Annotated in this window: 50 protein-coding genes and 4 tRNA genes (1 of these 54 running past the window's edge); 13 read left to right on the top strand and 41 right to left on the bottom strand. The window is 50.4% G+C overall.

Going from position 1 to position 57,671, the window contains the following annotated elements:
* Positions 1 to 448, bottom strand: partial view of a threonine--tRNA ligase gene (gene thrS / locus QZT94_RS07815; protein ID WP_296762330.1) — the beginning only. It extends 1,505 nt beyond the left edge of the window; the window shows 448 of its 1,953 coding nt (coding positions 1-448); its start codon is at positions 446 to 448; the stop codon falls past the left edge of the window.
* Between the two features lie 203 nt (positions 449 to 651).
* Between thrS and gluQRS the strand changes: the two genes are divergently transcribed.
* Positions 652 to 1,554 carry a tRNA glutamyl-Q(34) synthetase GluQRS gene (gene gluQRS / locus QZT94_RS07810; RefSeq protein WP_296762291.1) on the top strand — a complete coding sequence of 301 codons (903 nt, stop codon included), beginning with the start codon at positions 652 to 654 and terminating at the stop codon, positions 1,552 to 1,554.
* Positions 1,555 to 1,573: 19 nt separating this feature from the next.
* On the opposite strand, the gene pflA is transcribed toward gluQRS, so the two are convergent.
* The 9 genes from pflA to QZT94_RS07765 form a co-directional block, all read right to left on the bottom strand.
* Entirely contained in the window at positions 1,574 to 2,515 is a 942-nt protein-coding gene (gene pflA, locus QZT94_RS07805; protein WP_296762289.1) for a pyruvate formate-lyase-activating protein, read from the bottom strand.
* A 129-nt stretch (positions 2,516 to 2,644) separates the two neighbouring features.
* A complete protein-coding gene (gene grcA2, locus QZT94_RS07800; RefSeq protein ID WP_072509713.1) occupies positions 2,645 to 2,896 on the bottom strand; it encodes an autonomous glycyl radical cofactor GrcA2 in 252 nt (83 codons plus the stop codon).
* A gap of 85 nt (positions 2,897 to 2,981) precedes the next feature.
* Positions 2,982 to 5,078 (bottom strand): formate C-acetyltransferase, encoded by a 2,097-nt coding sequence (pflB, locus tag QZT94_RS07795; protein ID WP_296762286.1) that lies wholly within the window; start codon positions 5,076 to 5,078, stop codon positions 2,982 to 2,984.
* Positions 5,079 to 5,232: 154 nt separating this feature from the next.
* Positions 5,233 to 6,486: a tRNA guanosine(34) transglycosylase Tgt gene (gene tgt / locus QZT94_RS07790; protein ID WP_296762284.1), complete on the bottom strand. Its 1,254-nt coding sequence runs from the start codon at positions 6,484 to 6,486 to the stop codon at positions 5,233 to 5,235.
* Entirely contained in the window at positions 6,458 to 7,075 is a 618-nt protein-coding gene (locus tag QZT94_RS07785) for a queuosine precursor transporter (protein WP_072509843.1), read from the bottom strand. Before QZT94_RS07785 ends, tgt begins: the two co-directional genes overlap by 29 nt.
* Before the next feature lie 526 nt (positions 7,076 to 7,601).
* On the bottom strand, positions 7,602 to 8,264 hold the full coding sequence (gene coaE / locus QZT94_RS07780; RefSeq protein ID WP_079985861.1) for a dephospho-CoA kinase: 663 nt from the start codon (positions 8,262 to 8,264) through the stop codon (positions 7,602 to 7,604).
* Positions 8,265 to 8,405: 141 nt separating this feature from the next.
* Positions 8,406 to 9,863, bottom strand: coding sequence for a 30S ribosomal protein S1 (gene rpsA, locus QZT94_RS07775; protein ID WP_270626813.1), 1,458 nt, complete (start codon positions 9,861 to 9,863; stop codon positions 8,406 to 8,408).
* 211 nt (positions 9,864 to 10,074) lie between these two features.
* The gene (gene polA / locus QZT94_RS07770) at positions 10,075 to 12,738 is read right to left on the bottom strand and encodes a DNA polymerase I (protein WP_296762155.1); all 2,664 of its coding nucleotides are present in this window, start codon (positions 12,736 to 12,738) and stop codon (positions 10,075 to 10,077) included.
* An 80-nt stretch (positions 12,739 to 12,818) separates the two neighbouring features.
* Complete coding sequence (locus QZT94_RS07765) at positions 12,819 to 13,427, bottom strand: response regulator (RefSeq protein WP_270626816.1); 609 nt, start codon at positions 13,425 to 13,427, stop codon at positions 12,819 to 12,821.
* A 50-nt stretch (positions 13,428 to 13,477) separates the two neighbouring features.
* On the opposite strand from QZT94_RS07765, the gene QZT94_RS07760 reads away from it, so the two are divergent.
* A tRNA-Leu gene (locus QZT94_RS07760) sits at positions 13,478 to 13,563 on the top strand.
* Between the two features lie 205 nt (positions 13,564 to 13,768).
* On the opposite strand, the gene der is transcribed toward QZT94_RS07760, so the two are convergent.
* The 8 genes from der to xerD form a co-directional block, all read right to left on the bottom strand.
* Positions 13,769 to 15,208: a ribosome biogenesis GTPase Der gene (gene der, locus QZT94_RS07755; RefSeq protein WP_296773332.1), complete on the bottom strand. Its 1,440-nt coding sequence runs from the start codon at positions 15,206 to 15,208 to the stop codon at positions 13,769 to 13,771.
* 41 nt (positions 15,209 to 15,249) lie between these two features.
* A complete protein-coding gene (cmk, locus tag QZT94_RS07750; protein ID WP_296762160.1) occupies positions 15,250 to 15,960 on the bottom strand; it encodes a (d)CMP kinase in 711 nt (236 codons plus the stop codon).
* A 121-nt stretch (positions 15,961 to 16,081) separates the two neighbouring features.
* Positions 16,082 to 17,212, bottom strand: coding sequence for a prephenate dehydrogenase (locus tag QZT94_RS07745; RefSeq protein WP_296762162.1), 1,131 nt, complete (start codon positions 17,210 to 17,212; stop codon positions 16,082 to 16,084).
* A gap of 10 nt (positions 17,213 to 17,222) precedes the next feature.
* Entirely contained in the window at positions 17,223 to 18,089 is an 867-nt protein-coding gene (locus QZT94_RS07740; RefSeq protein ID WP_296762164.1) for a pseudouridine synthase, read from the bottom strand.
* A gap of 52 nt (positions 18,090 to 18,141) precedes the next feature.
* Positions 18,142 to 18,714 carry an SMC-Scp complex subunit ScpB gene (locus tag QZT94_RS07735; RefSeq protein WP_296762166.1) on the bottom strand — a complete coding sequence of 191 codons (573 nt, stop codon included), beginning with the start codon at positions 18,712 to 18,714 and terminating at the stop codon, positions 18,142 to 18,144.
* The gene (locus tag QZT94_RS07730) at positions 18,698 to 19,567 is read right to left on the bottom strand and encodes a ScpA family protein (RefSeq protein ID WP_296762168.1); all 870 of its coding nucleotides are present in this window, start codon (positions 19,565 to 19,567) and stop codon (positions 18,698 to 18,700) included. Before QZT94_RS07730 ends, QZT94_RS07735 begins: the two co-directional genes overlap by 17 nt.
* A gap of 15 nt (positions 19,568 to 19,582) precedes the next feature.
* Positions 19,583 to 20,449, bottom strand: a complete 867-nt coding sequence (locus QZT94_RS07725; RefSeq protein WP_296762208.1) for a ParA family protein — start codon at positions 20,447 to 20,449, stop codon at positions 19,583 to 19,585.
* 446 nt (positions 20,450 to 20,895) lie between these two features.
* Complete coding sequence (gene xerD, locus QZT94_RS07720; RefSeq protein ID WP_296762171.1) at positions 20,896 to 21,849, bottom strand: site-specific tyrosine recombinase XerD; 954 nt, start codon at positions 21,847 to 21,849, stop codon at positions 20,896 to 20,898.
* Positions 21,850 to 21,973: 124 nt separating this feature from the next.
* Here xerD and QZT94_RS07715 point away from each other — a divergent pair, with 124 nt between their 5' ends.
* Positions 21,974 to 22,261, top strand: coding sequence for a YciI family protein (locus QZT94_RS07715; protein WP_296762173.1), 288 nt, complete (start codon positions 21,974 to 21,976; stop codon positions 22,259 to 22,261).
* A 133-nt stretch (positions 22,262 to 22,394) separates the two neighbouring features.
* Here QZT94_RS07715 and QZT94_RS07710 read toward each other — a convergent pair whose 3' ends face one another.
* The 6 genes from QZT94_RS07710 to QZT94_RS07685 form a co-directional block, all read right to left on the bottom strand.
* Positions 22,395 to 23,678, bottom strand: coding sequence for a DUF4143 domain-containing protein (locus tag QZT94_RS07710; protein WP_296762175.1), 1,284 nt, complete (start codon positions 23,676 to 23,678; stop codon positions 22,395 to 22,397).
* 307 nt (positions 23,679 to 23,985) lie between these two features.
* The gene (locus QZT94_RS07705; protein ID WP_296762177.1) at positions 23,986 to 24,732 is read right to left on the bottom strand and encodes an AAA family ATPase; all 747 of its coding nucleotides are present in this window, start codon (positions 24,730 to 24,732) and stop codon (positions 23,986 to 23,988) included.
* 42 nt (positions 24,733 to 24,774) lie between these two features.
* Complete coding sequence (locus QZT94_RS07700; RefSeq protein ID WP_296762180.1) at positions 24,775 to 26,538, bottom strand: hypothetical protein; 1,764 nt, start codon at positions 26,536 to 26,538, stop codon at positions 24,775 to 24,777.
* A gap of 143 nt (positions 26,539 to 26,681) precedes the next feature.
* Positions 26,682 to 27,776: a redox-regulated ATPase YchF gene (gene ychF / locus QZT94_RS07695; protein WP_270626835.1), complete on the bottom strand. Its 1,095-nt coding sequence runs from the start codon at positions 27,774 to 27,776 to the stop codon at positions 26,682 to 26,684.
* Between the two features lie 53 nt (positions 27,777 to 27,829).
* Positions 27,830 to 29,281: an alpha/beta hydrolase-fold protein gene (locus QZT94_RS07690; protein ID WP_296762184.1), complete on the bottom strand. Its 1,452-nt coding sequence runs from the start codon at positions 29,279 to 29,281 to the stop codon at positions 27,830 to 27,832.
* 8 nt (positions 29,282 to 29,289) lie between these two features.
* Positions 29,290 to 30,294 (bottom strand): 4-hydroxy-3-methylbut-2-enyl diphosphate reductase, encoded by a 1,005-nt coding sequence (locus QZT94_RS07685; RefSeq protein ID WP_270626839.1) that lies wholly within the window; start codon positions 30,292 to 30,294, stop codon positions 29,290 to 29,292.
* Between the two features lie 107 nt (positions 30,295 to 30,401).
* Here QZT94_RS07685 and xseA point away from each other — a divergent pair, with 107 nt between their 5' ends.
* Both xseA and QZT94_RS07675 read left to right on the top strand, forming a co-directional pair.
* Positions 30,402 to 31,688 (top strand): exodeoxyribonuclease VII large subunit, encoded by a 1,287-nt coding sequence (gene xseA / locus QZT94_RS07680; protein ID WP_296762187.1) that lies wholly within the window; start codon positions 30,402 to 30,404, stop codon positions 31,686 to 31,688.
* Complete coding sequence (locus tag QZT94_RS07675) at positions 31,681 to 31,896, top strand: exodeoxyribonuclease VII small subunit (protein ID WP_072509731.1); 216 nt, start codon at positions 31,681 to 31,683, stop codon at positions 31,894 to 31,896. The genes xseA and QZT94_RS07675 overlap by 8 nt, the downstream gene beginning before the upstream one ends.
* A gap of 51 nt (positions 31,897 to 31,947) precedes the next feature.
* Here QZT94_RS07675 and greA read toward each other — a convergent pair whose 3' ends face one another.
* Together greA and QZT94_RS07665 are read right to left on the bottom strand one after the other, a co-directional pair.
* A complete protein-coding gene (greA, locus tag QZT94_RS07670) occupies positions 31,948 to 32,424 on the bottom strand; it encodes a transcription elongation factor GreA (RefSeq protein ID WP_296762189.1) in 477 nt (158 codons plus the stop codon).
* Between the two features lie 130 nt (positions 32,425 to 32,554).
* Positions 32,555 to 33,247 (bottom strand): hemolysin III family protein, encoded by a 693-nt coding sequence (locus QZT94_RS07665; protein ID WP_296762191.1) that lies wholly within the window; start codon positions 33,245 to 33,247, stop codon positions 32,555 to 32,557.
* 128 nt (positions 33,248 to 33,375) lie between these two features.
* Here QZT94_RS07665 and QZT94_RS07660 point away from each other — a divergent pair, with 128 nt between their 5' ends.
* On the top strand, positions 33,376 to 34,140 hold the full coding sequence (locus tag QZT94_RS07660; protein ID WP_296762193.1) for an isoprenyl transferase: 765 nt from the start codon (positions 33,376 to 33,378) through the stop codon (positions 34,138 to 34,140).
* Positions 34,141 to 34,167: 27 nt separating this feature from the next.
* Here QZT94_RS07660 and QZT94_RS07655 read toward each other — a convergent pair whose 3' ends face one another.
* From QZT94_RS07655 to QZT94_RS07640, 4 genes are all read right to left on the bottom strand, one after another.
* A complete protein-coding gene (locus QZT94_RS07655; RefSeq protein ID WP_296762195.1) occupies positions 34,168 to 35,619 on the bottom strand; it encodes an AI-2E family transporter in 1,452 nt (483 codons plus the stop codon).
* A gap of 225 nt (positions 35,620 to 35,844) precedes the next feature.
* On the bottom strand, positions 35,845 to 36,342 hold the full coding sequence (locus QZT94_RS07650; RefSeq protein WP_072509735.1) for a hypothetical protein: 498 nt from the start codon (positions 36,340 to 36,342) through the stop codon (positions 35,845 to 35,847).
* Between the two features lie 80 nt (positions 36,343 to 36,422).
* Complete coding sequence (locus QZT94_RS07645) at positions 36,423 to 37,364, bottom strand: Bax inhibitor-1/YccA family protein (RefSeq protein WP_072509736.1); 942 nt, start codon at positions 37,362 to 37,364, stop codon at positions 36,423 to 36,425.
* Between the two features lie 156 nt (positions 37,365 to 37,520).
* Positions 37,521 to 37,594: transfer RNA gene (locus QZT94_RS07640), tRNA-Leu, on the bottom strand.
* Positions 37,595 to 37,737: 143 nt separating this feature from the next.
* Between QZT94_RS07640 and nhaA the strand changes: the two genes are divergently transcribed.
* Positions 37,738 to 39,099 (top strand): Na+/H+ antiporter NhaA, encoded by a 1,362-nt coding sequence (nhaA, locus tag QZT94_RS07635; protein ID WP_296762198.1) that lies wholly within the window; start codon positions 37,738 to 37,740, stop codon positions 39,097 to 39,099.
* Positions 39,100 to 39,269: 170 nt separating this feature from the next.
* On the opposite strand, the gene QZT94_RS07630 is transcribed toward nhaA, so the two are convergent.
* The 5 genes from QZT94_RS07630 to QZT94_RS07610 form a co-directional block, all read right to left on the bottom strand.
* The gene (locus QZT94_RS07630; RefSeq protein ID WP_072509737.1) at positions 39,270 to 40,574 is read right to left on the bottom strand and encodes an ATP phosphoribosyltransferase regulatory subunit; all 1,305 of its coding nucleotides are present in this window, start codon (positions 40,572 to 40,574) and stop codon (positions 39,270 to 39,272) included.
* Positions 40,575 to 40,668: 94 nt separating this feature from the next.
* A tRNA-Glu gene (locus QZT94_RS07625) sits at positions 40,669 to 40,741 on the bottom strand.
* A gap of 29 nt (positions 40,742 to 40,770) precedes the next feature.
* Positions 40,771 to 40,842, bottom strand: a tRNA-Gln gene (locus QZT94_RS07620).
* 103 nt (positions 40,843 to 40,945) lie between these two features.
* Positions 40,946 to 42,478 (bottom strand): glutamate--tRNA ligase, encoded by a 1,533-nt coding sequence (gene gltX, locus QZT94_RS07615; RefSeq protein WP_296762201.1) that lies wholly within the window; start codon positions 42,476 to 42,478, stop codon positions 40,946 to 40,948.
* Positions 42,479 to 42,726: 248 nt separating this feature from the next.
* Complete coding sequence (locus QZT94_RS07610) at positions 42,727 to 43,521, bottom strand: fumarylacetoacetate hydrolase family protein (RefSeq protein ID WP_296762203.1); 795 nt, start codon at positions 43,519 to 43,521, stop codon at positions 42,727 to 42,729.
* A gap of 55 nt (positions 43,522 to 43,576) precedes the next feature.
* Between QZT94_RS07610 and QZT94_RS07605 the strand changes: the two genes are divergently transcribed.
* On the top strand, positions 43,577 to 46,324 hold the full coding sequence (locus tag QZT94_RS07605; protein WP_296762205.1) for a DEAD/DEAH box helicase: 2,748 nt from the start codon (positions 43,577 to 43,579) through the stop codon (positions 46,322 to 46,324).
* Here the strand turns inward: QZT94_RS07605 and QZT94_RS07600 are convergent.
* A complete protein-coding gene (locus QZT94_RS07600; protein ID WP_270626861.1) occupies positions 46,269 to 46,697 on the bottom strand; it encodes a hypothetical protein in 429 nt (142 codons plus the stop codon). The two genes, QZT94_RS07605 and QZT94_RS07600, sit on opposite strands and share 56 nt — an antisense overlap.
* A 168-nt stretch (positions 46,698 to 46,865) precedes the next feature.
* Positions 46,866 to 47,381 (bottom strand): ClbS/DfsB family four-helix bundle protein, encoded by a 516-nt coding sequence (locus QZT94_RS07595; protein WP_296761686.1) that lies wholly within the window; start codon positions 47,379 to 47,381, stop codon positions 46,866 to 46,868.
* A gap of 335 nt (positions 47,382 to 47,716) precedes the next feature.
* Between QZT94_RS07595 and QZT94_RS07590 the strand changes: the two genes are divergently transcribed.
* On the top strand, positions 47,717 to 48,301 hold the full coding sequence (locus QZT94_RS07590; protein WP_296761684.1) for a nitroreductase family protein: 585 nt from the start codon (positions 47,717 to 47,719) through the stop codon (positions 48,299 to 48,301).
* A gap of 96 nt (positions 48,302 to 48,397) precedes the next feature.
* Here the strand turns inward: QZT94_RS07590 and dcm are convergent, their stop codons facing one another.
* From dcm to QZT94_RS07575, 3 genes are all read right to left on the bottom strand, one after another.
* The gene (gene dcm / locus QZT94_RS07585; RefSeq protein ID WP_296761682.1) at positions 48,398 to 49,687 is read right to left on the bottom strand and encodes a DNA (cytosine-5-)-methyltransferase; all 1,290 of its coding nucleotides are present in this window, start codon (positions 49,685 to 49,687) and stop codon (positions 48,398 to 48,400) included.
* 62 nt (positions 49,688 to 49,749) lie between these two features.
* Positions 49,750 to 50,451 (bottom strand): Eco47II family restriction endonuclease, encoded by a 702-nt coding sequence (locus tag QZT94_RS07580; RefSeq protein WP_296761680.1) that lies wholly within the window; start codon positions 50,449 to 50,451, stop codon positions 49,750 to 49,752.
* Positions 50,452 to 50,815: 364 nt separating this feature from the next.
* Positions 50,816 to 53,356, bottom strand: a complete 2,541-nt coding sequence (locus QZT94_RS07575) for an isopeptide-forming domain-containing fimbrial protein (RefSeq protein WP_296773329.1) — start codon at positions 53,354 to 53,356, stop codon at positions 50,816 to 50,818.
* Positions 53,357 to 53,576: 220 nt separating this feature from the next.
* Here QZT94_RS07575 and QZT94_RS07570 point away from each other — a divergent pair, with 220 nt between their 5' ends.
* The 4 genes from QZT94_RS07570 to QZT94_RS07555 all read left to right on the top strand — a co-directional run bounded on the left by QZT94_RS07570 (position 53,577) and on the right by QZT94_RS07555 (position 56,269).
* On the top strand, positions 53,577 to 54,932 hold the full coding sequence (locus tag QZT94_RS07570; protein ID WP_024058979.1) for a potassium transporter TrkG: 1,356 nt from the start codon (positions 53,577 to 53,579) through the stop codon (positions 54,930 to 54,932).
* The gene (locus QZT94_RS07565) at positions 54,925 to 55,593 is read left to right on the top strand and encodes a TrkA family potassium uptake protein (RefSeq protein WP_024058980.1); all 669 of its coding nucleotides are present in this window, start codon (positions 54,925 to 54,927) and stop codon (positions 55,591 to 55,593) included. The genes QZT94_RS07570 and QZT94_RS07565 overlap by 8 nt, the downstream gene beginning before the upstream one ends.
* A 235-nt stretch (positions 55,594 to 55,828) precedes the next feature.
* Entirely contained in the window at positions 55,829 to 56,026 is a 198-nt protein-coding gene (locus QZT94_RS07560) for a hypothetical protein (protein WP_278609243.1), read from the top strand.
* Between the two features lie 90 nt (positions 56,027 to 56,116).
* Positions 56,117 to 56,269: a hypothetical protein gene (locus tag QZT94_RS07555; RefSeq protein ID WP_278611662.1), complete on the top strand. Its 153-nt coding sequence runs from the start codon at positions 56,117 to 56,119 to the stop codon at positions 56,267 to 56,269.
* Positions 56,270 to 56,613: 344 nt separating this feature from the next.
* Here QZT94_RS07555 and QZT94_RS07550 read toward each other — a convergent pair.
* A partial coding sequence (locus QZT94_RS07550) for a phosphoenolpyruvate carboxykinase (GTP) (RefSeq protein ID WP_296773328.1) occupies positions 56,614 to 57,671 on the bottom strand: 1,058 nt, incomplete at its 5' end.

Below are 57,671 nucleotides of genomic sequence, written 5' to 3'. Positions count from 1 at the left end.
TTTCACTAGAGGCAGTCCCTTTAGTGTCAATCAGTTCCAGCTTGTAGGGTTGATCAGCGAGTTCTGCCCTTGCCTCCTCATCGCTTACTTCCCGGCGCACGAAACGCTGCCCGCTTTTAACGATTTTCTTCATCCGTTTTTCCAGGTCTTTTAACAGCTCGGGGGTAACCGGATCGATATTGCCGAAATCGTAATAGAAACCGTCGATAATATAGGGACCAACCCCCAGGTTGGCATCGGGGTAAACCTGTTGCACTGCTTGGGCGAGAACGTGGGTGGCTGAGTGGCGAATAATTTCTAGCCCCGCCTGGCTATCAGCGGTTATCGGTTCTACCTGGGCACCCTCGGGCAAGGTGCGGGCTAAATCCCAAGGCTGCCCATTAACGACCATAGCCACGATAGTGCGGTCTTTGCCCCACAAATCTAGCCCGGTGGTCGTGGCAGCTATATCTTGAGTTTCTCCTGCGATTTGCACCCTGATTTTATCGCCATCTGCTGCCGCCACATTTGCCTCCGTCTTGTAGGAATAAACTGTTAGCCATTCTACCCGCCACCCTAAAACGGTTAAAATACTAGAGTACAGCCGGATAGTTTTCGGTGACAGATTTCCTAAAACACCCTGCCCATACCGACCATTTTAGGGGGTGAGTTATGCAAACAGGTCGCTACGCACCCTCGCCCACCGGGAGGCTCCATTTAGGAAATTTGCGTACTGCCCTGGTTGCCTGGGCGATAGCGCGCCAGGCAGGCGGGCGTTTTGTAATGCGTTTTGAGAATCTTGACGACCGCAGTCGCAGCCATTTCCTCTCCGAGCAGCTTTCCGATTTACAAGAGTTAGGAATCGACTGGGACGGGGAACCTTTGGTGCAGTCTGATTGCCTTTCCCGTTACGAGGACGCATTTGAGCAGCTCAAAGCAGCAGGCAGGGTTTATGAATGTTACTGTTCCCGCCGGGAATTATCGCAGCTAGCTTCCGCCCCCCATCACCCTCCCGGAGCCTATAGCGGCAGGTGTCGCTTACTTAGCGAGCCAGAGCGAGAACAAAAACGAAACTATCTGTGGGAAAAGTATCGACGCGGCCCTGCCTATCGGTTAAAAACTAACCTCGATAACGCCAGTTTTCCCGATAAGGTTTATGGATTACAAAACGGCTCAATCGATGACTTCGTGTTACGCCGCTCGGATGGGGTATTTTCCTACAATCTGGTTTGTGTGGTAGATGATGCCTATCAGGGGGTGACTCAGGTATGCAGAGGACGAGATTTAATCCCCTCTACCGCCCGGCAAAACTATCTGCACCAGCTATTAGGTTCTACAATTCCCCAGTATTATCACGTTCCCCTAGTGTTAAATCGCGAGGGGCAGCGGCTGGCAAAACGAGACGGGGCAGTCACTCTACCCCAGTTAAAGGCAAAAGGAATAGAGAAAGCAGACATACTTGAGCTGCTTGCGTCCTCTTTAGGGTTTTTTAGGGTGCGCAGCGCCTCGGAATTCTTGCAAGCCTTTGACCTAGAGAAAATGAGCCGTGAAGATTGGCGCTATCTGGGATTATGATAGAACTCAATCAAATCTGTTAGCCAGAAAAGACTTTATCGACCCCGGCAGATTTAATTATCTCTATCGCTTGCGCTACCTGTTCCTTAGTGGGAACCGGAGTGTCCTCTAGGGAATACTTTAGCCCCAAATGTTCCCATTTATCCCTCGCCATTTGATGAAATGGCAATACTTCCAAACGTTCAAGGTTAGGCCAACGCCCGGCAATACTAGCCACCTGGCGGATATTATCAGGGTCATCAGTTAAACCGGGTACCAGCACAAAACGCACCCAGACAGGGATACGGGCCCCAGCTAGACGGTTCCCAAAAGCAACGGTAGGTTCTAAATCGCGTCCCGTAACCTGCCGGTAGGTGGCGCTATCCCCACTCTTGACATCCAGCAGCACCAAATCAAGGTTATGAAGATCCTCATCAGGCAAATTAGCCCCTAAGAATCCGGAAGTATCCAGACAGGTATGTATCCCCTCTCGCCGACACATTCGCAACAGGTTACGCACAAACTTTGCCTGCATCAGGGCTTCTCCCCCGGAAATGGTAAGCCCCCCTCCGGTAACCCGAAAAATACTGCTATAGCGTTTCACCAGGTTAAATACATCAGCAATGGTGACCGCGTGCCCGTCACGCATTTGAAAAGTATCAGGATTATGACAGTATTGACACCTTAGTGGGCATCCCGACAAGAACAAAGTCATTCTGGTACCCGGGCCATCTACAGCGGTCACCAGTTCCCAAGAATGAACCGAAGCTAAAGTACCTTCCCGCACCGCCTCGTTGTGTTCGCTATGAGTCATCTCGGGGGCTTCAGCTAATGCCCCCAGCCCCCACCGCCTAGTGCGCGGAATCAATTCCTCTAAAGGCAGGGGTGCATACTCCCCGCTTACCCCATCAGCTGCCGAAACCTCGACAGTATTATTTGGGTTCTTGCTCTCCTCTTCCAGGCTAGACATATCTAATACCAAGGTTATTTCCTATCTAAATTGTTCACCCTGCATACTGCAGAACCTAAACATCAGCAGACCTCAACATCAAAAGGGCGGGTATCTTTGCTATCTCAAAGATACCCGCCCAAATGATTTATAAGCAATAACTTACAGCTTGTTATGGAATGTACGGGAAATAACATCCAGTTGCTGCTCGCGGGTTAGCTTCACGAAATTAACCGCATATCCGGAAACCCTAACCGTCAGTTGAGGATATTTTTCCGGGTTTTCCATCGCATCTTCCAAAGTGTCCCGGTTAAGAACATTGATATTCGCGTGATATAGTCCCTGAACACCGCCGTGAGATTCCCGGCTGGCTTTCATGGATTCCAAACGTTGATCAAAAGTCATAGTACTCATTATTATCTCCTTGCTTTATTCTTCGATTATTTATAAAAGATTAGGGTCAGTGCAGCACAACCTGGCAGGTAGCGCCCAGATAGTGCTAGCAGCCACACCCCTGAGGGATGAAACCAGCATCCATAATCCCCACCAGGTTCTTAATCTGTTCGTCCTCGGTACGCCCCAAAGAGGAAGGAACAATCGTGTTCGTGAGGGAAATCCCGTCCAATGCGTCGTGGTAGTCAAGCTTGCCTACCGAAAGCATCGAAGCCAGCATTCCGTGAGAATCCAAACCGTTCTCGGGATTAGCGCCGGGAGCAAAGGGAGTCCCTGCCTCGTGACCGGAGGGGAAAGCCCCGGTAGCCTTGCCGTAAACCACATTAGAGGTAATGGTTAATACCGATTGGGTAGGAATAGCATCCCGATAGAGTTTAATCTCTTTAATCTTGGACATTACGGTGTGAACAATCGTGGCCGCAATATCATCAACCCGGTCATCGTCATTACCGTAGCAGGGGAAATCTCCCTCTGTCTGGTAATCAATAACTAGACCAGTTTCATCGCGTACCGGGGTAACCTTTGCATATTTAATGGCAGACAGGGAGTCAGCTACAATCGACAGTCCCGCGATTCCGCAGCCCATGGTGCGCACAATCTCACTGTCGTGCAGTGCCATCTCGATGGATTCGTAGGCGTAACGGTCATGGCAATAGTGGATAATGTTCAAAGCTTCTACATAGGTGCCGACCACCCAGTCAAGCATTTTTTCATAGCGTTCCCACACGTCATCAAAGTCGAGAGGCTCATCCCCTTGCACGCCCTCGTAACCGGAAACGATTTGTTTACCAGTGACCTCATCACGGCCGCCATTTATCGCATACAGCAAGGCTTTAGCGGCATTAACCCGAGCGCCAAAGAACTGCATTTGCTTACCGACCCGCATCGGGGAAACACAGCAAGCAATCGCGGCATCGTCACCCCACTGCGCACGAATCTGATCGTCAGCTTCATACTGTACTGAGGAAGTTTGAATCGAAATATGGGCACAGAACTTCTTGTAGCCCTCTGGTAGGCGCGGGGACCAGAAAATCGTGATATTTGGTTCTGGAGCCGGCCCCAGATTTATTAGCGTCTGCAGAAGCCGGAAGGAAGTCTTGGTAACGAGGGTGCGCCCGTCCTCACCAAAACCAGCATCAGACCAGGTAGCCCAGTAAGGGTCACCCGAGAAAATCTGGTCATAGGCTTCAGTACGCAAAAAGCGTACAATCCGCAGCTTAATCACCAAAGCATCAATGATTTCCTGCGCGCCCTGTTCGTCTAAAGTACCCTCGGCGAAATCCCGTTCAAAGTAGCAATCAAAGAACGCAGACAAACGACCAATAGACATGGCCGCCCCGTCTTGGCTCTTAACCGAAGCTAGGTAACCGAAATAAGTCCATTGAACTGCTTCTTTAGCGTTCATTGCCGGCTGGGAAATATCAAAACCATAGCTTTGCGCCATAGCCTTGAGCTTCTTAAGAGCCTTAATCTGCTCAGAGTGTTCCTCACGGTAACGTGCCCAATGCTCAGAGAAAGGCTTATCGGCTACTTTGTCTTTGGCTTCCTGTTTCCACTCGATTAATTTATCTACGCCATAGAGTGCAACCCGGCGGTAGTCACCAATAATTCGACCCCGCCCATAAGCATCGGGAAGACCAGTAATAATATGGGAAGACCGAGCTGCCCTGATTCGGGGAGTGTAAATATCGAATACCGCATCATTATGGGTTTTGCGGTAGCGGGTAAAAATCTTTTTAACCTCGGGATTAACCTCTTTACCAGCCTCTTTAATAGCGGTTTCCACCATGCGCCAACCACCATTAGGCATCATGGCACGTTTTAACGGAGTATCGGTTTGCAAACCAACGATTACATCGTCCTCTTCACAAATCCGTCCCGGAGCAAAAGCATCAATATCGGCCGGAGTATCAGTATCTACATCGAAAACCCGTTTTTTGCGTTCAACCGAAAGATAATTTTCCTCTAGAGCCTGCCAGACCTGTTTAGTTTTTTCGGTCGGACCACTTAAAAATGAAGCCTCGCCCTCGTAGGGAGTGTAGTTCTTTTGGATAAAATCTCGTACATCGATTTCTTTATCCCAGTTACCACTGTTGAATGAGCGCCAGGCATCATTAGCTGTCGCCTCTGTTGGGGTTGCCATTATTTATTTAACTCCTCCGGCGGGATCACCGCGCATAAAGTTTACTTAAGATTGTTAAATCCGGTGTCCCAATTATATTAGGGGAAAACAGCTGCTAACAAGCTTAGTGCCACCTAACTCACTAAACGATAGCTATCTAACATTATTTACAGCCCTAACCACTATGTGAACGTAGCGGAGAGCCACAATAAAAATCACCCAAAACTTTATCTCGATAGGCTAGATAGTCACCTTCAATAATTGCTTGCCTAATGCCTTGAACCAGTTGCACCGTGAAATACTCGTTATGGATAGTAGCCAGCGTAAACCCTAGTAACTCTTTGGCTTTAAATAGATGCCGAAGATAAGCAATTGAGAAATTCTGGCAGGTATAGCACTTACAATCCTTAACCGGCGCACTGAAATCATCCTTGAACTCCGCACGCGTTAAATTAAAGCGACCGTAACGCCCATAAAGCCCGCCGTTACGTCCTATCCGGGAAGGATTTACACAATCGAAAGTATCTGCTCCGGCTTCTACCCCCGCAAAAATGTCATCCGGTTCGCTAAGGCCCAGCAGATGACGCGGCTTTTCCTCTGGTAGCTCTTCACATACCCAGTTCACTATGGTGGCGAGATTCTCTTTCTCTAAGGCTCCCCCAATTCCGAAACCATCAAAACTACGCCCCGCTACTTCCATTACCGATAGGTCGCGGGCAGCTTTACGCCGTAAATCCTCATATTGCGCCCCTTGAATCACGCCGTAAAGCATCTGGTAGGGCTTATCCGCGCGCTCAACGGTAAGTCGCTCATGTTCTGCTAGGCAGCGAGAGGCCCAACGCCGGGTACGCTCCAAGGACTCTACCTGATATTCACGTGAATTTAGCAAGGTCGTGAGTTCATCGAAGGCCATCATAATATCGGCACCCAAATGGTGCTGAATTTGCATAGATTTTTCTGGGGTAAAGCGATGGAGGGCACCATTTAGATGAGAACGAAAAGTAACCCCATCATCATCAACTAGAGCGTGCCGTTCCTTTTTAGCGGCCACCGTATGATCGGCGCGTCCAGAACCACTAAACTCTCCAGACAACACTTTTTTATATCCCGATCCTAAGGAAAGCACTTGGAATCCGCCCGAATCGGTAAAAGTTGGACCTTCCCAGCTCATAAAACGAGCTAATCCACCGGCTTTGTCAACAATTTCAGGCCCGGGCTGTAAATACAGATGATAGGCGTTAGCCAGGAGAGCTGAAGCCCCCAGTTGCTTCATAGCTTCCGGCAACACCGTTTTCACAGTGGCTTTCGTGCCTACCGGGATAAAAGCCGGGGTTGGGACATCTCCATGCGGAGTGTGAATAATGCCAGCGCGCCCTCTCCCGCTGGGCAAATCCGCTATTTTAGTGAACGTCAAGACCGTACCTTTCATGCTTTTTCACCCTAGAAATCACCGCATAGGTTAGTGGCAAACACAAGATTTCAACTGCACACTTATACAGGTAGCCACCCAGGAAAATATAAATCATTAACTGGGAAAAACTCATGATTCCCGCAAAGGCGATAGTGCAAAAAATAATGGAATCAACCAGCTCTCCTGCCAAAGTAGAAGTGACCAGGCGAACCCAGAGATTATTTTCCCCCCAACGTTGCTTAATCTTCACCAATACATAGGCGTTAAGCCAGTTACCGAACATATAACCCGCCATGGAAGCAATCACAATGCGGGGAACGAACCCAAGCACGCTTTGGAATGCATCGTTATTTTGGTAGGAGGCTTCTGCGGGGAGCATTCCCACCACCCAAAAGGTCAGGGAAGCCATTACCGAAATCACGAAGCCCATTACGATAGCACGCTTGGCAGCCTTTAGCCCCCAAACCTCGCTAATCACGTCTCCTAAAACATAGGTTAGGGGGAACAAAATAGCGCCCCCATCAAAAACTATGGGACCAATCTGGATAGCTTTGGTGGCACAAATATTTGCGACCAGGAGGAAGGCCACAAAGAAAATAACGCAAATATCAAAAAGACCGCGCGGGCTGCGAGCAAAAACCGCCTTTCCCGCCGGGGAAGTAGAGCCCTCTTTAGGGGTTTCGGTATCGAGGACGCGAGGCTCGGGGAGGTTTGAATCGGCAGATTTTTCCAAAGTTATCACCTGCCTAATCTAGCAGTCCCCCAGGGGTACTCGTCCAGTTAGCCCCAGAGTATTATCTGTTACTTTTATCGGCGCGCGCGGTTACTTGTTCCGGCGTGGGCAAGGGTTTTTCCTCCTGCCCAAAAACTCGAAAAAATCTAAAGATATTTTTCGAGTTTTGCGCCCGCCTAGCCTGCTCGGATAAAACCCTTGCCCGCGTCGCCTACGCGTTCCAGCGGTACACCCTAACCTGAACCAATAACCGCGCATACGGGAAAATTATTGGCCCTACGATCTGCCGCTAACGGGAAACCTAAAAGATAAATCTCCTAACCTCTTACGGAGGAAAAACCTCTGCCCGTGCCAACGTAAATGAGGGCAGAGATACTTCGGTTATTTCATAGGGATTCTATTAGCTATCACCATTGGCCAGGCGACGCAGCTGCGGCCATAGCTCGCTGGCGACAGTGCGCCGCAAATCTTCACAGCTAGTGTCATTTACAAGTTCATAATTAGCAATTGCGCGTCGCTCTTCATCACTGGATTGCGCCGCAATCCGGGCGTCTACTTGCTGGCGTTCAAGACCGCTTCGCTGATATAGCCGCCGGTATCGTTGCTCTATCGGGGCAGTAACCGTCACCACCAGGTCAAAAGCGTGAGCGGCGGGATTTTCGACCAACAGTGGAATATCGTAGACCCCAATATCGTCAGAGTTTAGCGAAGCAAAAAACCGGTCAGATAAAAACGAAATATAGGGGTGCGTTATTGATTCCAGTAGGTGACGGGATTCGGGATTATTAAACACTATGGTCGCGAGCTCGCCGCGGTTTACTCCGTTTTCCCACTCGGGATGGTTAAAAGCACGGGCAATATCGGGGGCTAAATCTACCAAGGCTTGACCTGCGAATTCATCGGCGCTACAGGTCTTTGCCCCCAAGGCTTTAAGCGTTTGTACCGTAGTAGATTTACCAGAGCCAATACCGCCAGTTACCGCCGCCGATAAAGCATTAGTGGGGCAAGCAGCTGCCCAGCGCGCTCCCCTATCGGGATTGCGGTAAATCAATAGTTCACTCACCCTGCCAGCCTATCCAGGTAGCTATCCCAAGCAAAACCGAAAATACAAAGAAAAATGGGCTGTCGGAGTCAAATCTTTGACTCCGACAGCCCAAATTTCAAAGTTAAACCACTATTTAATACATAAACAGTATTAAAAGGTTTATTCGCCGGTTAGCTTCTCCCGTAGAGCTGCGAGAGCTTCATCTGAAGCTAGAACGCTTTCAGAATCTTCAGTCTCGGTAGAGTAGCTGGCGTTTTCCGCCGGATCAGGGCGAACCGCAGCTGCTTCACTATCAGCTTCCAGAGCCTTAGCTACCTGCTCCTTGTGAGCCTTCCAACGTGCCTCAGCCTGAGAGTATTCCTCTTCCCAAGCTTCCCGTTGTGCCTCGTAGCCTTCCATCCATTCGTTAGTTTCCGGATCGAAGCCCTCGGGGTACTTGTAGTTGCCCTCTTCATCGTATTCAGCGGTCATGCCGTACAGTGAAGGATCGAACTCGGTATTGCTCGGATCAACACCCTCGTTAGCCTGCTTGAGAGACAGGGAAATCCGGCGACGATCCAAGTCAATATCAATAACTTTGACAAAGACCTCTTCGCCAACCTTAACAACCTGCTCCGGTACTTCTACGTGACGCTGTGCCAGCTCGGAGATATGTACCAGACCCTCAATGCCGTCCTCGACCCTAATAAACGCACCGAAAGGAACCAGCTTGGTGACCTTGCCAGGAACGACCTGACCGATAGCGTGAGTGCGGGCAAAAGTCTGCCAAGGATCTTCCTGGGTGGCTTTCAAGGACAGCGAAACCCGTTCGCGATCCATATCCACATCCAGAACCTCGACCGAAACTTCCTGACCAACTTCGACTACCTCGGAGGGGTGGTCAATATGCTTCCAAGAAAGCTCGGATACGTGAACCAGACCGTCCACTCCGCCCAAATCTACGAAAGCACCAAAGTTTACGATAGAAGAAACCACGCCGGAACGAATCTGTCCCTTTTGCAAGGTATCCAGGAACTGGGTGCGTACTTCGGCTTGAGTCTGCTCTAGCCAGGAACGACGGGAAAGAACCACATTGTTACGGTTCTCATCCAGTTCAATAATCTTGGCATCTAGTTCCCGCCCAATATAGGGAGCGAGGTCGCGTACCCGACGCATTTCAACTAGGGAAGCCGGTAGGAAGCCACGCAAGCCGATATCCAAGATAAGACCGCCCTTGACCACCTCAATCACCGTACCGGTGACTACGCCGTCAGCTTCCTTAATCTTCTGGACGTCGCCCCATGCACGTTCGTATTGAGCGCGCTTCTTCGACAGCAGCAGACGACCTTCTTTGTCCTCTTTCTGCAAGACTAGGGCTTCAATTTCGTCACCCACCTGGACAACGTCCTCGGGGCTAACGTCATGTTTAATAGACAGTTCGCGTGAAAGGATTACGCCCTCGGTTTTGTAACCAATATCGAGGAGGACCTCATCACGATCAACACGGACAACAGTACCGGTAACGATGTCGCCATCACCAAAGTACTTAATAGTTTTATCGATTGCAGCTAGTAGTTCTTCTTGCGAACCGATATCGTTTACGGCAACTTGATCCAGCTGCTCAGTAGAGGTGGTCATAGAGATAATTTCTCCAAAACGGACTTAATAGACAATATGGACAATTTTGGCTTCTCTTTCAAGAAACCTTAAAGAGCCTATCAGCAAAAACCGTTGAATCTCCAACTCAAAAAGCCCCTGTCGGGTTATTTCCCTAAAATGTATCCGATTCCACAGCCTTTTTCAGGACGAACAGCCCCCGTCTTGGCACCTAGTTAGATACAACTTTCCTCTAGTGGGCAGCGCTTCGCCAATTGCTACCTACTCCGATTCCCACCGACAAAGGAACTTCTAAGCTAGCCGCATTACACATCGCATCCTCTACCAGGCAGCGCAGCTGGTTTTCCTCTCCCGGCGCTACCTCAAGAATCAATTCGTCATGAATCTGCAACAACACCCTGGAAGATAGCCCTTGCGCCTGAAGCTGTTCATCTACCCGAATCATTGCCTGTTTCATTAAATCTGCAGCGCTGCCCTGAATCGGAGCATTAAGAGCCGCCCGCTCCGCCATTCGCCGTAAATTGTGGTTGGAGCTCTTCAGATCCGGGAGGGCGCGCCGTCTGCCCTGCATGGTTTCGGTGTAGCCAACTTTTCGGGCACGTTCAACAATCTGATGTAAATAACTACGTACTTTCCCGAAACGTTGAAAATACTGATCCATCAACTTTTCGGCTTCCTTTTGCGCAATACGCAGTTGGCTAGCCAAACCGTAGGCAGAAAGCCCATAGGCAAGCCCGTAAGAGGTAGCTTTAACCTTTGACCTCATCTGTTCAGAGACGTCTTCGGGGCTAATATCAAAAATCATGGCCGCCATCGTGCGGTGTAAATCTTCTCCGGTCTTGATAGCCGCGATTAAATCTTTGTCGCCTGACATATGCGCCATTACCCGCATTTCAATCTGGGAATAATCCACGCTCATCAGGTTTTCAAACCCGTCCCCAAAAATGAACGCCTCCCGAATTCGTTGTCCATTAACCGAGCGAACTGGAATGTTTTGCAAATTCGGTTCTGCCGAAGAAAGCCGCCCGGTTGCGGTCACTGTCTGCTTAAATGAGGTGTGAATCCTGCCATCAGGGTGAACTGCTTTTTGTAGCCCTTGCACGGTTTGTAAGAGCTTAATGGAATCGCGATGAGCCAGCAAATACTGCAAAAATGGATGCTGAGTTTTGCCAAACAGCCACTCTAAAGCATCGGCATTAGTGGTGTAACCGGTGCGGGTTTTCTTGGTTTTTGGCATCTGAAGCTGCTCGAATAACACTTCTTGCAGCTGTTTAGGACTAGAAAGATTTAAATCAGGACGACAGACCTGAGCGCGCGCCTGCTGTTTTGCATCCTCGGTTTGCTTCCTTAAATCGTTTTCGAGGTCTCCTAGCACCTGGTCTGATACTGCGATTCCGGTATCTTCCATCCGGGCGAGAATCCTAGAAATAGGGCGTTCCAGCTGCAACCATAAATGCTCGGCTCTGCTGGAGGATAATGCTTTCTTTTCAGCCTGAGCGATTTGCGGCAGCGCCGCCGCCATCTGCGCAATTTTAGTATCTGAAGTACCAGATAAATCCAGGGTTGCTTGCCCGCTATCCTCGTTATTTTCGGGGGAAAGTGAATAGCCTAAGAGCTTTTCGCTTAGCACTTCCACCTCATAAGAACGCGCCGATGGGTCTAGTAGATAACCCCCTATTTCGGTATCCCATCCGGGCATTTCTACTTTGATTCCCCCGCCTTTTAAGGCGTGCCAGGCAGCTTTCCAGTTATGGAAGATAGTGTTATCGGTTCTAGCTAGGAAGTCTTTAAGAGCTGACACCAAGTCCGGTGGGGCTGCAATCAAATCAATGTTAGCCACCTGGTTCTCGCTAGCTAAAAGCACCCTAGTAGCATCCCCTAATCCCGGAGTGGTCTCTCCCTCTACGATTACGCCTACCGGTTTTGAAAGGGCGCGAATCCATTTAGGGATGTCTTGTTCGGCAAGAATCTTAACTTCTTCCCGAGCGCTGGGCGTTTCTTGCCCCAGTTCAAAAGCGGGAACGCTGGCTAAAGCAGCTCGCAGAGTTTGCCCGATTTCCAGTTTATCTAGCAGTTTTGCCAGTGAATCGGCATTTGCTTTCCCGAAGGTAAGCTCTCCGACATTTATCCCTAAGTCCAGGTCAGTTAGAAGGGCGTTTAGTTTCCGGTTCCTTTTCACGTCCTCGATATGGGAACGTAAATCTTCGCCCCGCTTACCGCCAATATCGGCGGCGTGGGCGAGAACCCCAGCCAGCCCGTCATACTTATTTATCCAGGCGGCAGCGGTTTTCTCTCCTACTCCCGGTACTCCGGGCAGGTTATCTGCTTTTTCACCAACTAAAGCAGCAATCTCTGGGTAACGATGAGGGGGAACCCCATATTTTTCGGCAATAGCCTGCGGGGTCATTCGTTTTAAGTCGGTAATTGAGCGGGAGGGATACAGTACGGTGACAGATTCATTCGATAATTGGAAAGTGTCGCGGTCTCCGCTGGCTACCAGCACCTGAAGTCCCTGTTCACTGCCCTGCGTAGCTAAGGTAGCTAAAATATCGTCAGCCTCGATATTTTCTTGCTCTAAAGTAGTGACCCCCAGGTGAGCGAGCGCTTCTTTAATTAGCTCTATTTGTCCCTTAAACTCGGGCGGAGTGGGTTTACGACCGGCCTTGTACTCGGGGTATTCATCGGTGCGGAAAGAATGGCGAGAAACATCAAATGCCACCGCTAAATAATCGGGCTGTTCATCTTGCAACATTTTTACTAGCATCCGTAAAAACCCGTAAACCGCGTTGGTATATTGACCATCGCTGGTGCAAAATGCTTCCGGATTTAGGGCATAAAACGCGCGAAACGCCGCTGAATGACCGTCAATTACAAGTAGGGTTTTCTTCTCAACCATCTAATCCTCCTAGGGACTATCCTAGAGAAAACACGCCTGGGTTGTACCGGCAGCGCTGTGCCGGATGGTTATTGCGCTGCTTAACCGATTTGTTCGATAACAGCTTCGGCAACCTCGCGCATGGTTAGTCTGCGATTCATAGAGGTGGTTTGAATCCAGCGGAAAGCTTCCGGTTCGCTCATCTCCATGTTCTCCATGAGTAGACCTTTAGCTCTGTCTACCACTTTGCGAGTCTCAAAACGGTCTTGCAGGTCAGCTACTTCATTCTCTAATGATTGGATTTCGGCGTGCCGGGAAAGGGCGATTTCTAGCGCTGGTAATAACTCGGCGGGAGTAAATGGTTTCACCACATATGCCATAGCTCCCGCGTCTCGAGCGCGTTCCACTAACTCTTTTTGTGAAAATGCGGTAAGCATCACTACAGCGCAGGAAACTTCCTTCATTATTTTTTCGGCGGCACTAATCCCGTCCATTTTAGGCATTTTTACATCCATAACACACAGGTCAGGCTGATGTTCGAGGGCTGATTGGTAGGCGGATTCTCCGTCTGCTGCCTCGGCTACAACTTCGTAGCCGGCTTCCGTGAGAGTTTCCACAATATCGAGTCGAATCAGGGTTTCATCCTCGGCGACCAGTACTTTTCTGCCGGGGAGATTATTTTTTTTAGCATTAGATTTCAAAGTTGCCACATATCTATATTAGACTGAAATGGTGCGCTCGTTGAAGCGCTAAAGAAAAAGCCTCGATGGCGGAATTGGTAGACGCAGCGGATTCAAAATCCGCCGTCCTTCACCGGACATGTGGGTTCGAGTCCCACTCGAGGTACTTATGGGGCAGATTCCACCCTGCCAGCTATTTTGGCTACTATTTTCGGGGTTCTACTCAAGCTAAAGGGCATTTTTTATACCTGGATTCTTGCTTCTAACCTCTAAAAACTTCCCCTATGAGAATCCTCACTAAACCTAGGTTCCCCCGGTTCAGCAATTTTAGCTACGCAGAGAGGACGAGAACTCGGGGGTAGGTAAATCGGTTAGGAACGTTTGCGGCGTTCGCGTACCCGCACCGATATTTGAATGGGGCTACCGACAAAACCAAACTGTTCGCGCAGACGGTTTTCTAAGAAACGTCGATAGGACGGCTCTAGGAAACCGGTAGTAAAGAACACGAAACGGGGCGGAGCAGCGCTAACCTGAGTCGCAAACATAATCCGTGGCTGTTTTCCACCCCGAACCGGGTGAGGATGCTCGGCAACGAGACGACCGAGAAAGGTATTTAACTCACTGGTAGAAATCCGGGTTTTCCAGCCCGCAAGTGCTTGCGTTAAGACCCCTTGAATCCGGTTAGTATGCCAAGCGGTCTTGGCCGAAAGATTAACCCGCGGAGCCCAATCAACATGGGATAATTGCAGTTCCCATTCGCGTTCTAAATCGCGCCGCCTCTCCTCGTCAAGCAAATCCCATTTATTATTGACCAACACCAAGGCTCGCCCCGCAGAAATTACTTGCTCAATGATTCTAATATCGGCACTAGCTAGCTCCTGGGAAGCATCTAGCAGCACCATTGCTATATCGGATTCCTCAATCGCTGTCTGAGTCCGTAAGGAAGCATAAAAATCAGCACCCCGGCTTTTATGCATCCGACGGCGAATCCCGGCCGTATCTACAAAAGTCCACGGAACCCCCGCAATCTCGATAACCTCATCCACGGGGTCCCGGGTAGTGCCAGCCAATTCGTTTACCACCACCCGCTGCGAGCCAGCTAAGGCATTAAGCAGCGAGGACTTCCCCACATTGGGGCGACCCACCAAAGCTACCCTCCCGGGGCTGCCTTCAACTAAAACCGGCGCTAAATGGGATTTTTCTGGAAAAACAGCTACCAGTTTATCCAGTAAATCGCCACTGCCCAGACCGTGTAGCGCTGAAAGCGGGAAAGGCTCACCCAAACCAAGCGACCACAGAGCCATAGCGTCAGCTTCTAAGCGATCTGAATCCACTTTATTAGCAACCAAAATAACCGGTCTACCGCATTTTTGCAGTATCCGCGCAATCTGCATATCGGTTTCGGTCGCTCCCACCTGGGCATCGGTGACAAACAAAACCGCATCGGCATACTGCAAAGAAACCTCGGCTTGCGCCGCCACCATTTGGTCAAGACCTCGAACCCCCAGTGCGCAACCGCCAGTATCCATAAGCAGGAAATCTTTCCCCGCCCACTGCGCCTGGTAACGAACCCGGTCTCTGGTGACCCCTGGTTTGTCTTGCACCACGGCAGCGCGCCGCCCCAAAATCCTATTTACCAGGGTAGATTTCCCCACATTAGGGCGACCGATAACCGCAACTACCGGTAATGCAGCTAAATCTTGCTTTTCGTCCTCTTCGCCACCGTTTTCCAGCAACTCAAGGTCATTTTCTTGTAGCTCAATCTGACTAAGTAGCTTTGAAGAATACACAGGGATTTGGTCTTGACTCACGTTCTAAAGTCTAGGCGAGGACGGGACAGTTTGGCGAAACTCTAGGCGTGGCGCGCCTTGAAAACCCGCCCCACAATGGCAACCACGGCTTCTAGGGTTTCCTCTTCGCTTAAGTCAGAAGAATCCAGCAGCTCAACTCCGGGAGCAGGCGTAGTGAAATTATTTACCTGTGAGTCAGCCAGGTCACGAGCGCTTACCGCGTCTGTTCCCACACCTAATTGACCCTGACGACGCTGCTGGCGTACCTGTTCAGAGGCAGTAAGCAGAATCTTTACGTCCGCATCTGGGGCAACCACAGTAGTGATGTCACGACCTTCGGCAACAATCCCCCGTCCAGATTCTTGAGCAGCTTTTATTAGCTGACGTTGTCGAGCAATCATTTGTTGTCGAACGCCTGGCACTGCGCTCACCCGGCTGACCATATTGGTAACTTGCTCGCTGCGCAGCAAAGCGGTTACATCCCTTCCATTAATGAGGACGCGAGGAGCGTGCGGAACGTCCTCTACCTGCAGGGGAATACTTGCAGCTAGCATCGCAAGAGCTGCCGGGTCGTTAAGGTCGGTTCCCTGCTGTAGCGCATACCAGGTCAAAGCGCGATACATCGCACCAGTATCCAAAAAGCGCGTACCTAGCTCTGCAGCCGATAGGCGCGCAATTGTAGACTTGCCTGCACCACTAGGCCCATCAATGGCAATTACCAAGCCAGCGCCGAGAATCTGCTGGCTAACATATTGTGAACCGTCACCTGACATAGCGTTACAACCCTTCTGAAACCATCTTTAGCAAGATGCCTAAATATATCAGATACCTTTTGATAATAAGCTATCTTCGCCTTTTGTTACAGTTTATTGGAGATTACCGGTGGGCTCCATTCTAAAAAGACACTATTTCCCAGCCTTTAACCGCCAGTTTTTCTGCCAGTAAATTTGCGGCGTTAGGTTCTATAGCCAGGCGTGCCACCCCAAAGGCAGCCCCCGGAGAATGTTCCAGTTCCAGATCCTCGATATTGATACCGGTATCGCCCACAGCTTGAAAAAGTCGCGCCAAACTCCCAGCTATATCGGGAACTTTAACCATTACTTCCTGGTAACGCCGCGGCGCTCCCCCATGTTTACCCGGAATCCGCGCTACCCCCAAGTTTCCTTGCCGCATAGCTAAAGTTACCGCTCCCACCAAGCTCGGGGAAGGAAATGCAGCTCCCGGATGTTCGAGGGCGTGCAATACTTGCTGCATATCATCGGCAAAACAACGTAAAACTTTCGCCACGTGCTCGCCGTTACCGGCAATAATAGCTGCCCAGAGCGCCGGATCGGAAGAAGCAATCCGGGTAGTATCGCGCAAACCCTGTCCTGAAAGCCCTAAAGACTCTAGCGGAGCTTTCGCCAGTTGCGCTGCCAACAGGGAAGAAACCAGTTGTGGAACATGGGAAACTAAAGCCACAGATTGATCATGAGTTTCCGCATCTAACTGTAGCGGCATAGAACCTACATCCAAGGCCAAAGTACGCATCGCCAGCACCGCCTCAGCGCTGGTGTGTTCGCTGGGCACTACCACCCAAGGACGCGATTCAAATAAATCTTCGCGGGCAAAGGCAGTGCCAGAACGTTCCCTCCCCGCCATTGGATGCGAGCCCACGTAACGGGAAATATCCGCCCGCGCCTCTTTAATTTCCGTTAGAATCACGGCTTTTACCGAAGCAACATCGGTCACCAGCGATTCGGGAAACTCCTTTAACGCCGATATTACCTGTCTAGCTGCCACATCAGGCGGGGTAGCTACCACCACCAGGGCAGGTGATGGGCAGTTTTCGTCCCATTGAATACCAGCGCCCATATCGCAAGCCAAAGCGGTAACCACCGGAGAAATATCTCGTAAAAAGACCTTCACTCCCAGTTTACTAAGCCGCATTCCCAGGGAAGCTCCCAGCAAACCGACCCCAATAATCAATACCGGTCCGGTAGTTCCCACCTGCGAGTTAGCAAGGTTTGTTTTCAGGTTCTCCATAGCTTACAGCTTAAAGGTCTACGCTTTTCATTAGCACACTTAACTCGGGTTTTGAAAGTGTGCGGGTTGCTCCCAGCGGTAGATTCCCCAGTTTAACTGTTCCATGACCTATCCGAGATAGTTCCATTACCGGCGCGCCTACACTGTCAAGCATTCTGCGAACAATCCGGTTACGACCTAGATGTACTTGTAGCTCAACTAGAGTTAAACCTCCGTGAGATCCTTTGATAGTTACCCTATCGGCTCTGGCAAACCCGTCCTCCAGCATGATTCCCTCACGCAGTTTTTGCGCACTTTTCCCGGTAAACTTACCTTTCACGGTAGCTAAATAGGTTTTCGGCACTTCCCAGGAAGGATGGGTTAGCCGGTTCGCAAGCTCACCATCATTGGTGAGCAGCAATAATCCAGAGGTGTCTATGTCTAAACGCCCCACATGAAACAGCCGTACCCGGTAATCAGACAAAAAACGGGTAAGGTCGTGGGGGTCACCCCGCAGGGACGATTCCACCCCGGTAGGTTTATTTAGGGCGATGGTTAGGCGGGAATCATCAATAAGCACCGGTTGTCCATCTACGTGAATCATTACCTGTTCTGGATTCACTTTAGAACCAAGTTCGCGCACCACTTTGCCGTTTACTTTTACCCGCCCGCTAACAATCAATTTCTCACAGGCGCGCCGAGATGCTACCCCGGCAGCAGCCAAAACCTTCTGAAGCCGCTCTTTTTTGGGAGCCCCCTGTACTTGCGCGGGTTTTAGCGGCGAGGTTTTCTCCGCCGGGAGCGACCGTCGAGCCGGAGCCAATGGGATATCCCCAATAGGACGTCCTAAGCGGTCAACGCCCTCATCACTTTTCTGATACGAGTTCAGATCGCTCAATTAATTTCTCCTATATTTTCCTAAACTGCCCTTATCCTATCGCGGAGCCAAATTAATCTTTTAGTCGCGCCTCTAATTCGTCTAATTCTTCCCTCGCGGGCAGGTGCGGAGCCAAAGGAGGTAACTGCTCGAGGCTGGTAAGACCCATTCGCTCTAAGAAAGTAACAGTAGTGCCATACAGCACCGCCCCTGAAGGCACCCTATCTACTTCCTGAATCAAGTCATGGGCAAGCAAAGTCCGTACCACCCCATCTACGTTCACTCCCCTAATACCGGCAATTACGGAACGCGAAACCGGCTGCCGGTAGGCAATCACCGCCAAGGTTTCTAATGCCGGACCAGATAGTTTGGAGGTTCCTCCCTGAATTAAAAATCCGGAAATAATCTCTTCTTGCGCAGCCGCCGAATATATTCGCCAGCCTCCCCCCACGTTACGTAGAACGAATCCGCGAGCGCGTCCCGTCTGCCCTGAATACTCCGCAGATAAATAGTTCAAAGCGTCCTGTACCTGCTCTGGGCTAGCCGAAACGGCCTCGCACAGGCGCTCTAAACTGACTGGCTCAGCGGAAATAATCAAAATTGCTTCCAGGGCGGCAAGCAGCTGTTCATCATGGTTTATTGTCATTTACCGCTCCATAATCATCGAAACTAAGGTTCGTAAAATCCGGAATTTGGTCAGTTTCCAAAGTTATATAGAGCTCTCCGAGAGCTTTTTCTTGACTTAAATCCACGCAGCGGTGTCGGTAAAGCTCCAATAAGGCCAAGAATCTGGTCACCATTTCGGTCGGGTTCTTCGCGGAGCGGGTGAGCTCTTTAAAACTAGCTTTACCTGCCATAGAGAGTTCTTTCACCAAAATTTGGGCTTGTTCCGCCAGGGAAGCCTGGGGCAAGTGCAGATGGGACAGGGATACTTCAGGAGGACGGCGGGTGAAGGCTTCAGCGGCGGCGCGGGCTAAATCTTCGGGGGTGAAACTAATGCGCAGGGGTGGCAAAAGGCGCGCGAACTTTTCCGGTAACGGGACTTCTCTAGGATAGTAGGCTCTGCTTTCTCCAATGCGTTCACCAAAGTAGTCGGCAACTTCTTTATAGGCTCGATATTGCAATAATCGCGAAAATAGTAGGTCACGTGCCTCAAGATATTCAGGATCGAGTTCTTCGGCTTCTTCTCCGGGTAGCAACTGGCTGGCCTTGATGTTGAGCAAAGTTGCCGCAATTTCTAGGAACTGGGAGGCTTGCGATAAATCCGGAAATGCTTGCATATAGGCAATAAACTCATCGGTTACCTGCGCTATCGCTACCTCGGTAATATCCAGCTTATTTTTAATAATCAGGGTCAGCAGTAAATCTAAAGGTCCGGAAAAAACCTCTAAATCCAGCTCGAACCGGGGAACTTTGGGGGAATCGATTACCGAGGAATCTGGTACCGAGGACGCAGCTAGAGCATTTCCTGCGGGAGTGACGCTAGCCTGTTCAGTCATAGTGAAATAGGCTCTTTAGGCCGCGTCACCACGAGCAATAACCTCGCGCGCTAGCTGACGATAGGCGGCAGCTCCCGCGTGTGAGGGGGCAAAAGTAGTAATCGGTTCAGTCGCCACCGAGGCATCTGGGAACTTTATCGTGCGGCGAATAACGGTTTGATAGACCAGGTCACCGAATGCTTCTTGTAGGCGTTCCATTACTTCGCGTGAATGTAGGGTGCGGGTATCGACCATGGTGGCTAAAATCCCATCAATTTTAAGTTTCGGGTTAAGCCGGTCACGCACTTTTTCAATCGTTTCTACCAGTAGCGCTACCCCGCGCAGGGCGAAAAATTCGGTTTCCATGGGAATCATTACCCCGTGGGCAGCGGTCAGAGCATTAACGGTCAATAGCCCCAGGGAGGGCTGACAGTCAATCAAAATCACATCGTATTTTTCACTGACCGTATGGAGAGCGCGCGCGAGTGCCATTTCCCGGGCAACCTCGTTCACCATTTGAATCTCAGCTGCCGATAAATCTATATTGGCGGGAGCTAAGTCCATACCGGGAATCGACGTGGGACAGATAACCTGATCTATGGTTACGTTTCTATCTAAAAGCACATTGTAGATGGTGGCATCGAGGTCGTTGCCGTTTACCCCCAAACCGGCTGTGGCCGCGCCTTGGGGATCGAAATCTACAATCAACACCCGCCGCCCATATTCAGCGAGGGCAGCCGCCAAGTTAATGGTGGTTGTAGTCTTACCCACTCCACCTTTTTGATTACACATAGCGATAATCCGCGCCGGACCATGCGACTGTATAGGCGCAGGCGCGGGGAATTGCGTATCTTTCGGGGTTGGCGGGGGTATCAAACCGGGTTGAATCTCACTCACTCTTATAACAATATGACAACCGGAGAAAAATTGTTACCAAGCGGCGTTCTCGTAGCCTGTAATCTCCCCTCGCTCGGTACCGTGAAATGTAAATCTCACTACCCGCATAGAAAAGACGCAGGCGAAAATAACCACGTTGGTAGAGACTTAAATGCAGTAATGCTCTCCCAAATACTCTAACTAACTTGCGGGAATGTGGAGCTAAGACCTGATTCGAGCAGTGGCACACAGTGCGGAGATTATTCTTTCTGAGTAGCTGCGGCGCAGGTAAGACATAATGCTCAGATATTACCCGAGTAGGTACGGTGACGTCCTGTGCGGGGAAATTATTTTATCCGAGTAGGTGCGGTGGGCATAAAGTCTGGGAAATACCGCGGTATTTCCCAGACTTTGGGCGGGAGGAAAAATATTTTCGCCGCACTACCCCGCGCCCCGGTAACCGGCACTAATCGCTACCGAGCACGCGGATGGGTTTCTTGGTACACCTCGCGTAACAATGTGGCGGTTACCTTGGTATATATCTGGGTGGTAGTTACATTCACGTGACCGAGTAATTCCTGCACCACCCTAACGTCCGCCCCGCCTTCTAACATATGGGTGGCAAAAGAATGCCGCAGGCTGTGGGGGGAAACCGTCGTTTTTATGCCCGCTTTTTCTGCGCCCTTGCGAATAATATTCCAGGCACTTTGCCGCGATAGGCGCCCTCCCCGCAGATTCAAAAACAGTGCCGAACTACCCCGACCTTTTTGGGCTAGTCCCGGACGGGCACGCACCAGATAGGCTTCTAAGGCTTTAACCGCGTATTCTCCTAGCGGCACCAGGCGCTGCTTATTGCCTTTACCGGTTACGGTCACCAGGGTAATCGGATTTTCCCCTGCATCTTCTGCCTCCCTGCCAGCTAGTATCCCTAAATCGTCTACATCGAGGGCGCATACTTCACTCACCCTAGCTCCCGACGCATACAGGGTTTCCAGTAGTGCCCGCGAGCGCAAAGAGGCGGGATCTTCCCCACTAAAGGCTTCCAGTAAAGCGCGGGTTTGCGTGATAGTTAGTGCTTTGGGCAGTGGACGCGCTAAGCGGGGATTCTCTAGGTTTTCGGTCGGGTCTGCGCCACTTAGGCGCTCGTTTTGCGCGAAGCCGTGGAATCCGCGCAGGGAGGCCAGGAGTCGGGCGATTGAAGATGCAGCTAGCGGGTTTTTCCCGTCTTCCCCGGCTGCGGACGCCTGTAAGAATGCCTGCAAAGTGTCCGGGGTGATTTCCGCTAAAGCATAAATGCCGCTGCCTGCTAAATACTGGTGGTAACGTGCCAGGTCACGCCGATAGGAGCCGACAGTGTTGTTTGATAATCCTCGTTCAATCGCCAGGTGATCTAAATATGTTTCGCTCGCCTGCTCGATTTCGTCCATAGGGCTATTTTAGAGGGAGCAGCCACTTTTATTTGAGCGCCACCGGTGACAAAAGCGGTTTTCCGGCATCAGTTTGCCACCAAGGTGATAATAGAATCATCGTTGATTTTAGGAGTGATGATTTATGGCGTTATTCGCGATTGAATACTTTTATGACTCGACTGCTGCCGAAAAAATGGATGAGGTGCGTCCTGACCACCGCGCGCATCTGCGCGACCTGCATTCTCAAGGCATAGTAAAACTGGTGGGTTCTTGGGTAAATGATTCCCAACCCGGCGCGCTAATCGCGGTGGAAGCTGAATCTGGCGAGGACGCCCTAGCCGTCTTAGCGGAAGATCCCTTCTTCTTGGCGGGTTTCATTACGAGTCGCAAAGTACATCAGTGGAATGTAATTATCGGGGAAATCGCCTAGTCAGATTCCTGTTAGCGGAATCTGGATTTAACTCCGGCAGCTGGTACGCCCTCTAATTGCTTTCTTTCGCGCGAGCTGAAGGATTTTATCCCTGCCACCTCTGTGCATAAACTGCTGCCAGGATGCAGAACTGTTAAGGCTTGAGGGAGGTGGCCGGAAGTATGTAGATTCCGGTTTCTTTATCCTGCATTACGGCTTGCAGGTGTCCGACGATAATCCCCATTACTTTCGGTTTCTTTTTCGCGTAGCGGTAGAAACGAGTAAGACTGGTTATTGCGTCTTTGATGCTGCCATCACTTAATTTAATTTCAAAAGCCGCATAGTCGCCATTCTTAAATTCGAGGATGGCATCAACTTCATCACCAGAAACGTTGTCGCGGAAATGGAAAAGATGCCCTTCGTGATAGTCGGCATAAATTCGTAAATCTCGTTCCACGAGTGCCTCAAATAGTAGTCCAAAAGTTTCATGGTCATGCAGCAGTTTTTCAACACTCAGACCTAGGCTTGCACAACAAAGGGAAGGATCCACCAGATGCCTTTTCGCGGCTTTCCCAATTCTTGCTGAGGAACGGTAATTAAGACTGAAGGCTTCTTGATTTGCGGTCAGATATAAACTATCGAGGACGCTGAGGTAATCTGCGATGGTTGCACGACTTTCGATTAACTCATCTTGGTTTTCATATTCTTCGATATCTTTAACCAGGGTTTTGTTTCCGACTAAAGTTGATTCATTCCTGGAAAGCGAACGTAAAAGCATACGCATCTTGTGCGGATTACGTTTCCTTCCTGCCCCTTCATGCATATCTTTAGTTACCAAAGAATCAATATAACTCTCGGGAATAACTGCGCAATCTTCCTCCGCCATATCGATGTTTTCTGGCCACCCCCCTCTCACGATGAGGCGGGCAAGTTTTTCCAGGTTCACATCGCCCACGTATCCCGTTTTAACCGTTCCTTGCAATAGGCTAGACAGAGATACTTCTCCGGTGGAATCACCTGATTCATACAGACTCATAGGATGCATGCGCAGGGTTACTATTCTTCCTACCCCAGAGTGGAATACCTTGTGCTCACCTTCATTGACTTTCAAAGCGGTTGAACCAGTCAGGAGAAATTTCCCTTTTTTCCGATCCGTGTCACACTCATGCCGTACTGCATCCCAAATCTCGGGAACAATCTGCCATTCATCAATCAATTGAGGACTTTGATGAGTAAAAATGTATTTGGGATTAACCCCTGCCAGGTCACGCTGACTTCGATCCGTTAGATAACTCACGCTATTTGCATGCGCCAAGCTTGTCCAGGTCTTTCCGCACCACTTCGGTCCCTCAACACAGACAGCTCCGAAGATGTTTAAGTATCTTGCGATTTTTTCGTCAATAAGTCTTGACCGATATCCTGGTTTTATTAAGCTCATTACCCCACCTCTAAAAGAAGTCTACCTGGGCATTGAGCACTTTTCAAGCAATTCATTGTGCACTTTTCAGAGAATTTGTTGAGCACTTTTCAAGCAATTCACTGAGCACTTTTCAGAGAATTGTTCCTATGAGTAGTCAGAGGATTACTACCTCCCTGCTAACGCATTACGTTATTAACGCTAGACGTTAAATTTGAATTCGACTTTATTCCCTTGGCTATACGTGCACTCTGACCTCAAACGAAGACACGCTCTGGCTCACCTCTGAGATCAATTACAGCAAATACCCTCACACGCAAAAACTTGGTTACGACTGGTATTTCTTCACTCTCTTCAGCCATTTTGCAATGACTTCAATTTCGTCCTCTAGCTCTTTGACATCCGGTGGAACGTAATTAAGTTCAGGATGAGGATCGTGCCGTGACGCCCACCCAGAGATGCGACTGTAGGAGTCATCATAGGTTTTCACGTCTTCTTCTGTTACACGACCAATGATTCGCAGTTTCCCAACTCGGACTTCTAAAGATTTATAGTCAACCAGTGGCTCGGCGATAACCTGGCTGATTATGCGCTCCCAGGTCTGCGACATGTGGCCTGCAATATCTTGGGTTGCTCGCAGATAGTCCGCCTCACTCATCCCCTTCTCATTGCGGCGCAAAGTCGCAACTTTCTCCCGGAGAGCATTGACACGTTGGGCAGCATCCTTCGCGGTCCAGGGATGGTGCAAAGTCGTGTAACCTGGCCCCAATTCCCTCCGTTTTTCAATGCCTCGTGTAGCAAATTTGACACTGGACTCGTCTGCCGCTTTATGCAGGAACATGGTGAAGGCTACGTCATGCGTGAACACCACAACTTGCCTATTTTTAGCTAGCTCTACGATGCGCCTCGCAACAGACTCGCGCTTCATATGGTCAAGGGAAGAAACCGGATCATCGAAAAACAGAGCCGACTTACTCGCGTCGAAGTGAGCCTCTGTGAGAAAACCTGCAAAACCGAGTGAGGTCTGTTCCCCTTCAGATAAGACATGCTCGAGCCTTCCACGATGGGCACCCACCAAATCTGCCTTGTGGAGTAGAGTTCCTTTTTGGGCTCTGGTTCATCCGAACGTGACGCGTTCCAGGCCGAGCTTCTTCGCCTCGCGCGTGAAGTATTGGCTCGCCTCCCCAGTTACGTATTTCTGGGTGAGTTCTTTCACCTTCTCAGTGATTTGACGAGAGTTAGTCTCCGAAAGTCTTTCATCGAGCTTCGCCAACTCCTGAAGTCTAGTTCGTTCCGTTTCTATAAGTTGCCGCCCGTCCCGCATCGCAATCTGATCACGCAGTTGGCATTCTCTCGACTTTGCTTGGGCCAGTTTTTGTTTGAAACTCTCTGCGTCCACTTTTTTGCCTTGTTCACGGCAGGAAGCGGCTTCTTTACGCAGAGCAGAGACAGCGACAATAACCTCAACACGTTTCGGCTTTCCGTCAGACAATAGTGCGAACTTACGATTATCTAACACCTCTATTATCGAATCAATTTTTTCCGTATCGATCTCTGCAATGTGCTTTAACTTCTCAATAGCCCTTTGCACAGTGGCTGGTTCGACCTCTACTCCGTCAATTTCCTTCCTAAAGGCAGCTGCCTTTTCCTGTGCAGCTTGTGCTTCTTGAGCCGTCGTGTCCATGACAAACTGTTGGAATCTCATAAGACGTTCTGCGGCATCAGTGCCTAGCGCCTGTTGGCACAGAACACAGACTGCCCCGTCAGTGGTATGTGGGAAGTCGTGATTCCGATAAGCCACCTTCGAATATGATTCCGCTGCCCTCCACAGTGCCTTCCATGCCTGTGACCCAACTTCGCTCAGGGGCTCTTTGTTGTCGAACGCCTCAGACGAGGCAAGATCCGCTGCCCTCTGCGCAGTTTCAGCCTTCTCGGTCAGCTCTCTCAGCTGCGTCTCGGCTTGAACTCCAATATTTTTGTCGATCTCCTCCAAATGATCAGCGATCAAATCGAGAGCCTCAGCTGCCTCTTTCAGACGATCTCTTTCTTTAGTTGGATCGATTTCTCGAAGGCGAGAAACCTCTTTCATCTGTTTCTCAAGGAGCTCAGCCACGTCGGATGGGCAGGCGACTGCTGCTGTCAACTCATCGTCCGTTGTAGCAGCATTCAGCCCTTTAAGGAACTTCTCTCCAGCACTCCCTACGCTAACCTCAGGCAGAGGTCCACTATTGCTTTTCTGTTCCTTCCACTTCGAAAGCACTTTATGCACACCGACACATACCTTCCCGAGCTCCTCCAATAGCTGCACAGCCGAGGGACGGTAAGAAATCTCCGTTTCTTTGGTCAGGTAGGTATCTCCGCAGTGCTCGTCATAGAAGGCAACGCGACTGAAGTCAGGGTCAGCCGATTGGCCTAACTGGGCCGTTCTCTCAGTATCGCCAACCTGAAAAATGACTTTACCTGACGGGGAATCATCCGTATCAGCGAATACATCAGGGAGAATGTCACCCTTATGGCGCGCACGAACTATTGAACGAATCACCCGGGCATAACCGGACTTACCACTACCGTTGTTTCCAAACACCACGGTGAGACCATCTGGTTCAAATGTAAGTTCTTGGTCAGCGGCAAGGCGATTAACATTCGTGAGTTCTTTCACCGCAACTATGCGAACCGACTCATCTTTTGTTGTCTCTGAAGGTACGAGTTTTGCAAACCAACCACCATTAGGCGCCGACTCAGGTTCTTGGAGCAAGCTTTTTGCGATCTCCTCATAGTCTTGCTCATCAAGAGGCCCTTCGGTGGCCATACGAGCCAAAGCCTTCTGTTGCCACCAAGGTCTCGACACTGCCCATTGCAACACATCCTCGTAAGCTGTCATCTATGCGCTCCCTCACTCGTCGCTACACAGGGAGAAGAAATGCTTGGCGTATTGCAAGCCTGCAGGCCGTAGTTTCTGCAACAACGCCCTCGGTCTCATGCATTGGCGTACTCTCCTCGCTCACGGCGACGTCTCCGCTCGTCCTACTTCTTCCCCCCAGACGTAAGCCCCGTGCGGAACTCGACTACGTCTCCGTCTTGCATCACGTAGTCTTTGCCCTCTTGGCGCAGCTTTCCGGCCTCACGCGCAGCGTGAATCGAACCCAGTTCCACTAGCTCATCAAACCCGATAATCTCGGCTTTAATGAATCCCCGTTCGAAATCACTGTGAATTACCCCGGCGGCTTGGGGGGCTGTCCAGCCTTTACGAATCGTCCAGGCGCGGGACTCTTTTTCCCCAGCCGTCAAATAAGTTTGCAACCCCAAAGTATCGAAACCCACCCGGGCTAACTGGTCAAGACCGGACTCGCTTTGCCCGGACTCTTCCAGCATTTCCCGCGCGTCCTCTTCATCCAGTTCTACTAGATCCGCTTCAAACTGGGCATCTAAGAAAATCGCTTTCGCTGGCGCAACTAGATTCTCTAATTCTTGGCGTTGCCCCTCATCGAGTAACTGATCCGCATCCATATTGAACACGTAGATGAACGGCTTCAAAGTCATCAGTTGGAATTCTTTCAGCAGTTCTTTATCCAGTTCATCGTGGGCAGATAGCAGCGCTCCGTCCTCTAAAATCGCCTGGGCTTTCTTTACTTCTGCCAGTACTTCCGGTTCGGTTTTGCGCCCTCGGACTTCCTTTTCTAAGCGGGGAACCGCTTTTTCTAGAGTCTGCAGGTCGGCGAGAACCAGTTCGGTAGAAATAGTTTCAATATCGGAAGTCGGATCAATCTTGCCATCTACGTGCACCACGTCGGGGTCGCTAAACACCCGGGTTACCTGGCAAATCGCGTCAGCTTCCCTAATGTTTGCCAAAAACTGGTTACCGAGTCCCTCCCCTTGGGAGGCGCCCTTCACGATTCCCGCAATATCAACGAAAGAAACCGTGGCGGGCACAGTTTTCGCCGAATTAAACATTTCGGTTAGTTTTTTCAGGCGTGGATCCGGCAGCGGGACCACCCCCACGTTGGGGTCAATAGTCGCGAACGGATAATTCGCTGCTAATACGGTTGCGCGGGTGAGCGCATTGAACAAAGTTGATTTACCAACGTTAGGTAATCCTGCAATCCCAATTGTTAAAGCCACGTCTCTACCTTATCTAAGCGTTAAAGCCGGGGGAAAATCACTACCTCGCCAACCTAGACCGCGCCATTGATAGTGCGAATTATTTCGGCAATCGAAGTATAGAACTCCCCTGCCCGATTTATAGGGAGCAGCACCGCCAGTATTACCAGCATCATTGCAGCTACGCACCCTAGCAATGCTCGCAGATAGGACGCACGCGCCGCTTTTTCCATTATCTTTGGCACGAAGCGAACCACGAGCGCCAAAGCCAAGATGGCTATAGCAGCTACGGCAGTAATGGTCCCCAAACCCATCAGTGAAAATACTCCCGGATTTTTTTGCGGGATTAGCGCGGAATCGGCTCCCAAGATTTGCGAAACCTTTGGGGCTTTAGTGGTGCGAATCTGCTGCCACCAGCGGTAAAGGTCGGGCATTTGGTCGCGCCAAGTAGCCCAGTTGTGCCCTCCTTCGGCTTTAACATTCAACTGTAGACGGTCGCCAGGTGCTAACTGCGCCGCGGAGAACGCTTTTGCGATATGGATAGATTCTCTGTCCAATTGCGCCCCAAACACGTACATATCTAATGTCCAAGGGCGCGGCCTGCTTATTAAAGAAGACAAAGTATTATCTTGGAACGTTTTTCCAGAACGCACCCCCCAATTTCCAACAATCGGCTGATCATAGCCAGAAAGTACGCCACTAGCTCCAAAGACATCCCCATATAAAACCCCCAGGCGGGCGGCACAATACGCCCCGGAAGAATTACCGGCAATCATCCAATCCTGACGGTTATCGGAAACATTGGGAAACACCGAGCGAATCATTTTCGGAATATCGAAACTGAGCCAAGTCGCTGTTTGCGCCCCTCGCTGAACATTTGCACAGGTAGGCGCTTTAAGATTCACGTTGCCTTCGGGAATAACCACAATCGTGGGAGCAATTTCCCCCTGGTCAATCGCTTTTTGTAAAGTACCGGAAAAATCTAGGGCGCGAGCAACCGAAACAGGAGAACCGGGATAGCCGTGAATAAACTCTAAAACGTTATAGGTTTTTGAACGGTCTTGCGGGTCATATCCCTCGGGTGTCCACACAATAACCTGCTCTTTTACCCCCGATTTTGGACCGGAAAATACCGTTACTTCTCCGCCCTTAGCGGAAGGCTTGAAACTGGGGAACCACTGTTCTTGACCCGGTAATGCCGAAGCGGTTTGCGGGTTCATTTTCTGTGATTGCGAGGACGCGGAAGCAGTTTTTTTAAGCTCCTCACCCCTTAGGGTATCGGTAATTGTCACCTTGGTTGTTTGCTTATTAGTCAGCATTTCCCACAGCTCAACTGGGCTAGAGAAATACTGCATTGGGCGATTAATAACCAAAGCGATTGCTATTACCTGCACTATCGTCACCAATAGGACTAACCCGGTGGAACGCAGCGCCTTTCCAGGTTTGCGAATCATCTGCGGTAAAGCTAGCAGAGCCCCTACAGCCAGTAGGCAGGAAATAATAACGAATGGTAAAGAAGCTAACACCTATTCTCCTAGCAGGTATGCCCCGGATCGTTTGTGCGCCGACGGTTATTAGTCTTAATTATTCCAGCTTCTGTCAGTTCTTTACGTAAAGGTAAAGGCAGCGCGAAAGTTACTGTTTCCCGGGCAGTTTCTACTTCTTGCACGTCCGCAAAACCCCAGTGGGCAAGTTGCTCCAAAACTTCCTTTACCAGCACTTCCGGTACTGAAGCTCCCGAGGTAACCCCTACAGTTTGCGTCTGACTAAACCATTCTTTTCGCATCTCGGAAGCTGTATCAATCCGGTAGGCGCACTTTGCTCCCCCCTCGAGGGCAACTTCTTTCAACCTCACCGAATTCGAGGAATTTGCCGAACCTACGACAATGACAACCTGAGCGGCTTCCGCAATCTTCTTTACTGCACCTTGGCGGTTTTGGGTAGCGAAACAGATATCTTCACTGGGAGGATCGTTGAGATTTGGGAAACGTTCCCGCAGCTTCTCTACGGTTTGCCTAGTCTCATCTAAACTTAGCGTGGTTTGAGAAAGCCAGACTACTTTTTCCTGGTCGCGCACCTGCACTTGGTTCACGCTCTCTAGATCTCCCACTACCTGAATATGGTCGGGAGCTTCCCCCTGAGTGCCTTCTACTTCCTCGTGCCCAGCGTGTCCCACCAGCACAATGTCATAGTCAGCTTTGGCGAAACGCAGGGCTTCGCGGTGGACTTTAGTCACCAGCGGGCAGGTGGCATCGACGGTTTTAAGTCCCCGACGCTTGGCTTCTTCGCGCACCGCCGGCGATACTCCATGGGCGGAGAACACTACCCTTGCTCCGGCAGGTACTTCATCTAGTTCGGTCACAAAACGCGCACCTTTAGCGCTCAATTGCTCTACCACAAACTTGTTATGCACGATTTCTTTACGCACATAAACCGGCGCACCATAGAGAGCCAACGCTTTTTCTACCACGTCAACCGCGCGATCTACTCCCGCGCAGTAGCCACGCGGAGCCGCTAGAAGCACTTTCTTTTCTGCCACATATATATCCTACTAAGGTATTATGCCTGATGCCCATCGGCTAAACACTGTTTATACCGCAGAGCTCATCTATGCTAGCGACCCGAAGTTGCCGATACAATAAAGCGGTGCAAACAAATCAGTCCCAGCCCGGCATCTTGCTTGCCCCCACTGCGGCGCAAACTACCCGCGATAATCCCTGGCCACTCTCGCTGCTGACCCAAAATATAAAGAAATATGTCAGCCGGATGTCTCGGCTTTGGGTATGCGGGCAGGTAGTGGAATATAAGCCCCGCCCCGGCTCTCGGATGGCGTTTTTTGTACTGCGAGACACAAAAGAAACCACCTCGATGACAGTGAAATGTTTCCCTACCGTGCTAGACCAGGTGGGAAGCGATTTTTCTGAGGGCGCGCAGGTAGTAGTGCTCGCCAAACCTGACTTTTATGAAGGCTCGGGGTCTCTATCCTTATTTGCTAACGAAGTGCATACAGTGGGAGTTGGTAATCTACTGGCTCAGATTGAGCAGTTACGGAAAAAGCTAGCGGCAGAAGGTCTATTTTTAGAGACAAAAAAGCAGCCCTTACCGGCGATTCCGGGCAAAATTGGTTTAATCGTAGGGCGCAACGCTAAAGCCAAACAGGACGTGATGGTAAATGCTTTGGCTCGTTGGCCACTTGCCGAGTTTGAGGTGCGGGAAGTGGCAGTGCAAGGGCTCACCTGCGCCCAGGAAGTAACCCGGGCTTTACAAGAGCTGGACTTTCTGCCCGAAGTGGAAGTGATTGTGATTTCCCGCGGCGGCGGAGCGGTGGAAGATTTGTTGCCATTTTCTGAGGAATCTTTGGTGCGGGCAGCAGCGGCGGCGCGCACCCCCCTAGTTTCCGCTATCGGGCATGAAGAGGACGCTCCCCTGCTGGATTTCGTAGCTGACTATCGGGCTTCTACCCCTACTGATGCTGCCCGGAGGATTGTGCCTGATTTACACGAAGAAACCTTGGGGCTGGAAAATGCGCGTAGCCGTTTACGCACCCTAATATCCGCCCTCCTCGATCAACATCTCGGACAGTTAGCTAGTTTTAGGGCGCGACCGGTTATGGCTGATCCGGCGGCTGTAATTGCCGCGCAAGAGCAATCTTTAGCATTAGCTAGTCAGCATCTACGTTTTCGTTTTGAAACCAGCCTACAAAATCAGGTGACCTCACTTAATGGATGGAAAGATGCTCTGAAAGCATATTCTCCGCAAGCTATTTTGGAACGTGGGTACAGCATTTTGCGTTCCCCGTCCGGAAGTGTAATTAACTCGGTTTCACAGGTTAATAAAGGTGATTTGCTCGAAGCCATTTTCTCTGATGGAAGCGCAGTTACAAAAGTTTTTGGCACCAATGCGAAAACCACTCCAGGAGGTAAAAATGAGTGAAACAGACTCTCAGATTCCGGTATCGGAGCTGTCGTATGAACAAGCCCGCGAGCAGTTAGTGTCAGCTATTGGGCAGCTAGAGGCTGGTAAACTGGGATTAGAGGAATCCTTGGAGGTTTGGCAGCGCGGAGAGGAACTAGCTAAACACTGCCAAGCTTTTCTTGATCGGGCTAAAGCCCGTCTAGATCAGGTAAAACAGGCGGATTAGCCCCTACAGCATCTATTTGTTATGACAGTAGGGGCATACCCGACGGCGCCCCTACTGGTAGGGGGTTACTTCTAATAGCTCTACTTTAATTTTCTTGCCATTGGGCGCTTCATAATCTACGCTTTCGCCTACCTTATGTCCCATTATGGCTTTTCCTAAGGGAGCATCTGGGGAATAAACATCCATTTCAACATCGGGGCTGGCTTCCCGTGACCCCATCAGGAATGTTACTTCACGGCGTCCTAAAGTAGCTTTTACTACCATTCCAGGCTCGACTATGCCGTCATCTGCTGGAGGCTTGCCAACTTCGGCGTTTTCAATAATCTCTTTTAACTGTAAAATGCGGGTTTCATTCCAGGATTGTTGTTCGCGCGCGGCGTGGTAGCCACCGTTTTCTTTTAAGTCTCCCTCTTGACGGGCTTCATCGATGCGACGAGCGATTGCTGGGCGTTCCACTTCTTCGAGGTTGCGCAGTTCGTCTTGCAGACGATCATAAGATTCTTGGGTCATCCAGGTCTTGTCTGCCATATTGTTCTCCTAAGCTCATATACAAAAGACTGACCGCGCCGAGCGCGGTCAGTAAATAGCAGTTTTCAGTCTAACAAATCGCGGTAACGCTGGCTATTAATTTTGCTGGTTGCAAAATGGCAGCTAAGCACTAGGACAATACTGCGAAATAGGCGGCGATACAGATACACACCCAGCCCGCTACCGTTCCACTGTGGAATATCTCGTGATAGCCAAAATATTTTGCGTCTCTACCCGGCCAGCGAATCCCGTAAAAAATTGCCCCAATTGAATAACACAGCCCCCCGGCAATGAGCAGCCAGATAACCGCCCATCCCCCGGCTATGAGGATGGGGTTCATATACCACAGCGCTACCCACCCTAGAAGAATATAGATGGGGACATATACCCAGCGAGGAGCATTAACCCAAAAAACTGATAGGAAAATACCAAGTAATGCCCCTAGCCATACTATTAATAGTAGATGGGTAGTTTGCGATTTGTTTAGTAGGGATACCGCTATTGGGGTATATGACCCGGCAATCAGCAAGAATATATTACAGTGATCGAGGCGTCTCATCACCCCATAGCCCCGCCTGCCCCAAGGGATCCGGTGATATAGGGCGGAAACCCCAAATAACAGCAAAGAGCAAACTAGAAAAACCGCACACGCCCACCGTTTTTCCACGTTATCAGCAAGACAAAGCATAACTATTGAGGCTGCTAAAGCAAGCGGTGCGGTTCCGGCATGAATCCAGCCCCGCATTTTAGGTTTGTAACCGTAAGCATCTTTCCTATCCACTTCGGATAGTTGATTTTTTTGGGTTTCGCTTTTGCTTTGCACTGTCCCCTCCTGAGCTGGTGAAAACTTTATGCAATCATCAATAACCTACGGTAGTGTAACTTATAGAGGGTGTCAAACATCTCCTAGGCGGGGTAAAATCCTAATGTCTACCTCATAAAGGAGCGAGATTGAGCCACCTAAGTAACCTGGTATATCGCCTATATGCCCGCAACCTAGAGAAAGCGCTGCCCACCGAGTCGCTGCCGCGTCATGTGGGAGTAATTCTCGATGGTAATCGGCGCTGGGCTCGTCAAATGGGTGCTAAATCTGAAACCGGTCATAAGGTTGGAGCTGATAAAGCACTAGAGTTCCTGGGGTGGAGTGAAGAGGTAGGTATCCAGCTAGTAACTCTCTGGATGCTCTCAACAGACAACCTCCGTCGTTCCGGAGAGGAATTAGACAAACTCTTTGACATAATCTGCGCAGTAGTAGAGCAGATTTCATCCCAGGGGCATTGGCATCTGCGTTTACTGGGAAACCTATCCCTCTTACCAACATCGGTACAACAGCGCCTAAGCCAGGCAGTAACCAACTCTTGCCAGGACTCCCCCCTAACCGTAAATATCGCAGTCGGTTACGGAGGAAGAGAAGAAATAACCGAGGCGGTACGCGATTTACTAGTTGAAAAAGCCAGTTCAGGGACAGATTTACAATCCGTAGCCGAGAACCTGTCAGTAGATGAGATTACCTCTCACCTCTATACTGCCGGTCAGCCCGACCCGGATTTAGTTATCCGCACCTCTGGTGAACAGCGTCTTTCCGGGTTTCTCCTATGGCAATCTACCCATTCTGAATACTATTTCTGTGAAGCGTTCTGGCCAGACTTCCGCAAGATTGATTTCTATAGGGCGCTGCGTGATTTCGCTTTACGCGAGCGTCGCATGGGAAAATAACCCCCGCTGCGCATTAGCTGTTTCCCGTCAGTCTTTAGAGTTCCCCTCAGACCCCTCGCCCTTAGTCATAGCTACCTTTTGGGAGTGTATCGTATCTTCAATTTTCTTTTGGGCTCCTACCTCAAAATCGGTTTTAGCATCTCCCGGAACAGTCTGGTTCGGATCGGAACTAGCGAACTCGCTGAGCGCATCCTGAATCTGCAACTGTACTTTTTCAGCTTTTTTGGCATGTTCATAAGGAGTTTTATTCTCACCATTCTTTTCGGCCAGAGCCTTTGCCTCCCGAGCCTCAGATAGATTTTGGTCACTGGGACGAGAGGATTCTGCAAGTTCTTTATCTAGCAAACCAGGAGGTCCTCCCGGTCTATCTTGCTGATAGTTGAGGCGGATAAAGCTGTCATATCCTTTCAGGTAGAGCACCGTAGTATTTATAAACGCCAGCAACGGTACCGCAAATACGGCTCCAATGATTCCTACAGATGCCCCGCCAGCTGCAACCGCCAATAGAACCGCTACTGGATGCAAACTGACCGCATTAGACATTAATGCTGGTTGAAGCAGATTTGATTCCAATTGCTGCACAACCAGGATAATAATCACCATCACTACCGCGGTAGTAAACCCTTTATCAACCAGGGCAATTGCTACTGCCATCATGCCAGAGATGATAGCGCCCAAAATAGGCACGAACGCAGCCAAGAAAACCAGCATCCCCAAGGGAATCGCTAAAGGAACCCCGATAATAAAGGCTCCTCCCCCAATACCAATCGCATCAATAGCAGCAACTAGACATTGAGTGCGGGTATACGCCCCCAAAGTAACCCAACCGCGAATGGCGGCTTCGTTCAAAGGATTGCGTGCCGACCGGGGTAAAAGACGTAAAAACCATTGCCAAATCTTTCTTCCGTCCTTAAGAAAGAAGAATAGGCAGAATAACGCGGTAAGAAGCCCGGTAAAGGCGGAGGCCACAGCCGACATAGTGCCCAGGGCATTACTGGCAAGCCAGGAGGCGTTCTTACGGGCATAATTTTGGATTTGCTCTTGGGCTTGTGCCCATAGGTCAGACACCGTGTTGGTATCAAGTTGCAAAGGACCGGTAGCTAACCATTGAATCCCCTCATCAATGCCGTCTTTAGTGCGCGAAACCAAGTTCGGAAGTTCCGAAGCAAGCTGGGTAGTAGCCACCGAAATCATCGCGGTAACTACCCCCAAACCGATAAGCAAGGTTACGGTTGCCGCCAGAGTACGCGGAAAATGTAGTTTAATAAACAGCAGTCGCAAAAGCGGCTCTAAAAGCACAGCTAGCAAAACGGCGATTGCCGCCGGAACCACTATTATTTGAATTTTGCTAATTACAAAAACTAACCCGGCGAACGCGCCAGCAATCACCAGCATCCGCCATGACCAATCTGCTGCTACCCGCAGGGTGAGAGGAACCGCAGTTTCTTGCGGGGTAGCTTCCCTGTCGTTTTCTTTCATCTGCGGCATTTCCTTGCGATAAGAGGGCATTTCGGGATGTGGTGCGGACGACTTATTCCTTGCCGAGGACAGTGAATCCACTAGATTTCTGGCTGTTTTGGTAAAGCGTTCAAGACGAAAGGTCATAGTTAAAGGGTATCAGCGCCTCCGACCCTATTAGTAAAGCAGCAGATAACAGCGATACTATTAACCGCTGTAGGAACTAATTCTTGAGTGGCAACGGGGCTAGCGGGTCATACGAGAAATGAATTGCCCCGACTCTTCGTCTATTAAACTCAAGCCGTCCATAGTGAAACCATTAATTCGCAAAAATCTGCGCTTTAGCTGGTCAGAGCGCAGCACCCAAATCTGTGCGGGAGTATCGTGATCAAGTACATAGTCCAGTAAACGTTGAGCTACTTGCGGTGAATAGAATTGCTCAATCACCCCAAAAAAGGCAATATCCAGGTCGCGGGGAGCCGGTCCTAAGTTATGGTCGTTTAGAGAAGACTTTCTTACATAAGCCATTCCCACTACCTGCCTACCCCGCGAAGCAAAAGCAATAGCGCGCCCTTTAGTTTGCAAAATCTGCTCATGCCAATAGCCAACTAAAGCCTCTTCGGTATATTTTTCCCAAAACGATTCTGGAGCCGCATGACCGATAGTCTCGGTGAGAATCTGGTAGTGTGCCATAGCTGCACCGGCAGCATCAACCAGAGTTGGGGTTCTCACAATCACCGACATGGCAGATTCCTTTCAACAAAAAATGGGGGCAGCTACTACTTATTTATATAGCAGCTGCCCCCATAAACAGAGCAATTAAGCTAGTTATCTCGAAGAATAGCGATAATCCGCAAAATCTCGACATAGAGCCACACCACGGTGACCATAATCCCTAGGGCGCAGCTCCAAGACATTTCTTTATCGACTCCCAGACGCACGCCCTCGCGAACCATATCAAAATCTGAGATTAGTGACATTGCGCCGAAAATCACTGCAAATAGCCCCACCAGCAGTCCTAAGGGTAGCCCGAATAGCGTGATTTGATCCAAGTTGCCAACTGCGCTAGCTGGGGTGAGCACCGCCAAAACCATAGCTAGAAGCCGATAAACCACGATTCCTACTATGCCAACCAGCATTATCTTCATGAACTTTGAATTCACCCGCACCAGCCCAGTTTTAAACAGCACCAGGCAGGTTACAAACACCGCGGCCGTACCCAGCAACGCTTGAATCACAATACCCGGGTAGGTGTATTCGAAGAAAGCAGAGATTCCCCCGATAAACAGCCCCTCGAAGAGGGAATAACCCAAAGTAATCGCCGCGGAAGGTTTTTGGCGGAACGAAGAAACTAGCACCAGCGCAAACGCCACCAGAGCGGAGACGGAAGAAATGGTGAGCATAGTTCCGGCATTCGCAGTCAGATCATTTACTCCCCAGAACCACAGCGCCGCAGCGGCTAAAATCATCACCCCGAAACTTGCCCCGGTACGCACCAGCACATCATCCAGGGTCATAGGGCGGGAAATTCTTTGCGCAGCCCCAAGCGGCTCCGCCTGATTGTAGGCAGTCCCATTATTGGCAGTATGAGGGTCATACTCAGATGTCCCCACCGGGGTGGCGCTCTGCGGGTAAACCGGGTTTCCTGCTGAGGTATTCTCTCCATAAGGGGCGTTAGTTCCTACCTGGTACCCAGGCATTTCAGGATACCCGGCAGGGGTGCGGCGCATTTGTTCGCCCACTTGATTCATAACCGGATTTGCCATCTGAATCTCTCTTTCTGTAGGTGTTTGCCGTTTTCCAGTTGCGACTATGGCAGTCCGCCTGCGAAAGCGTCAAAGCCAAGAACACTGTCACTAGAGAAAACGTTAGCGAGTGTTCCTTAAAAAAATCTGGATAAGTTCAGAAAGAAAAATGGAGAGTACCCCCGGTCGGACTCGAACCGACACTGGACTGATTTTAAGTCAGCTGCCTCTACCGATTGGGCTACGGGGGCCTACCAGGATTTTTACCCCGGTAAGACCGGGAATATCAGGTAGGTTTGCTGTTCTTTAGGCATAGCCCGCAGAAAAGCACCACTGTCATATTAAACCTTAGGCGCTGCCGATTGTCGAAACGAATAACCGTTAAAGTAAAGATATGAGCGAAAAACGCGAAGAGAAATTCAAGGTATCCGCTGACAATAAAGCTCAGCGAGATATTCATTACTATCCATTAGAAAAAGATGTTGAAGAGCTGGTTAGTCCCCCTGACTACCAGGATTTAGCGGCTCCCCACCCCAAGGACTACACCGAGAAGGCTCCCCACGGGGTGGCAACCTCGATTAAAAGAATCCTGGCAAACGATATCGTTGCCGGAATGATTTTGGTTTTTGCTGCAATCTTCGCTCTGCTATTAGCGAATGCCCCCTCCCCGGTGCGCGAAGCATATATGGCTCTTTCTAACTTTGAATTTGGCCCCAGTTCGCTAGGACTGCACCTGTCGGTTCATGAATGGGCACAGGACGGCATATTGACTTTGTTTTTCTTTACCGTGGGACTTGAGCTAAAACAAGAGTTCGCGATTGGTTCATTGCATAACATTAGGGTCGCAGCCATGCCGATTATCGCCGCAATATTCGGCATGATTGGTCCAGCCGGTGTCTACCTGATAGGAACTGCGATTTCAGGGGATAATGCCTGGCACGGGTGGGCGATTCCCACCGCTACCGATATTGCTTTCGCAGTGGCAATATTGCAAATCTTTGGTCGCGGTCTGCCGCTAGCTGCGCGTACCTTCTTACTGACCCTAGCGGTTGCCGATGATCTAGGTGGGATTTTAGTAATTGCTATCTTCTACGCCACCGGGATGAACTTTTTATCGCTGCTGCTGGCATTGGTCTGCGCCGCGATTTTCGGTTTCTTAGCCCAAAGACGAATTGGACGCTGGTGGATACTGATTCCTCTGGGCATAGTGACCTGGTATTTCATGTTTGACTCGGGAGTACATGCCACTATTTCCGGGGTGCTGTTGGGAATGACAGTACCCGCCAATCAGCGACCAAATGAGGAAGAACCAGAAACTGAGCGCTTAACCGAGGCCGTTAATCCCTTTAGCGCGGGACTCGCAGTGCCGATATTCGCATTCTTCGCTGCCGGGGTAAACGTAGTGGATGTGGCAGGAGGCCCCCTCAACGTGATTACTCACCCGATAGCAATTTCGGTGATGCTAGCAATGCCGTTGGGAAAGTTCCTGGGTATCTTCGGTTCAGTGGCTTTATTCACCAAGGTTACCCCGCTTACCTTAGGTGAGGGCGTAGGAATGCGCGATGTGCTCCCGATTTCTATAACCGCTGGTATCGGTTTTACGGTGGCACTATTGATTTCCCACCTAGCCTTTAGAGGGGACGCGGAGCTTACCCAAGCTGGCTCCCTCGGGGTGCTAATGGGGACTCTCGCATCGGTGATAATAGCCGCAGTTGCCTTGAAGCTGCGAGTTAAACATCTTAAGGACGCAGAATAAATCTGTTCTGTATCTATTAGCTGACATCTGCTTCTAATCCCCCTAGACTTTACTCTCCAGGTAGCAGCCCTTTTGCTAGGCGGCTACAGAGCGGAGTCTAGGGGGATTAACAGTATTAAGATTCCCTTTTAGGTAGCTTTCCGCTATAGGGGGATTTTCGTCCTCGAAACCTACTGTTCGAGGACGCGCGCCTCCCCCAGTAGCGCTGCAAAATCAGGACATTCTTGCGCAGCGACCGCTAGATATTTACTAGGTAGTAACAAACGGTTATAGCCTAGCTCAGCTGCCTGCGCAAAGAATCCTGCCGAGATTTTACGGGGCGCTTTTAACAGCCCAGCGCTTTGCGCCCCCTCCTGCAATAGCCCCTGTCTAAGACCAAGCGCTGCCAACGCTTCCTGGGGTTTTTGATAGGCGAGGGCGACTTTCAGGTTTTCTCCCACTTCCGGTAGAGACACCAAATCAACGATGCGTTCAAAACCGAAACTAAAACCAACCGCCGGTACGTCTCGTCCTAACCAGCGTCCTACTACCCCGTCATAGCGTCCCCCGCCACAAATCGAAGATCCAGAGGCAGTGTGGGAGACTTCAAAAATAGGCCCGGTGTAGTACCCCATACCACGCACCAAAGTGGGGGTGAACTTGATTTTAATATCGGGGCAGATTTTACCTACCTGAGCAGCAATTTCACCCAGGTCATATAGCGGCAGCTCGGTTTGTAAACCAGATACTTCCAAAGTTTTCGTATCTGCTTGCAGGTCTACAGCGGAAATGCTAGCTACCGCTGCAACCAAAGATTGAGCTTGACTATCACTAGCAATCTCGTGAGTAACCAGTTCTTTAATCACTGCCTCTTGACCGATTTTCTCCAGCTTATCCAAGGTGATAAAGGCACTATCCTGCTTATCGCCATCAATACCGGCAGCCCTCATCAGGTCACGCAGGAAACGGCGATCATTGATCAACACGGTAGAGTCTTTGTCTAACCCCAGTTTGGTGACAGCACTCCATGCGGTCGCTAAGATTTCGACCTCTGCACTAAAAGAACTCTCCCCCAAAATATCGATATCTACCTGGTTAAACTGGCGGAAACGCCCCTTTTGCGGACGCTCGGCGCGCCAAACCGGACCGGTTTGGAAAGCACGGAACACATTCGGCAGTTCTGCCTGGTGAGTAGCGAAATAACGGGTTAAAGGCAGGGTCAAGTCATAGCGCAAGCCCAAGTCTGCCGCGTCTCCAGGCAAAATAGCTTCCTGCGGGGCAAGACCGCGCCGCATAACCTGGAAAATCATTTTCTCGTTCTCTCCGCCCTGCCCGGATTGGAGGCGACCAATAGGCTCTAGAGCGGGAGTTTCCAGCTCCATAAAGCCTAAAGAAGTATAGGTTTCACGCAGCACAGCCAGAACCCGTTCCCGCCAGGCTTTTTCAGTGGGTAAAAAATCTCGCATTCCGCGAGTAGCAACTATTTTTCCAGACATGGTTTAAACTTTAGCATTAGCTAAAGCGAGCTGAGTTTAGCAATCGAAAGCCCTCTAGGCTTCCGGTAAAAACAAAACTAAATAAAAAGCGTTGTACCCCCAACGGGATTCGAACCCGTGTCTACGCCGTGAGAGGGCGGTGTCCTAGGCCTCTAGACTATGGGGGCGTAGAAAAAGAACAATTGTTCTTACTTCGCTGGGGTACCAGGACTTGAACCTAGAACAACTGAACCAGAATCAGCCGTGTTACCGATTACACCATACCCCAAGGGCTGTTCAACTAAGCTGACGCTTAATCGCACAGTCACCTACTTTAACCCAGTAGGTTATCCCGCTTCAAATCATTTCGTTGTGTGACTAATCACCAGATATTATTGCTGTTGCAGGTGGGTTAATAGTTGCTGCAAACGTTTAACGGTGGAGTCTTTTCCTAGTATCCCAATCGAATCGAACACCGGAATCGACACGTTAGATCCAGTTATTGCCACAAATAAAGGCTGGAATGCGATGCGGGGTTTCAGACCCATTTCTTCTACCATGACTTTACTCATCGCATCTTTTACGGTCTGGGAATCGCCGATAGTTCCGACCTGCCCCACTTCGCCCTCCGGCAAGGCTTTAATCACTTCGATAGCTGCGGCTAGTACTGCGGTGGCATTGTCTTTGAGTTTGCGCAAAGGTTTTTCCTGATATTCCACTTTTTCATCGGGGATAAATAGGAAACCGAGTAAAGATTTTGCCTGTGAAAGTACCTGCATTCTGCTTTGAGCTAGCGGGGCAGCGATTCTAAGCAGTTCACGTTCGTTTTCTTGAATATCATCCCAAGTATCTTGGCTAAGGAAACCGCCAGCATACAGGTAGGGAACGATTCGCTTAGTAAAATCATCAGAATCTAACAGCCGGATATGATCGGCATTAATTGCAAGGGCTTTTTTAGAATCAAAACGCGCCGGATTCGGATTAACATCATGAATATCAAAGGCTGCTACCAGCTGTTCTTTGCTAAAGATATCCTCATCAGCTGACAGTGACCAGCCTAATAGCGATAAATAATTGAGCATTCCCTCGGGAATCATTCCATTTTCTCGATGGAGCAACAGATTCGATTCAGGATCGCGTTTTGATAGTTTCTTGTTTCCTTCCCCCATTACATAAGGTAAATGCCCAAACTCGGGAATTCGGTCGGTAATGCCCAGCTCAATTAAGGCACGGTAAAGCACAATTTGTCGCGGGGTAGACGAGAGTAGGTCTTCCCCGCGCAGCACATGGGTAATATGCATCAGGGCATCATCTACCGGATTAACCAGGGTATATAGGGGGTCTCCACCGCCACGCACAATCACATAATCGGGTACTGATCCCGCTTTGAAAGTAATATCTCCCCGCACCAAGTCAGTGAAAGAAATATCTTCATCGGGCATCCGCATCCGCAGTACCGGTTGGCGTCCTTCTGCCCGGAAAGCAGCAATCTGTTCCTCGGTGAGGTTGCGGTCAAAGCCGTCATAACCTAGCTGAGGATTGCGCCCGGCGGCTTTATGGCGAGCCGCTACTTCCTCGGGAGTGGAATAGGATTCATAGGCATATCCGCCCGCAAGCAGTTTTTGGGCAATATCTTTATAAATCTCCATCCGCTGGCTCTGCCGATACGGACCATAGGAGCCGCCCTTATCAACACCTTCATCCCAATCTAGTCCCAGCCAGCGCAAAGACTCTAGGATTTGCTGAAAAGATTCCTCAGAATCCCGTTTCGCGTCAGTATCCTCGATTCGGAAAACAAAAGTACCGCCGGTGTGACGCGCATATGCCCAGTTAAATAGACAGGTACGCACCATTCCCACATGGGGAGTACCGGTTGGGGACGGACAAAAACGCACGCGAATATCGGAAACAGACTCCGAAGTCATACCTAAAGTCTCCTTATTAAAAGTCGGAAGTTCGTCCTCATTCTACTTCCTTGCCCATTCCTTTCTCGAAACTGCCGCTAAAGCTCCTGCCCTACCAGTCGTTCCTGAAGCTACGAGCTTGCCGAACGCCACTCACCTACCCTGGTTTAACCGGCGGGCGATAAGGCTCACGGCAAGCGCGTCCTCGGAAAAGAAATCCCTAAAAGCTGAAGCAGAAAAGCTAAAAAGCCATCTCTATCGGCAGGTAACTAGCGGGAAGCGCTGACCACCAGGTTTTCGAGCGCTCCAATACCACTAACCATTGCCTGAATACGCTGACCAGGACGTAACGGTTCCGGCAGGTACATTCCGCCCACAATCACTACGTCCCCAGGCAGCAAGGTCATCATGGCACTAACCTTAGCGAACGCATCACCTACGCGGTAGCTAAAATCACTGCTATTTGCGGTTGCGACCTCCACTCCGTCCACTTGGGCGTTAAATGTTACCTGGTCGGGATCGAAAGTAGGATCTACCACAATCCAAGGACCGAGCGGAGCTGAAGTGTCCCAAGCTCGGCGCTGACAAGCTCCCAGTTTTTCTTTGCCCAAGCTACAGTCAAGACCGATAGTCCACCCCGCTATAACCTGGTCAAGATCATCAGATAGGACATTTTTGCAAATAGTTTTGACCACTGCCGCTAACCCGACAAAAATCTGGGTGTTACCTCCGCCCCAGGCGGGGATAGCAATCGGGTCATCTGGACCAATAACCGCAGTATTGGGTTTGATAGCCACCTGTGGATATTGCGTTACTTCAGCACTGGCAGAGTCTGCATAGCAGCCTTCATCGCGGTTTAACGGCTGATTTTGAAAACAGCTAACGACCTTTGAGCGAGGAATTACTGGAGACAAAAGCCGTGCCTCCTCTAAAGTATAAAGCTGCCCGGAGGGTTCGGCCTTTTGGAATAGAGGGTCACCTTTTAAGGCAACTAACCGTTCACTTCCATCTTCTAACGCACCGTAAATGAGGGAATCATCAATCCGAAATCGCACAATCTTCATAGAGCCAAGTTTAGCTCCCTTGCTAAAGTAGAAAGGATGAGCGAAGGAGGAATAGTTGAGCCTACTCGATGATTCAGCTAATAATTTGCCTAATAAGCCCTGGAATAGACTACTTGATGCCATGTTTTCCCCCACGCATCCTCCAGTTAAACCCGGAAGCGATTTAGGAATTTGCATCGAATTAGACGGTTCTTTTCATCCGTTACGCCGCGAGGTTTCGGGGGCTTGGACTCGAAGTCGTGCCAGTTGGCGCGACCTTTGCCAAACAAAATGGGAATCGGTTTGTGCCGGATTAGATAGGACGCAGCTAAGCTGCTTGCGACAGGTGGCTCCACTTTTGCTAAAGGCTCCTCATATGCGTTCCGCCAGTGACAACACCGAAATTTCACTGGCCATGCGCCAATTGGCTCGCGCCGGTTTTGGATTCGCCACCGGAAGCGAGAAACTCACTAATCTAAAGTTTTCTTCTGCCCTAGCTAGTCCGTTCCTGGACTTTTCTTCCCGCGGGGATTTGGTGGTGCGTTTCGGGATAGACTTTTCTGCCACTAACCATGATTTACGGGTATCTGCTTCTACCTGCGTAGCTGCCGGTTCTCAAATCGTGGCTAGCTGTGAACTGGGGTTAGTCGCCCTCTGGGATGACCGCGCCGCTGACCTCTCGCGAGTGTTGGGAGCAAAACCGGTGTGCATTCCCCAAGCCGATTGTGAAGAGTTTTTACTGCAAGATTTTCCCCGCCTAAATGATATTTTCGCCGCCGGTTCGCTAGACGGCACGTTCACCTGCCCAAAGTATCGTTATCGGTTACAGGTGTCTACGATGCCAGAGGACGAGCAGTATCGAATCCACTTACGCCCTGTGCGGGAGTGGGCTGGACATTTTCGAGAAACCACTGCCCCACCAGAGCAAATAACCCAATTGTTTGAAAGGGTTAGTACCTGGCTTAGAAACCAGGTATCGATGGCGACTTTCGACAGTTATCTTTCTTACCCTGCCAGTCGGATAAACCAGTTATTGGACGAGCTTGAAAATGCTTTTTCTGGCGAACCTCTACATATTGACCGCCGCGGGATTCCGCGTTCTTTTTCCCAGTCCGGAGGGCAAATTGAACTGGATTTAATCCCCAATGAATACGGCTGGTTTACCCCGAAAGTGCGCTTACATTTTGCAGGGTTAGAGGGGTTAGAGGGGTTAGAGAACGCAGAGAACGCAGAGGGGCGCGATTACGATGTCACCGATTTATCGCAGATTCGCGAGCGCGGCGGGCTGATTGGAAAAGACACTTATTTAACTGAATCCGAAATGGATTTTTTAACGCTGCTCAATAACCGCACCAGGCTAAATCAGCGCGGAATCCATCCTGCAATAATTCAGCTCTCCCAGATTTTAGAGGGAACTGAAGTTAAAATAAACGGTCTGGATGCCTGGAATTCTCTAAAAATTGATTTACCGGAGATTGCTTCACCTCGGGGAGTAAAACTTCGTGAATACCAGCAAGCCGGTGTCACATGGCTGTTGGCTCAACTAGTGATTGGGCCGGGAGCTCTGCTGGCCGATGAGATGGGGCTCGGGAAAACCTTGCAGATTTTGGCGGCGATTAAGTCACTACCTGTTTGCGGTCAAGTCCTAATTGTCGCTCCCACATCGGTGATGAATGTTTGGGAGAGTCAAGCTAAACAATTCTATCCCGATATTTCGGTGCTTTCCCTGCGCAGTGGTACTCAAATTGAAGAGGGCTTTGCCGGGGCTGATTTGGTAATCACTTCCTACGGGTTATTGCGTCGCCACGCCGATAGTTTTACAAGTAACCGCTGGCAAGGATTAATTCTCGATGAAGCGCAGCAAGTGAAGAATCCGCGTACCCAAGCCTGGCGCGTCCTCGCCGATATGCGTCGAGACTGGACGATTTGCGCTACCGGCACTCCCCTAGAGAATTCTTTAGCGGATTTACACGCGATATTATCTTTGGCGCAACCGGGAACTTTGCTTTCGCGAGAACAGTTTTCTGCCCTTGAGATATCGGGAGATGACCAGGCACGTTCCCTGGTTGCGCCCTATATGTTGCGCCGCACCAAGGAGCAGGTTGCTCCCGATTTGCCGCCCAAGATTGAGCAGGTGTTGCGAGTTGATTTAGAGCCGAATCATGCCCTCGCCTATCGGGAACTTGAAGCTCAGGCACGCCGGCAAGTTGGGAAAATGTTAGGGGAAGGCAACCGGATGTCGATTTTAGCGGCGCTGACCGCGCTGCGGCGAGCCAGCCTAGATCTGCGTCTGGTGGGGGCAAGAGCAAAGACTTTTAGCGCTAAAACCCGTACGCTTATCGAGCAGTTGCAGACTATACCTGACCACAAAGCCCTGGTGTTTTCACAGTTCACATCCTATTTAGGGCTAATTAGGGAGGCTTTAGAGACCGCGGGGATAAAAACTTGTTACCTTGATGGCTCGACTCGGCGGCGTGACCAGGTTGTTAAGGAGTTTTCCGAGGGCGAGGCACAGGTTTTCTTAATTTCACTGCGGGCTGGTGGCACGGGGCTTACTTTAACCGCTGCCGACTATGTGTTTGTGATGGATCCGTGGTGGAATCCGGCGGTGGAAGAGCAGGCTATTGACCGGGCGCACCGTATCGGACAAGAGCGACCGGTCAATGTTTATCGCCTGGTTTCGGCAGGAACTATTGAAGAAAAGGTTTCTCAACTTCAACAGCGTAAACGCGATTTATTTTCTTCAGTGGTAAACGCTTCCAGCTCTATCACCGATTTAGCTGATGCTTTGTTGATGAATAGCGAGCAGCTAAATAGGAACTAACGAATATAAAAGCAACAATAACCCATAGATAATAGCCTAGATTACTCCATATACTAGAACCTTTTATTTCCATAGCAGTCATTGCTGATAAGCCGAGAAATATGCCATAAAATACGTCTAGAAGAAAGCCGGCAGCACTATTTATAGTTTTATTTGAGAATACTTTTTCATTTTTAGATACTTTAGTTAATAGCACACTGGCAAGCATATAAATTAGTGTGGAACTAAAAAACATCCATATTTTAATATCTGGTTTCCCAGTCACCCAAAAAAGCCCGGATGCCACTGAAAAAGCAACCACAATAATAATCGATAGGGTTACTATTTTACCGTATCGAAACTTTTTATCCGATTTTGTTTTCTTGGATTTCATATCAAAAGTATCTCACATAATCTCTTCACTATTTCAAAGGGGATATTCTACCTAGCTAATACTTCTCACCTTGGGTTATTACCCTAGTGTGAGGATTTAAGGACGACTCGTAGGGGCAAATAATCAAGACCAACTTGTGGGTAGCAGGGAAACTACGGAAGTTGTAGGTCAGCAAGCAGTCAGTTTCTTCCATTTCCTGATTTTGGTGCGAAAGGTAGTAAACGGGGCAACCGTGTTGATATGTATCCATTTCCACACCGGCCATGCCGAGGGGGTAGACGAAGCCCATGCACGCTGGCCAGAGGCGAACAGTTCGGTTACACTGAGAGTATTTACCAGGTAAATAACTTCATCTAGCAGCACTTTGAAGCGGTCAATCAGCTCTTGGGTTTCAACCTGCTCCCAACGCTTATAAAAAGACTCATACAGGTCGCCCAAATTATTCCATTTGTAGCCGGGAGCCGGAGTAACCACCTCGATACCAGCTTGTTCATCGCGTTCCCATCCCAGCAAAAGCTCCATCCACCCCAATTGATAAGCAAGCATCTGGCGGGGAGTGCGATCTACCCCCTCGACTAACAAATCCCAACTACCCGTAGGAACCTCAGCGAATTCGCCTATAAACAGATTAGCCCGTTTAGTAATCTCGGCAGCTAGCTCAGTTCCTGACTCATACGTCCTCATTTCCTATCCCCTAAAGCTGGTTGCACCTATTTAGCGCGACTGTCTCAAGTTTTAGCTATTACTGGTGACCGTCTAAAGTCTGGCTTATCCTCGGTCATTATTAAAACTCATGTCTGTCGCACTCAAGAGTATAAAACACTGCTAAAGAATCCGTCCCACCTCCGCACCGCATTCACCGGCGCAGCTTATGATTTTCGCAGCGAGCGAGTATCGGTTATTTCTTTTTGACTGTCAATGCTAAAAACTGCTGAATAAGCGTTTATGCGCCGGGAGCTGAATTCTGCTGTCACTGCTAGCGGTCGCAGAAAATCTTAGAGACGATTATCAGGAAACAGATGGAAGGAATAGCTATGAAATCCTTGGAACTATTGCGTAATCGGCGTTCCCGCTACCAACTGAACCGGGAGATTCCCCTCAGCCACCAGGAACTGCTCGATTTGATTGACGAGGTAACCGCGCAGGTTCCGGATGCTTTCAATATGCAGTCGCAGCGTCTTTTGGTAGTTACTGGAGAGAATCAGGACGCCCTCTGGAATCGGGTTTTTGAGGTTTTCGAGGGGAAGGTTCCGCGGGAAAAAATTGATTCTTTCCGGGCTGGTTACGGCACTATTCTCTACTTTTATGACCAGGCAGTCACCGAAGAAATGGCGGGCAAGTTCAGCGCCTATGCCGACAAATTCCCGCATTGGGCGGCGCAATCTCTGGGAATGCTGCAGTTTTCACTGTGGGTAGCGCTCCGGGAGGCAGGAATTGGAGCTTCCCTGCAACACTACAATCCGGTAATCGACCATGCGGTCAAGCAAATGTTCGACCTGCCCGAAACCTGGGTGCTAGATGCGCAAATGCCGTTTGGCCTGGCCAGCGATGAGCCCTCCCCCAAACAACTGCAAGACATTCGCCAGCGGGTAATCCAAAAATAAAATACTCGCTTTTTAGCGGGCGGAAGTAACCTAAAACCCGGATTCAGTCCGAGATATTACCGGGACAGCTTATTTTCCTAGGACCTGGGAAGCTAACTAGCTAAAGATACCCTGCTCGCTGCTGCTAGTTTTTTCTGGCGTCAGCGAAAGAGGCGCTACTACCTCCATAGTGTCCTCTAGGGGAATTTCACCTAAAGCTGCCAGCACGCACCTGCCTACGTGGTAACCCAAGTTTACCGGTACCGCGTTACCGATCTGTTTATATTGCGCCGCCATGGATCCGCAAAACTCCCAGTCATCGGGGAAGGTTTGAATCCGCGCATACTCGCGCACCGTGAAAGGACGGGTTTCGCTGGGGTGACAACGCTCGGTCTGTTTTTGCGCCGGGTTACAGGTAAGGGTAAGCGCGGGCTGATTCCAGGCCATACGCCGCGCCATCCCGGTTTTACCTCCCCCTAAAAAGTAGGAGGCGCCCATATATTCTCGCTGTATCTCGGCAGGTAGGTCTCGCCAGTTCCCGCCCTCAGGAATCATTTCCATAACCTTAGCTTTACGCTCGGTATAGCGCTGCCCTGGGGACTCGGGAACATTTTGCAGCGCTTCTTTTAGAGTGAGAACATAATCGTTTTCTTTAGGGAAAATGATGGGCAAATCTAAATCTTTGCGCGTGGCGAATAGAATCAATCGCTCACGCTTTTGCGGCACATCTAAGTATTGCGCCCGCAGAACCTGGTAGTTTACCCGGTAGCCCAGTTCATCAAAGGTATTGAGCATAGTGGTGAGAGTATTGCCGTGATCGTGTTTTACCAGTCCCCGCACATTTTCCCCAACGGCAATCGCGGGACGGATAGCTCGGATAGCCCGCGCAAACTCAAAGAACAAGGTGCCGCGCGTATCCTCAAATCCCCGACTTTTCCCCGCATAGGAAAACGCTTGGCAAGGGAATCCGGCTTGGATAACTTGGGCGTCCAGCTTTGAAAAATCTACCTCGTGCACGTCCTCGGGGCAGATATTCCAGTCAAAGCCGTGCGCCTGGCTATTTTGTCGCAAAGTAGCTACCGCATTACGGTCAAACTCGTTAAGAAATACATGCGGGATTCCCGCATTATGGAAACCGAGGGCGGTACCGCCGCCTCCGGCAAATAAATCCACGCAGGTAGCCCGGGGATAGGTTTTGTCTGAACGCAGTACCCTAAATGGTTTTTCTTCCCCGCTTCCCGAGAGTTTACGTTGCAATCTTTCGATTTCAGCCACGTTGAATAGACGATTTCCGCGTCCATCGCGACTAGCCTTAATCAGCCCCTGTTTAGCCCAACGGCGGATAGTATCTACCGACACTTCTAGCTCCCCGGCGGCCACACCTATTTGGACTAGCTTATTCTCCACCAACACCCCTTTACCTAGTACCCTTGCCTAGGTAAAGGTTACCATAAATGAGTTTCTTTCCGCTAGATGGGTAGGCTAGTGGTGAACAAATCTTCCATTTCTTTTTCGTCTAGTTTTACACTCTGACCAGTAATATCGGCAAAAACCCGGGGCAATGCCATATAAATCTCACGCAACGCTGTGGGGCGCTCAAAGACCAGGGCGTAGGCAGTTACCCCGTCACATACCCTAACGATTGATTTTTCAGAGCGTCCCGAGACTTTCCAAGGGCGATTATATTGCTCTGGAGTTTTTGGCACTATTTGAAACAGATAGGCGACAGCGTCACTGGCGCGTGCTAAAGAATCTAAGTTGTCCCAAATATTCTTTTCATCAGAAGCCTTAATCGTGTTGAACCGATTCTTCACTTCTGCAAATAACGGTTTTTCATGTAGGGGATGCAGAAACCCTGGTTTGGTTCTCAAATCTATGGAACCACCCGAGGCGCCAGTTTCTGTCCAGTTCTCAGCCAATCCCAATACTCGCTGATGCCAATACCCCACGTTATCGGACAAAGTCTTGTTCAAAGCGCGTTCTTTTTCAAACAGGCGAGCTTGAGATACCGCCTCCCCAGCAAGAACCGCTTGTGCTACCAGAGTAAAGGGATCAGGAGGGAGAGGCTTGCGTTTTACCGGGGAAAACACTTTAGAAAAAGACAACTTGGTAACCCCATACAAAGCGTCTTCATCGATCCAGTCCAAACCGTAAGAATGTTTCTTGCTCAAAACAATACCTCTCAGAAATACGATTTTCCCGTTGAAACCCGAGCTGTCCTAGGCGTATGCTACCAAGTTTTTCATCCCCGAAGCCTCACCGAAACGTTCGATTAAGAATTTACCCCGCATAGCCGCGACCTAAATCCTGAGATCTTCAAGCCCGAGTATTGAATAGTTGGCTACTCCCTTGCAGGGCTAAAGATGGAAGCAGCATATATAAAACTTTCACTCTCCCCAGCTGGCTGCGCGTCCTCACCTCTAAAGACGGGAAGGTTTCGGTCGAGAAATGGCGTTAGGAACCCCGGCAGAACCCTCCGTTAAAGCCGCACGAATAGCAATAGCTCCCCCTTAAACTGAGGACGAAATTTTCGGCTTAGCGGTAGCGGCGGCGGAGGATAATTGTCGCTCCCAGCGCTACCCCCAGGGCACAAACCCCCAACAGAGCAGCAGAACTACTGCCGGTATGAACTATTTCCTCCGGCACCGGAGGTGTTGCAGGCGGAGTCCCTGGTGGGGTTACCGGAGGGGTTGCAGGTGGAGTCACCGGCGGAGTTACCGGCGGAGTTACCGGCGGCGTGGAAGGTGGTGTCGGCGGTGGCGTGGGCGGAATAAAAGTATTGGTGAAGGACACCAGGTTAACCCCATCATTTTGCTCGGCTTGGGCAACTTGGCTGACCTCGAACTTACCCGCAAGTTCTGCCGGCAAATTCTCTGTCACCTTATAGGTAAGCGCCACTCGCTCTTCCGGTTTCTTCTCCACATCTGCGAGCGTATATTTAGGGAGCTTCTCGAGGGCGAATTGAAAGTCTTTGCCCTCGCCTTGTCGGAAACTGTCGGCTTTGAGATACTTTCGCACCGGCTCGGTCGCTATTTTGTTGTCTCCCTGCCAGGTTTCCACTTGGAAGTTATCGATATAATCACGCATATCGAAATCTTTAAGCAGTTCAAGTCCGCCCTCCCAGTGTTTCTTAACCAGCAAATCCAGGTAGGGGATAATCTCGGTTTCTGAATCAGGAATCCGGTTATAAATAGGTTGCTTGCCTAGTTTTTTCAGCTTTACTTGAAACTTAATCGAGAGATTTCGCGCCTCAGGAATCTTAATCGCTTTAAGAAAATCGAATTCTGCTACCTGGGTCTTTGCCTTGTCCAGCAGCCTAATCTCCCGGGTGTCCGGGTTATAGCGGGCCTCAAAGTCCGTGGATAAGTCCCCGTCCTCCATGACTTTTAAGGAATCCGGAACCAGTTCCAGGCGTTCATCTAGCTTATCGATTACCGTGGCCGTGTCCTTAAAGCCCATGTCTACATACTTGCCATACTTAACCACCAGGCGGTGATCTCCCGGAATCTTCGCGTTAATCTGGTAGTCGATTAAGTCTCCCCTGCTGGCGTAGGCTTTTTTCGAGTCCTCCCCAATCGGGTATTTCGCCTGGTCGATAACCTTATCAAAAACCGGTTTCTTCGGTATCAGCAGTAGCAGCGGGGTCTTGTAACCAATATATGCGCGCGAGCTCGCGTTATCCTTAAATCGCTCATCGGTAGCGCCATAGGGATTAGCCCACACTTCTTCATGATTGCTGTTCGATTGGAGCATCCTCATAGTGAGCCGCCCATTTTCTGCCAGGCGAACTCCGTACTGTAATGACAGGTTGTAGTCTTTCTTGAACGCTGGCGCCGCGTCCTCAATCCGCACCGTATACTCCCCCGGGGTTACTGCCTTAAACAAACTTGCCGGATAATCGTAGGCGGTTTTAGTAGCAGTAGATTTTGCGATCAGCTTTCCTTGCTGGTTATACAGCCCCAGGGTAAACCCGGGTTTCGCATAGGCAGTAGCAAAAGAGTCATACTTGACGCTTTCGATATTAGAAGCCAGGATATACACCTGTTTTCCCAGAGTAACGGTCAAGGTATTAGTCGCCGGATCGAATTTTTGCCCGGCAATTCCGTAATACATATAAGCCTGCGGCAAGCTGGGCAAAGAAAGCTTCGCGCCCTCCGGCACCCCGGTCGCTTGAATATCGAAAGAGTAATCTCCGCTGGCAGTAGGCAGAGACAGCTGTTTTTCTGCCTGGGGATCCGACTTACCCCCGATATTAAACTTCCAGGTGTCACTCTCCCCCAGCACCTCCAGAGGACGCTTAATAGTCACGTGATAGGTCTTATCCACCAGCTTCAGCGGCTTTAACACCAACTGAAATCCCTCGCCCATGGCCAGTACTTTTTGCACCGAATACGGCGTTTTCTGCCCGCCGTCTTTCAAGGTGATGCTCGACAAGTCTGCTTGCGTTGCCGGCACCAGAGAGCTCGGGGCGAACTTGCCGCTGTCATCGTAGGCGAGCGCTTTTAGGAAACCGTGACCAGCAGAATCTTTCCTGACCGTAACAGTCTCATTTTTCTGGCTAACCGAGTTGTATAGCGGGAGTTCAAAGGATTCCGCGGTGCCCGGAAGGGATTTCCCGGCTTCATCGACCATAGTAATGTCGTAGCGCGCCGAGATTTTTTCTTTAAAGGTCATCCGCATTTCCGGGGTGCCATCGGAGCCGGCCGCAACCTTTACTTTTTGTGCCTCCCCTATCTGCGAAAAACCTTTCTTCACCGAAAAAGTAATTTCCTTGCCGAGGGGGTAATCCGCGGCCTCTAGGCCGAACTCAATCTCGCATTTTCGCAACCCATTTTCTAGGGTTTTGTCCGAGGTAACGTCAGCGGCCTCAATCTCGTAGGAGTCAGCAAACCAGCCGGTGCCTTCTTGAATCTCTAAGTCGGTGCACTTAGCCCGGGTATAGATAGTTGCATAGAGGGCGGCTGTATCTTCGTCCTCGTCACCTGCCGCCTGCGCTAAAGGCGATAAAAACGCCATCTCTAAGATTAGTGCCAGGATTACACCGATCAGAGAAAGGTTCGCGGCTTTTCTGTTCATATTCCCCACTTGCAGTAGCAGTATTTCGACCTGTTGTCAGAATATCGCGCTGGAGATACCGAAAATAATGCAGCGTAAAAAATCACAATAATACTTGCCTGGAAGGAGAGAACAAACCCACCAGAAAAAAACTGCAAAATTAATAGCTGCTATTACCTATTTGACATGGAAAAACAGCCACCTGTATTCGGGGAGAATCGCGCACTTGCAGGAGGGAGCAATGCTGCGTATGATCCAGTTCGTGTCCAAAACACAGCGGCATTATTTTAACTATGCGGCAGTGATATTATCCGGGTTCCTTATCGCCCTGCTGATAGGAACCTGCCTACTAATGCTGCCGTTATCCACGGTGCATGTCGGGGGTCTACCGCTACTTCCGGCCTTATTTACCGCCACCTCTGCCCTCTGTGTTACCGGTTTGACGATTGTTGACACCGCCACCTATTGGACGGATTTTGGCAAGGTCGTAATTTTACTATTAATACAGGTAGGCGGCTTCGGGGTGATGAGTTTTGCGGCGGTGCTCGCCCAAGCAGTAATCCGCCGAGAAAGTCATAGCGCCAAGCTGGCTTCAGCGGCCGAGCGACGCAGCGTCACCGGCAGGTTGGGCGTGCTGTTGCGCCGGGTACTGGGAACTTCCCTCCTGGTTGAGCTACTCACCGCTATTCCCCTGACGATTCGTTTCCTGTCCCTAGGGTATTCGCTGCCGCGCGCCCTCTGGCATGGGGTATTTCATGCAGTTTCGGCTTTTAATAATGCCGGCTTCGCCCTCTATTCGGACAATATGTCTTCCTTTGTAGGAGATTGGGGGGTATGTCTGCCCCTGATCATTGCGATCATTATCGGAGGTTTAGGATTCCCTGTCCTCTTCCAACTGCGTACCAGCCTATTCAAGCCTTACCGCTGGTCACTACACACTCGGATGATGATAGCTGGCACCGGCGGCCTCCTAGTATTTTCTTCCCTACTGATTACGGCTTTCGAGTGGCATAACCCGAAAACTTTGGGCAAACTCCCCACCGCGGACGCGATCCTGGCCGGAATATTTCAAGCAGTCCAAACCCGCACCACCGGTTTTAACTCGATAGATATTGGACAAATGCATGAGTCCACCTTGTTTGCGATGGACACTTTTATGTTTATCGGCGCTGGACCGGCCGGTACTGCCGGGGGTATCAAAATCACCACCATGTTTGCCCTCCTGGCCATTGTCGCTGCCGTTATCCGCGGGCGCAACCAAGCAGTGGTGTTTGGAAAAAGCATTTCTTCCGAGGTCGTCCATCAAGCAGTCGCGGTGGTGGTGCTGGGATTTATCTTGGTGGTTACTTCCACCATTTCGATCATGTTCTTAACCCACTTCAACTTGTCGCAAACCCTATTTGAAGTGTTCTCCGCTTTTGGTACCGTGGGTCTATCTACGGGAATAACGCCGCTACTTAACGATCCTTCGCAGTTAATACTTATAGCTTTAATGATTATTGGGCGGCTAGGTCCGATTACGGTTGCTACCGCACTCGCTTTCGCACCTAGCGCCTCCAAGATTTCCTTCCCCACAGAAAGGCCGATCATTGGTTAATTTCTCTAAACCTACTTACGCGGTTCTGGGATTAGGACGCTTTGGCAGCGCCGTCGCCCGCGAACTCATGTCCGACTACGCCGTGGTTATCGGTATCGATTTAAACGAGACGGTAGTGAACCGCAATAACGGCATCTTGAGCCAGGTGGCGCAAACGGACGCCACCGACATTGCCTCCATTACTGAACTCGGCGTCGCTGATTGTGATGGCGTAGTAGTCGGGATTGGCGGCCCCCACGTGGAGGCCTCTATCCTCACTTGCTCCCTGCTCACCGATATGGGGGTTAAGAACCTGTGGGCAAAGTCCTCCGGAACCGCCCACGGACGCATCTTGGAACAGATTGGAGTCCCCCATATCGTTTACCCCGAGGTGGCGATGGGGCGGCGGGTAGCCCACCTGGTACGCGGGGTAAACCTGGACTACGTAGAACTGTCTTCCGGCACCGCCATGGTTAGAACTATTCTTCCCAAGTCTGCAGCCGGGCCTCTCGATGAGGTTGACCTTTGGAATCGGCACGGGGTAAAGATCGTGGCAGTACTGCGGGAAAACCAGTGGCAACCGGTGCTGGGGGCAGTAGAACTTTCCGAGGGCGACCAAGTACAGATTTACGGCGGCGCGAAACAGGTAGAAAAGTTTGCCCGCCTCGCTCCTCGCCCCTAGCGGTCTACCCTAGCGCGGCCACTAGTGATAACCGGGCTAACTTCCTCCGCAGACCCTATAGACCAGACCCTATTGCAGTGGCGATAACCGAAGTAGTGGTGCGGTTTATGATTCGCGGGGACTGTTGGTGCTGTGAGGTTTTGAGTAAAACAAGCTGCCAATCTTGTTAGCTGTCACTGCTATCAATGAATAAGCGACCCCGTAGATCTGCGCAGATTCGTTGAAAAAGATCAGCATGGGCACCATGAAAAACAGTATCGGCATCACTATCCATAAAACTGTGAAGCCCTCCGTGATTCCGTCCCAGACGGCTAACGTCACGGTGATTAGCGGAAACACTATGAACAGCATCAAGATAAACAGCATCATGCCTGAATCAGGGGCGCTGAATACTCCGATGGCGGCTCTAGTAAGAGCAGGCAGTAAAAGATAGCACGCGAAAAGCCCGCCAAGTCGTGCCCAAGTGCCGCGTCTTTTCCACCTTTGCATGCACTCATTTTTTCATGTCCAGAAGGGAAAAACCATGGGGCTTGGAAACTGGCTACGCCCCAAACCAAGCGACGTTAAAAACCACCAGATGAACTCGTCCTATCCGTTTATATTTGAGCCGACTTCTTCTGGGCTTCCGGTTACCGAACGTAGCGCGATGCAGAGGACGCTCATCTCTATCGCGTAATCTTGCAGGGGATTTTGGGATCTCAAATCTACTACGAGTGCTGCGGTAAAGTAGAAGATGCAGAAGGTGGGAACAAGGTCTCCCATCATGTCTTAGAGGGTGTCTAGCGGACGCAAGCGCTGCTAGGCTCTCTTCTTATTTCTTTTCCGGTCTAGGGGGTCATTACCGCGCTAACCCGGGAGATACCCGTCAGTCAATCTTCCACCACGAGGTTGATAGAAGCAACAAGATCGGGGTTAATACCCAAAGTGGCGGGTTAATCCCAACAGGAGCCATAGCTACCCGCTGGAATTAACCCGCCTAGAGAAAATCCACCCGTCACTAGCGCAAAACCAGGAGACCAATTAAGCGTTAAACGCCTGCTCTATGCGCTCGTGCGCGGCCCAGATCTGCTCAGGTAGATTCTTGAACTGTGCAAGGTGCTCGCGGCGGTAGCCCATCTCCTTCTTCCACAGATCGGTGTCGATGGAAAGAAGCTTATCCAGATCGGCGTCGTCACCTTCGAAACCATCCAGATTCAACTCTTCCTTCTTCGGCAAAATACCTACCGGTGTTTGCACGCCCTCAGCGCGCCCTTCCTTAACGTCTAGCAGCCAAAGCAGCGCTCGCAGGTTGTCGCGGTAGCCAGGCCAGCAGAAGTGTCCGTCTTCCGGATCGCGCTGGAACCAGTTCACGTGCGCAAAAATGGGCTGTTCCTTCGCGGAGCCAATTATTTTCAACCAGTGGGTCGCGTAGTCCCCTTCGGGGTAGGACATGAAGGGGCGCATCGACATCGGATCGTAACGCAGCACGCCCTCCTTGCCTTCAGCCGCGAAAGTGGCTTGGGCTCCCAGGGTCAAACCGTCGTATACGCCCTCGGCTAGGTCGGTGATTGCCCGGATAAGCGGCTCCCGGTCCTTTACTCGCCCGCCAAAGATGATGGCGTCAATTGGCACCCCTTGCGGTTCTTCGTAATCGGGAGCCACGTTGGGCACGTTAGCCAAAGATGTGGTGAAGCGGGAATTGGGATGTGCCCACTCGTCTCCCTTGGCCTCGCAGCGCTGCCGATCGGCCGGGCGGTCGGAAATCTTTTCGCCCTTCCAATCCCGCCAGCCAGTAACGTCTTCGGGGTAGTCCGGGGTCTTACCTTCCCACCACAGCTCTTGGGTTTCGGGGTTGTAAGCGACGTTGGTGAAGAGCGTCTTAGAGCCTTCTTTGATGGCGTCCAGGGCGGGGGGATTAGACTTCCAGTTGGTGTCCTTTGCCACGCCGAACGCGCCGGATTCGGGGTTCATGCCGTAAATCTTGCCGTCTTCGCCAACGTGCAGCCACACGATGTCATCGCCGTAGAAGTAAACTTCGTAGCGGTCACCCAAGGCGTCCGGGGCTAGCATCATAGCGAGGTTGGTTTTACCGGAAGCTG

The organism is Varibaculum sp. (genome assembly GCF_008661855.1).
Lineage (GTDB): Bacteria > Actinomycetota > Actinomycetes > Actinomycetales > Actinomycetaceae > Varibaculum > Varibaculum timonense_A.
The sequence above is the reverse complement of the archived record's forward strand: the minus strand, read 5'-3'. Positions and strand labels throughout refer to the sequence as shown.

Excerpts from the sequence above, each read along its gene's own strand:
- gluQRS (WP_296762291.1), top strand. The coding sequence starts at position 652 with ATGCAAACAGGTCGCTACGCACCCTCGCCCACCGGGAGGCTCCATTTA.
- grcA2 (WP_072509713.1), bottom strand. The coding sequence starts at position 2,896 with ATGAGTACTATGACTTTTGATCAACGTTTGGAATCCATGAAAGCCAGC.
- pflB (WP_296762286.1), bottom strand. The coding sequence starts at position 5,078 with ATGGCAACCCCAACAGAGGCGACAGCTAATGATGCCTGGCGCTCATTC.
- tgt (WP_296762284.1), bottom strand. The coding sequence starts at position 6,486 with ATGAAAGGTACGGTCTTGACGTTCACTAAAATAGCGGATTTGCCCAGC.
- rpsA (WP_270626813.1), bottom strand. The coding sequence starts at position 9,863 with ATGACCACCTCTACTGAGCAGCTGGATCAAGTTGCCGTAAACGATATC.
- polA (WP_296762155.1), bottom strand. The coding sequence starts at position 12,738 with ATGGTTGAGAAGAAAACCCTACTTGTAATTGACGGTCATTCAGCGGCG.
- cmk (WP_296762160.1), bottom strand. The coding sequence starts at position 15,960 with ATGTCAGGTGACGGTTCACAATATGTTAGCCAGCAGATTCTCGGCGCT.
- QZT94_RS07745 (WP_296762162.1), bottom strand. The coding sequence starts at position 17,212 with ATGGAGAACCTGAAAACAAACCTTGCTAACTCGCAGGTGGGAACTACC.
- QZT94_RS07735 (WP_296762166.1), bottom strand. The coding sequence starts at position 18,714 with ATGACAATAAACCATGATGAACAGCTGCTTGCCGCCCTGGAAGCAATT.
- QZT94_RS07730 (WP_296762168.1), bottom strand. The coding sequence starts at position 19,567 with ATGACTGAACAGGCTAGCGTCACTCCCGCAGGAAATGCTCTAGCTGCG.
- xerD (WP_296762171.1), bottom strand. The coding sequence starts at position 21,849 with ATGGACGAAATCGAGCAGGCGAGCGAAACATATTTAGATCACCTGGCG.
- QZT94_RS07715 (WP_296762173.1), top strand. The coding sequence starts at position 21,974 with ATGGCGTTATTCGCGATTGAATACTTTTATGACTCGACTGCTGCCGAA.
- QZT94_RS07710 (WP_296762175.1), bottom strand. The coding sequence starts at position 23,678 with ATGAGCTTAATAAAACCAGGATATCGGTCAAGACTTATTGACGAAAAA.
- QZT94_RS07700 (WP_296762180.1), bottom strand. The coding sequence starts at position 26,538 with ATGACAGCTTACGAGGATGTGTTGCAATGGGCAGTGTCGAGACCTTGG.
- QZT94_RS07675 (WP_072509731.1), top strand. The coding sequence starts at position 31,681 with ATGAGTGAAACAGACTCTCAGATTCCGGTATCGGAGCTGTCGTATGAA.
- greA (WP_296762189.1), bottom strand. The coding sequence starts at position 32,424 with ATGGCAGACAAGACCTGGATGACCCAAGAATCTTATGATCGTCTGCAA.
- QZT94_RS07655 (WP_296762195.1), bottom strand. The coding sequence starts at position 35,619 with ATGAAAGAAAACGACAGGGAAGCTACCCCGCAAGAAACTGCGGTTCCT.
- QZT94_RS07650 (WP_072509735.1), bottom strand. The coding sequence starts at position 36,342 with ATGTCGGTGATTGTGAGAACCCCAACTCTGGTTGATGCTGCCGGTGCA.
- QZT94_RS07645 (WP_072509736.1), bottom strand. The coding sequence starts at position 37,364 with ATGGCAAATCCGGTTATGAATCAAGTGGGCGAACAAATGCGCCGCACC.
- nhaA (WP_296762198.1), top strand. The coding sequence starts at position 37,738 with ATGAGCGAAAAACGCGAAGAGAAATTCAAGGTATCCGCTGACAATAAA.
- QZT94_RS07630 (WP_072509737.1), bottom strand. The coding sequence starts at position 40,574 with ATGTCTGGAAAAATAGTTGCTACTCGCGGAATGCGAGATTTTTTACCC.
- gltX (WP_296762201.1), bottom strand. The coding sequence starts at position 42,478 with ATGACTTCGGAGTCTGTTTCCGATATTCGCGTGCGTTTTTGTCCGTCC.
- QZT94_RS07610 (WP_296762203.1), bottom strand. The coding sequence starts at position 43,521 with ATGAAGATTGTGCGATTTCGGATTGATGATTCCCTCATTTACGGTGCG.
- QZT94_RS07600 (WP_270626861.1), bottom strand. The coding sequence starts at position 46,697 with ATGAAATCCAAGAAAACAAAATCGGATAAAAAGTTTCGATACGGTAAA.
- QZT94_RS07595 (WP_296761686.1), bottom strand. The coding sequence starts at position 47,381 with ATGAGGACGTATGAGTCAGGAACTGAGCTAGCTGCCGAGATTACTAAA.
- QZT94_RS07590 (WP_296761684.1), top strand. The coding sequence starts at position 47,717 with ATGGAAGGAATAGCTATGAAATCCTTGGAACTATTGCGTAATCGGCGT.
- QZT94_RS07575 (WP_296773329.1), bottom strand. The coding sequence starts at position 53,356 with ATGAACAGAAAAGCCGCGAACCTTTCTCTGATCGGTGTAATCCTGGCA.
- QZT94_RS07570 (WP_024058979.1), top strand. The coding sequence starts at position 53,577 with ATGCTGCGTATGATCCAGTTCGTGTCCAAAACACAGCGGCATTATTTT.
- QZT94_RS07560 (WP_278609243.1), top strand. The coding sequence starts at position 55,829 with ATGGGCACCATGAAAAACAGTATCGGCATCACTATCCATAAAACTGTG.
- QZT94_RS07555 (WP_278611662.1), top strand. The coding sequence starts at position 56,117 with ATGGGGCTTGGAAACTGGCTACGCCCCAAACCAAGCGACGTTAAAAAC.